Source organism: Streptomyces sp. TRD_SC_5, from assembly GCF_056836825.1.
The window spans coordinates 6138210-6195047 of the sequence record NZ_JBWZZS010000001.1; the positions used below are offsets into that span (position 1 = coordinate 6138210).

Consider the following 56838-nt stretch of genomic DNA (forward strand, 5'->3'; position numbering starts at 1 on the left):
ACGGCGGGGTGGAACTGGCGGGCGGTGGCGGCGTTCGTGGTGGGAGGCATCCTGGCGGTCGGCGGCTCGCACTCGGCGCCCGGGAAGGGGCCGTTCCCGGCGGACGGGCTGATTCCGTTCCTGAGGCCGCTCGCGGACTACGGGTGGGCGGTGGGGCTCGGGTGTGCGCTGGCGCTCTACACCGGGCTGATGTGGTCCGCGCGGTCCCGGAAGGCGACAGGGCCGGGGACCGCGCGGACAGGCTAGTTCACGCCGGCATGGGCGGTGACCACCCAGACCCCGGCCCGCAGCAGGACCCCCCTTTCCGTCTCGTACGGCAGCAGCACTTCTCGCATCGCCGCCCGGGTCGCGTCGGGGACTGTGCGGTCCGGGGTCCGGGAGAGGAAGAAGTCCACGGCGTCCGCCGCGTCCTTGCCCCAGTGGGTGTCCTCAGTCACCGCAGTCACGGTGATCCCACAAAATCCTGCGCCGGTCAGTACGTCCTCGATGCGCGCGGGCTCCGAGAAGGAAGCCATCGCCTCCGCCAGTCCGCCGCCGATCGCCTTCTCCTGGCCCAGCAGTGAGGCCAGTCGCCCGAGCGTCGTGGCCTCCTGTGTGTCGGGAGACGCGGATCGCGGACAGACGAGGGCGAGCCGGCCGCCGGGGCGCAGGGCGCCGGCGATGTTCGTGAACGCGGCCGTGTGGTCGGCGAAGAACATCACGCCGCCCCGGCTGATCACGACGTCGTACGAGGAAGCCGGGAAGGGATGCGCCTGGGCGTCCCCCGACTCGTAGCCGACGTGCGGAAGACCGTCCGACAGGGTACGGGCCCGGTCGAGCAGGGGCTCCGAGATGTCCACGCCCACGACGCGCCCGTGCGGGGCCCGGCGCGCGGCTTCCCGTGTCGTACAGCCGCTGCCGCAGCCGATGTCCAGGACGCGGTCCCGGTCACCGATCGCCGCCGCGCCGAACAGGGCGTCGTCGAAGCCGGCCAGCATGGCGTCGTACCGGTCGTGGTGATCCGCCCAGTGGCGGCCGACCGGGCCGTTCCAGGCGGCGGCGATCGCGTCGGCTGCGTCAGTCGTGCGGGTTGCGGGGTTCATACGTGCTCCCGGTGGGTGGTGAGGGCGGCTTCGATGTGTTCGGTGGCGGTGATGCCGCCGTACGCGATCAGATGCACCAGGCAGTGGTCGGTGTGCCGCGGGCCGCGCCAGGCCGCCACGTCCTCGTCCGTGATGCGGTACGGCGCGACAGCGGCCAGCAGCGCGAGCCTCGCGCCGGGGCGGTCGTCCCGGCCGGGCAGCCAGTCGCCGCTCAGCGGCGGATGCGCACCGCCCGATGCCGCGACCGCGTCCCGTACATACGCCTGGTCCTCGTCGGACAGCAGCCCGGCGCCCATACGCGCCGCCTCGCGGAGTGCGGCGTAGGCCGTGCCTGCCGGTGAACCGGCCGCCCAGGCGGGCTCCGGGCCCGACGTCTCGAGCAGGCCCAGACTGGTTCCGGGCTTCAGCTCGCGGCGCACCGTGCGGGACAGGGAGCGGCCGGCGAGCGAGCGCACGAGGCGGTACCGCTGGGCGTTGCCCGGGAGCATGTTCTCCGTCAGCAGCGACGAAACGATGCGGTTGATGAAGTGGAAGGCGAGCGCCGTGCCGATGAACTCGGGTGCGTGCGCTGCGGGGAAGGGCGGTTCGCCCGCGTCTCCCGTCCGCGTCGCCTTCGCCCACGCGAGGAGCGCCGCGTGTCCGGGGTCCGCGGGGGTCTCGCCGCGCGAGATGACCTCGGCGAGGCGGTGGTCGCCGGTGGCGTGCAGCAGCACGGTGTGCGCGTCGATGCAGAAGGGGCAGCGGTTGGCGAGCGACACCCCGGCCGCGACGACCTGCTTCGCCGTACGGGAAGCCTGCCCGGCCAGCAGTGACTCGCGCAGCAGTGCCCAGGCGCCGGTCAGCAGGGGCGGCGCGGCGGAGAGTACGACGAAGGTCGAGGCGCCATCGATGCCGAAGTCGGTGGCCAGCTGGGCGTACACCTCTGCGGTGACGCCGGTCGCGGCCTTGGGAGGTACGGGATCGGTGTAGCGGAAAGGTCCGGTCATGGGGACGATGCTCGCCCGCCGGCCGGGCCCCCGTCGTCGTACGGCCGGAGACATTCCCGGCTGCGCCGGGGGCCCCACTGCCGCGCCCCTCCTACTTCCCCGGGAGTAGCGCGAAAGCCGTCTGCGCGGAGGACGCGCGAGGCCGGGAGGTGCGTCTAGGGTGCGGGTCATGCGCGCGGAGCAGCAGGAGCAACGGGAGCGGGTCGCCTGGCGAACAGAGCTCATCGACACGGTATTTGCGGCCGTCGTCGGCGGCGCGGTCCTGCTCGCGGCCTTCGCCACTTCGGGTCCCGCGCCCGGCGCTGTCGACGTGCTCCTGATCACCGCGGGGTCGCTGGCACTCGGGGTCCACCGCCGGGCCCCGGTACCGGCCCTGGTCTTCACCGCGGCCTGCATGCTCGGTTACGTCGTCCACGCGAATCCGGGGACTTCGGCCGCCTTCCCGGTCATCGCCGGGGTGCACGCCGTGACCAGGGCCGGGCACCGGGCGGCGGCGGTCGGGGTGAGCGTCGTCTTCCTGGTGGGCTTCTTCTTCGCGGACTCAGGGGGCGATGTCGAGCGGACGCTGCTGCTGCACGGCTGGTTCGTCTGCGCCGGCGTGACCGGACTCATCGACAAGAACTGGCAGGCGTACCTGCGCCAGACCGAACAGCGCGCGGCCGAGGCCGAACGTACGAGGGAGGAGGCGGCGCTGCGCAGGGCGGGGGAGGAGCGGCTGCGGATCGCGCGCGAACTGCACGACTCGCTCACCCACTCCATCTCGATCGTCAAGCTCCAGGCGGGAGTCGCCGTCCATCTCGCGCGCAAGCGGGGCGAGGACGTGCCGGACGCGCTGCTCGCCATCCAGGAGGCGAGCGGTGAGGCGATGCGCGAGCTGCGGGCGACGCTGGAGGTGCTGCGTACGGATGTCGTACCGCCCGGCAGCGGCCTCGCGAGGCTCGGCGAACTCGTCGAGCGGGCCCGTGCGGCCGGACTCGCGGCGTCGGTGACCGTCACCGGGCCGGAGCGGGCGCTGCCCGACGACGTCGACCGGGCGGCGTACCGCATCGTCCAGGAGGCCCTGACCAACGTCGCCCGGCACGCGGGGCGCGCGACGGCGACCGTGCAACTCTCCTACGCCGCCGACCACTTGTCCGTGCACGTCGAGGACGAAGGACCCGCCGTCACGGGCGGGAGAGGCGGCCCGCCCCCGGCTCCGCCCCCGCCCCCGTCCCCGTCCCCGTCCCCGTCCCCGTCCCCGGGCAACGGTCTGACCGGCATGCGCGAGCGCGTCACCGCCCTCGGCGGCACCCTGCACGCGGCCCCGCGCCCCGGCGGCGGATTCTCCGTACGCGCCGAACTTCCCCTGGGGGTACGGTGAGCGACGTGATCCGGGTGCTGATCGTCGACGACCAGGCACTCATGCGGGCGGGTTTCCGCGCCCTGCTGTCCGCCGAGGAGGACATCGAGATCGTCGCCGAGGCCGCCGACGGCCGCCAGGGCCTCGAACTCGCCCGCCTGCACACCCCGGACGTCGCGCTCGTCGACGTACAGATGCCGGTGATGACGGGCATCGAGACGACCCGCCGCATCGCCGCCGACCCGGCGCTGGCCGGGGTGCACGTCGTCATCCTCACCAACTACGGCCTGGACGAGTACGTGTTCGACGCGCTGCGCGCCGGGGCGGCGGGGTTCCTGCTCAAGGACACCGAACCGGCCGAGCTGCTCCAGGCCGTCCGCATCGCGGCCCGCGGCGACGCTCTGCTCTCGCCGTCCGTGACCCGCCGCCTCATCACCGAGTTCGTCGCCCGCCCGCCGGACCGCCGCACAGCCCCCGGCTTCGAGACGCTCACCCGGCGCGAATGCGAGGTCGCGGCGCTGGTCGCGCACGGTCTGACGAACGAGGAGATCGCCGGGCACATGGTGATCAGCCCCCTCACCGCCAAGACCCACGTCAGCCGCGCGATGATCAAACTGGGCGCCCGCGACCGCGCCCAGCTCGTCGTCTTCGCCTACGAGTCGGGGTTGGTGAGCCCCAAGGGGGCGCAGACCTGAACCCTGAACACCACGAAGCGACGGAGCCGCACCGCATGTTCACCACCCGCCCGACTCTCCGAGGCACCTTCGGCATGGTGTCCTCCACGCACTGGCTCGCCTCCCAGTCCGCGATGGCGGTCCTGGAGGACGGCGGCAACGCGTACGACGCCGCCGTCGCCGCCGGCTTCGTCCTGCATGTCGTCGAGCCGCACCTCAACGGGCCCGCGGGAGAGGTGCCGGTCATCCTCGCGCCGGCCGGTGGGCAGGTGCGGGTGCTCTGCGGGCAGGGGCCCGCCCCCGCGGGAGCGAGCGCTGGGCACTACCGGGCGCTGGGGCTGGAACTCGTGCCGGGGACCGGGCCGCTGGCCGCCGCCGTGCCGGGGGCGTTCGACGCGTGGATGCTGCTGCTCCGGGATTACGGCACCAAGTCGCTGCGCCAAGTGCTGCGGTACGCCATCGGGTACGCGCAGGACGGGCACGCGCCGGTCGAGCGGGTCGGTGAGACCGTGGAGACGGTACGGGCCCTGTTCGAGGAAGAGTGGACGTCTTCCGCCGAGGTGTATCTGCCGGGCGGCAGGTCGCCGGCCCCGGGCGAGCTGCTGCGCAACCCCGCTCTCGCCGCGACCTGGCGCCGCGTGGTCGCCGAGGCGGAGGCGGCGGGCGGTGAGGGCCGGGTGGCGCAGATCGACGCGGCGCGTGCGGTGTGGCGCGAGGGGTTCGTGGCCGAGGCGCTGGTACGGCAGGCCGCACGCCCCACCATGGACACCACCGGCGCCCGGCACACGGGGACGCTGACCGCCGCCGACCTGGCCGGCTGGTCCGCGACGTACGAGGCGCCCGCGACGTACGACTGGAACGGCTGGACGCTGTGCAAGGCGGGCGGCTGGAGCCAGGGCCCCGCCTTCCTCCAGCAGCTCGCGCTGCTGCCGGCGGAGCTGCCCGCGTACGGCTCCGCCGAGTACACGCACCTGCTGATCGAGGGATGCAAGCTGGCGATGGCGGACCGGGAGGCCTGGTACGGCGACGCCGCCGATGTGCCGCTGGACGCCCTGCTTTCGGCCTCGTACAACGCCGGGCGACGGGCGCTCGTGGGGGACAAGGCCTCGCTGGAGCTGCGGCCCGGGAGCCCCGAGGGGCGTACGCCCGTGCTGAGCGCCCACGCGCTGGCCGTCGCCACGGGGAAGCCCGGATTCGACGACATGGGCATTCCGGCCGCCGACGGCGCCGGCGAACCGACCGTCGCCCGGGACGGGACGACCCGCGGCGACACCTGCCACCTGGACGTCGTCGACCGCTGGGGCAACATGGTCGCGGCCACCCCGAGCGGCGGCTGGCTCCAGTCCAACCCGGTGGTTCCCGAGCTGGGGTTCCCGCTCGGCACGCGACTCCAGATGACGTGGCTGGACGAGGGGCTGCCGAATACGCTGACGCCGGGGCGGCGGCCGCGAACCACCCTCACACCGTCGCTCGCGCTGCGGGACGGGGTGGCGGTGCTGGCCTTCGGTACGCCGGGCGGTGACCAGCAGGATCAGTGGCAGTTGCACTTCTTCCTCGCGGTCGCGCTCGCCGGCGCCTCGGTGCGCGGTGGGCTAGATCTTCAAGGAGCCATCGACGCCCCCAACTGGCACAACGACTCCTTCCCCGGCTCCTTTTATCCGCGCGGGATGCGGCCGGGGAGCGTCACCGTCGAGTCGCGCATGGAAGAGGGCGTCGTCGAGGAGCTGCGTCGCCGGGGGCACGACGTGACCGTCGGCGGGCCCTGGTCGGAAGGACGGCTGTGCGCGGTCGCGCGCGACCCGAAGACGGGTGTGCTGTCCGCCGCGGCGAACCCCAGAGGAATGCAGGGTTACGCGGTCGGGCGCTGACGGCACCCCGAGTTGCCCGCATTGTCAGCGGGTCGTGCTTTGCTGGATACATGATCGATGACAAGTTGTCCGACGTCGAAGAGGCCGTGCGCAAGGCGGCTGCCGCCGAGATCCTGCCGCGATACCGGCAGCTCGCCGCGCACGAGATCGTCGAGAAGACCGGGCCGCACGACCTGGTCACCATTGCGGACCGGCAGGCCGAGGAGCACCTCACGGCGTCCCTGACCCGGCTGCTGCCGGGGTCCGTGGTCGTGGGGGAGGAGGCGGTCCACGAGGACCCGGCGGTGTACGAAGCGCTGAGCGGCGACGCGCCGGTGTGGATCGTTGATCCGGTGGACGGGACCCGGCAGTTCGTGCGCGGCGAGGCGGGTTTCTGCACGCTGGTCTCCCTCGCGCACCGGGGCGAGGTGCTCGCCTCGTGGACGTACGCGCCCGTGCTCGACGAGATGGCCGTCGCGGTGCGCGGCGGCGGGGCCCGGCTGAACGGCGAGGTGCTGCGGGCGGGAGTCCCGGGTACGGGCGCGACGCTGAAGGTCGCCACGTCCCATCCGGACTTCACGACGGAGCAGGAGAAGGCGGCGCTGCTGCGGCTCAATGTGAAGGGCGTCGACGCGCGGCCCTGTGGGTCGGCCGGGCTCGAGTATCTGGCGGTGGCCAGGGGAGACCTGGACGCGGTGGCGTTCTCGTGGGAGCTGGCCTGGGATCACGCGGCGGGGTTGCTGCTGGTCGGCGAGGCGGGCGGTTCGCACGCGACCGTCGCGGGCGAGAGCTTCCGGCTGACGGGCGGCAATGCCCTGCCGTTCACGGCCGCGCGGGACGCGGCCACGGTCGCCAGGGTGGTCGGACTGCTCAGTGGCGGGCGGCGTGATGGCGGGCCGGCGTGAGGGCGGGCCGGGTGTGACGGCGGGCCGGGTGTGTACTTCCGGCCACCCACCCCTCCCGGCGTCCGCGCCCCCGTGGCCAGGAATATCCTGGGGCTCTTGGCCATCGGCTGACGAAGGAGTCCGAAGGTGCCGTCGATGCTCGATGCCGTCGTAGTAGGGGCGGGGCCCAACGGACTGACCGCCGCTGTCGAACTGGCCCGCCGGGGCTTCTCGGTGGAGGTGTTCGAGGCGCTGGACACGGTGGGTGGCGGCGCCAGGACCGAGGAGCTCACGCTCCCCGGCTTCCGGCACGACCCCTGTTCCGCCGTGCACCCGCTGGGCGCGGGCTCGCCGGCCTTCAAGGCCATGCCACTGGACCGGTACGGGCTGGAGTGGCTGCACGCGGAGCTGCCCATGGCCCACCCCTGGGACGACGGCACGGCCGCTGTGCTGTCGAGGTCGGTCGCGGAGACCGCCGCTTCGTTCGGTGCGCGGGACGCCGGGACGTACCGGCGGCTGGTCGCGCCCTACGTGGCGAAGTGGGACACGCTGGCCAAGGACTTCATGTCGCTGCCCTACAGCGCGCTGCCCCGCGACCCGCTCACCCTGGCCCGCTTCGGCGTCGACGGGCTGCCGCCCAGTACGTGGCTGATGCGACGGTTCCGGGACGACAAGGCGCGGGCGCTGTTCGCCGGGCTCGTCGCGCATGTCATAGCGCCGCTCGGCGGTCTCGCGACGAGCGCTGTCGGGCTGGTTTTCGCCCTTGCCGCGCACGCCGGTGGCTGGCCGATGCCACGGGGCGGGTCGCAGTCGGTCTCGGACGCGCTCGCGGCGTATCTGCGGGATCTCGGAGGCGTGGTGCACACCGGCTTCGAGGTCAAGCGGCTGGACGACCTGCCGCCCGCGCGTGCGTACGTCTTCGACACGTCACCGACGGCCCTGGCGCGGATCGCCGGTCTCGGGCGGGCGTACGAGAAGTACCGCTACGGCGCGAGCGTGTTCAAGATCGACTACGCCCTGGACGGGCCCGTGCCCTGGACGGCGGAAGAAGCCCGGCGGGCCGGCACCGTCCAAGTCGGGCCCACCAGCGGCGAGATCGGCACCGCGCTGAAGCAGGCAGCGGGCGGTACGGCTCCCGAGACGCCGTTCCTGATCGCCGCTCAGCCGAGCCTGGTCGACCCGTCCCGCGCCCCCGAGGGCAAGCACGTCTTCTGGGTGTACGGACATGTCCCGCACGCCTGGGAAGGCGACCTGACCGAGGCGATCGAGCGGCAGATCGAGCGCTTCGCGCCGGGCTTCCGCGACCGCGTGCTCGCCCGGGCGACCGCCGGGCCCCCCCAACTGGCCGCCCGCAACGCCAATTACATCGGCGGGGACATCGCCTGCGGCGCGGCGTCGGGACTTCAGCTGATGCTGCGGCCGAAGGCGTCTCTCTTCCCGTACGCGACCCCGCATCCGGCGGTCTTCATCTGTTCGTCCGCGACTCCGCCGGGACCCGGCGTGCACGGCATGTCGGGGCACAACGCGGCGAAGGCGGTCTGGCGGCGGTTGCGCGCGGCCTGAAGGAGCGGTTGAGCGGCAGGAGAGGATGGGCTTCATGACGGCCATCACTCTCGTACGCGGTGACATCACCGAGCAGCACGTGGACGCCATCGTCAACGCCGCCAACTCGTCCCTGCTCGGTGGCGGCGGCGTCGACGGCGCGATCCACCGCAAGGGCGGCCCCGCGATCCTGGCGGACTGCCGCCGCCTGCGGGCCTCCCAGTACGGAAAAGGACTGCCGACGGGTCGGGCCGTCGCGACGACGGCGGGACGGCTGGACGCCAAGGGGGTACCTCCCATGCCCTTAAGGCTATGGGGGAGGGTGATCCACACGGTCGGGCCCGTCTGGCAGCCCGACCAGGACCAGTCCGAGCTGCTCGCCTCCTGCTACCGCGAATCGCTGCGCGTGGCGCGGGAGCTGGGCGCGGTGAGCGTCGCCTTCCCCGCCATCTCGACCGGAATCTTCCGGTGGCCGATGGACGACGGCGCGCGCATCGCCGTCCGTACGGTCCGGGAGGCGGCCGGCGGGTCCGTCGCCGAGGTACGGTTCGTGCTCTTCGACGAGGCCGCGTACGAGGCGTTCGAAACGGCCCTGGCAGCCGCACGTTGATGTCGGATTCTCGCCAGCCGCAGGAGTGCGGCGTGCCCGATGCTTGAGCCATGCACACCGACACCGAGCGTTGCGTACGCGCAGTCCAGTCCAAGGACTCGCGCTTCGACGGCTGGTTCTTCATCGCGGTCGTGACCACCCGGATCTACTGCCGCCCCAGCTGCCCGGTCGTGCCGCCCAAGGTCGAGAACATGACCTTCTACCCGAGCGCGGCAGCCTGCCAGCAGGCCGGGTTCCGGGCCTGCAAGCGCTGCCGGCCCGACACCAGCCCGGGCTCCCCGGAGTGGAACGCCCGCGCCGACATCGTCGCCCGCGCGATGCGCCTGATCAGCGACGGTGTCGTCGACCGCGAAGGCGTGCCGGGACTCGCCGCCCGCCTCGGCTACAGCACCCGCCAGGTCGAACGGCAGCTGCTGGCCGAACTGGGCGCGGGGCCGCTCGCCCTCGCCCGCGCGCAGCGAGCCCAGACGGCCCGCGTGCTCATCGAGACGACCCCACTGCCCATGGCGGACGTGGCGTTCGCCGCCGGATTCTCGTCCGTACGTACCTTCAACGACACCGTCCGCGAGGTCTTCGCCCTGTCGCCCGGCGAACTGCGCAGCCGCGGCAGGAAGCAGCCGCAGACCCCCGGCGCGATCTCCCTTCGGCTGCCGTTCCGCGCCCCGCTGAACCCCACCAACCTCTTCGGCCACCTCGCAGCGACCGCCGTACCGGGCGTGGAGGAGTGGCGCGACGGCTCCTACCGCCGCACGCTCGCCCTCCCGTACGGCCACGGCATCGCCACGTTCACGCCGCACCCCGACCACATCGGCTGCCTCCTGTCCCTCACCGACCTGCGCGATCTGACCATCGCGATCAGCCGCTGCCGCCGGTTGCTCGACCTCGACGCCGACCCGGTCGCCATCGACGACCAGCTGCGCACCGACCCGCTGCTCGCCCCGCTCGTCGACAAGGCCCCGGGACGCAGAGTGCCGCGTACGACCGACGCGGCGGAATTCGCGGTACGCGCGGTGCTCGGCCAGCAGGTCTCGACGGCCGCGGCCCGTACGCACGCGGCCCGCCTGGTCACCGCGCACGGCACACCGGTCGACGACCCGGCGGGCGGGCTCACCCACCTCTTCCCGGACCCGGCCCGCCTGGCCGCGCTCGACCCGGAGTCGCTCGCCCTGCCGCGCAGCCGCCGCACCACTTTGACGACGCTGGTCTCCTCGCTCGCCGACGGCAGCCTGAAGCTCGGCGTCGACAGTGACTGGGAGCGGGCCCGCGCCCAGCTCGTGACGCTGCCCGGCTTCGGGCCCTGGACGGTCGAGGTCATCGCGATGCGCGCGCTCGGGGACCCGGACGCGTTCCTGCCGACGGACCTGGGGATCCGGCGTGCCGCGCAGGAGCTGGGGCTGCCGTCGACCCCGGCGGCGTTCACGGCGCGGGCGGCGGCCTGGCGGCCGTGGCGGGCGTACGCCGTCCAGTACCTGTGGGCGACCGGCGACCACCCCATCAACAACCTTCCGGTTTGAGGACGTGACCATGAAGAAGCACAGTGTGGTTGACAGCCCGTACGGTCCGCTGACGCTGGTCGCGACGGACGGCATGCTGTCGGGCCTGTACATGAAGGACCAGCGCCACCGGCCGCCGGAGGAGTCCTTCGGTGAACGGACGTCAGGGATGCTGAGGGAGGTCGTCCGTCAGCTCGACGCGTACTTCGCGGGCGGGCTGAAGGAGTTCGACCTGGAGCTGAGCCTCGACGGCACGCCGTTCCAGCGCAGCGTCTGGGCGCAGCTCCAGCGGATCCCGTACGGCGAGACCTGGACGTACGGCGAACTGGCCGAGCGCCTCGGCAATCCGGCGGCCTCCCGGGCGGTGGGCCTCGCCAACGGCAAGAACCCGGTCGGCATCATCGTGCCGTGCCACCGGGTCATCGGCGCGGCGGGGAGCCTCACCGGCTACGGCGGCGGGCTGGAGCGCAAGCGGAGGCTGCTGGCGTTCGAGGCGGGCGGGCCGGGGCCCGCCGACGACCGGCTCTTCTGACGCGCCTTGGAGCGCGTGCCGCGCGGGCTGCCGCCGACGGGCGCCGTGCCGGTGGTCCGGGCGAGGCGGCGGGCGTCGACCGGTGTACCCGCACCGGGCCAGACGGCCTACCAGGCGGGGCGCTGCCGCGGAGGTCGCCCGATGCTGACCCTGAGCGACCCGGCAGGTGCCGGGCGCGACGACTTCCAGGAGGTACGCCGGCATGCCGTCAGCACCCACCCGCCGCGATCACCCCGTCCGATTCCGACTGAGACCCGCCGCCGCCCTGATCGCGGCCGGGGCCTGCACGCTCGGCCTCCTCGCCGGGCCGGCGCGGGCCGACGGCCAGCGTCCGGACGAGCGCGGCGACCGCGAACTGCGCGCGGCCCTGGAGGGCCTGGTGCGAGCCCCGGAGGGTCCGCCCGGAGCCATCGCCCTGCTCCAGCGGGGCAAGGACGTGAAGGTCTACCGCGCCGGTGTGGCGGACGTGCGGTCCGGGCGGCCGCCGCAGCCCTCCGACCACATGCGTCTGGCCAGCATCGCCAAGGCGTTCAGCGGGGCCGTCGCGCTCCAGCTCGTCGACCGCGGCAAGCTGCGGCTCGACGACACGATCGGCAAACGGCTGCCCCGCCTGCCCAGGGCCTGGCACAAGGTGACACTCCGCCAGCTCCTCCAGCACACCAGTGGATTGCCCGACTTCAGCGAGGACGACGCGTTCCTGGAGCGGCTCCAGGCCGACCCGCGCCGGGAGGTCGACTCGCGACGGCTGCTGGACTTCGTCGCCGACGAGCCCCTGCGCTTCCGGCCGGGCTCGCGCTACCGGTACTCCAACTCCGACAACATCGCCGTGGCTCTGATGGCGGAGGCGGTGACGGGCCGTCCGTACGAGGAACTGCTGCACCGGCTGGTCTACCGGCCGCTCGGACTGAGCAACACCAGCCTGCCGCGCGGCTACCTGCTGCCCAGGCCCCATCTGCACGGTTACGTCTTCGAACAGGGGGAGCCGCAGGACGTCAGCACCGCCGTCAGCATGTCGGCCGTGTGGGCGTCCGGCGGGATGGTCTCCACCCCCAACGACCTCAACGCCTTCATGCGCGCCTACGCGGGCGGCGCTCTCGTGTCGGAGAAGACCCGCAAGCAGCAGACGAAGTGGGTCGAAGGCTCCTCCGTGAACCCCGGTCCCGGCCACAACAAGGCCGGCCTGGCGCTGTTCCGCTACAAGACCCGCTGCGGCGTGGTCTACGGCCACACGGGCACCATCCTCGGCTACACCCAGTTCGCGGCGGCCACGCCCGACGGCAAGCGCTCCGTGACGGTCTCCCTCACCACCCAGCTCGGTGAGGCCACCACACCGGACCTCGTGGCACAGATGCGCGACGTCCAGGAGGACTTCGTCTGCGAGCTGCTCCGCCGCTGAGGCGACACGCCTCCGACGGTGGCCCGGCGCGGCCGCCGTCGGAGACCGGAGCGGGGGAACGGGACGACGTGCTCGCCCGAGGCGGACACGGGCCCCGCCCCCCGCCCTGGGTCAACTCCCTTCGGCAGCCGCTCCCGTGACCTTGGCGAACGGGGTCGGGGGCCGTCCCGTCCAGCGGTGCAGCACCGCCCGCGCGGTCTGCTTCGTCACTCCGTCCTCCACCACCGTGCCGGCCTCCACCAGGTAGTACCGGCCGTCGTCGAGCGAGATCAGACCGTACTGCCCTCCGGACTCCCACCCGTACGTCCCCGACGCCTCGTGGTGCAGCCCCTTGCGGAGCAACGGCAGCAGCTCGCCGCGCTCCGGCCTCGGCTGACCGGTGACCGGCCCGGTCTCCGGCCGCTTCGAACCGTCGGCGATGAAGAGCGAGTAGTTGGGGAACTGCGGCTTCGCGCCCTTGTAGACGGCCATCAGCCAGTTGCCCGTGTGCTCGTCGTACTCCAGATTCTGTACGCCGTACCGGGTGTTGCCGGTGCGTACGAAGTACTTGCCGTCGACGTCGGACGGACCGCTGGTGTGCGGCGCGCTCTCCGGCAGCGGGCGCTCGTACTTGTGCCACTTCCGCACGTCGTACTGGAGCAGGACCTGGTGGTCGTTGTCCTGCCGCTTGACGTTCGAGTAGATGCCGTACGCGACCGTCAGGACCTGCTTGCCGCGCTTGGGGCGGCCGCCGCGGTCGAGCTCGGGCCCGAAGGCCACTCCGTCGATCCCGCTGCACCCGTACCGGTGGTCGGGGGTGTTCGCGGTGTCACCGTCGAACTTCCCGTCGCCGTTCATGTCGGCCGTGTAGTCGTCCACGACCTCCTGGAGGTGGACCGTCGACACGACGTCGCTGGTGCGCGCGTCCATGCCCATGCGGTCGATGCGGTCCACGTCGAGGATCGCGATGTAGAACGCCTTCGCCGACTTGTACTCCAGCGAGCCGTAGACCCGGCCGTCCTTCGCGTTGAAGTCCAGATCGCCGAGATGTCCGGTGAAGCCGGATACGGACCCCACCGGATTGCCGCGCAAATCAGTCTTGACGAGGAGGTTGGTGAAGGAGAAGTACATGAAGCCCTTGTGGCGGTCCACCGCCACACCCTGCACGTGCCCCGCTTTCCACGCGCCGCCCTTTATCTCGGTGGGCAGGTGTCTTCCAGAGGCCGCCGCCGTCGGTCCGGACGGTTCCTCGGCTCCGGCCGCGATGGAGCCCTGGGCCACAAGGGCCCCAGCGGCCAGGACAGTCAGGACTCCGCAGGCGAGTGTGCGTCGCATGGGCTCTCCAGATTTCGTCGGGGAACGAAGCGGAACGAAGCGGAACGAGACAGAACGAGACGGAACGAAGAAGCGGGGGATGCCAGGCACGTTAGGCCGCGCTGTGGTCCGCTCGGTGCACTCCGGTGCAACACCGGGTGAAGGCACTGAGGCAACAGACCGTAGGGGCCGGGCGGGTTGACGGACAGACTTGATTCAGCCGAGCACCAGCCGCGCCGTGCGGTGGGCCAGTTCGGTGATCCGTACGCCGTCGAAGCCGAACACGGCGCTGCGCACCGTGTCCTCCAGCGGCTCCGTCCACTGCCCGCCGATCCCCGCCGCCCCGCACAGCACTCCGGCCACCGAGCCCGCCGTCGCGCCGTTGGAGTCGGTGTCCAGGCCGCCGCGCACGGTGAACGCGATGGTCCGGGTGAAGTCGCCGTCGCCGTACAGCAGTCCGGCCGTGATGACGGCGGCGTTCGGGACGACGTGGATCCAGCCGAGCCCGCCCGTCCCCCGCTCCAGCTCGCTGAGCGTGTCCTCCCAGGCCGCGCCGGCCGCGTGCAGGGCGAGTGTGTGACGGACCGTACGGGCGAGGCGACTGCTCGCGGGCACGTGCTCCAGCGCCGACTCCAGCGCGGCGCGCGGCCCGGACGCGGTGAACGCGGCGGCGATCAGCGCGGCCGCCCACATCGCGCCGTACACGCCGTTGCCGGTGTGCGAGAGCACCGCGTCGCGGCGGGCCAGGGCGGACGCGCGGTGCGGATCGCCGGGGTTGGTCCAGCCGAAGATGTCGGCGCGGATGAGGGCGCCGATCCACTCCTGGTACGGGTTCTCGAAGGTGGCGGTCAGCGGCGGCCGCAGCCCGTTCGCGAGATTCCGGTACGTCGCCCGCTCGGCGGTGAAGGTCTGCAGATACGGCAGGCGCAGCAGCCACAGTTCGCCGACCTCCTCGGTGGTGAAAGCGAAGCCGTGGGTCTCCAGCAGGTGCAGACCGAGGATCGCGTAGTCGATGTCGTCGTCCCGGCAACTGCCGCTGATCCGCCCGCGCACGCAGTGCCGCCATTCGGGCCGCAGTTCGAAACCGTCCGTGGCGGGCGGGGGCTCGGGCAGGTAGTCCGTGAGGGGGAGTGCGCCGGTCAGACGCAGATAGCGGTCGATGCGCGCCCGCGTCCAGTAGTCGCCGCGCTCCACGGGCTTGCCGAGCATGTTGCCGGCGATTCTGCCCAGCCAGCCGCCGAGAATCCGGTCGGCCGTGTGCGTGCTGTGTGGCGTCATGCGTCGGGTCTACCCGCTTCCGATGGCCGGACATGGGAGATTTATGCAGTTTTCACTGGTATGCGAGAGGGGTGAAAGGGGTGGGGTGCGGAATGAGGCGTTGCACGCGGGCACGGGTGGCCGCCCTGGTGGCCGGAGCCGCCGCCGATTGAGTGATGCCGTTCGATCAGGTCGGTGCGCATGACGACCCACTATGGGCGCTAAAAGATGACAAATCAGGTTGGCACGCCGACCGGGGCGCCGGACCGAGCTGGACACCCATGGGCAGGGGGCCCTATCTGCGGATATGGTCGGGGCGGCGCGACTGCCTGTTCGAAAGCAAGGGATAGCAAGGTGACGGACGGAGCAGTAACTGAGACCGCCCGCGTGCTCGTCGCGGCGGACAAGTTCAAGGGCTCGCTCACGGCCGTACAGGTCGCGGAGCGGGTGACGGCCGGGCTGCGGCGGGTCGTCCCCGACGTTGTCGTCGAGGCTCTGCCCGTCGCCGACGGCGGCGACGGCACGGTGGCCGCGGCGGTCGCGGCCGGGTTCGAACGCCGGGAGGTACGGGTCACCGGACCGCTCGGCGAGCAGCTCACGGCGGCGTTCGCGCTGCGCGACGGCACCGCCGTGGTCGAAATGGCGGAGGCGTCGGGCCTCCAGCACCTCCCCGAGGGCGTATTCGCGCCGCTCACCGCGACGACGTACGGCTCCGGCGAACTGCTGCGCGCCGCGCTCGACGCGGGCGCCCGCACGATCGTCTTCGGCGTCGGCGGCAGCGCCACCACCGACGGCGGCGCGGGCATGCTGGCCGCGCTCGGCGCGCGCTTCCTGGACGCGGCGGGCGAGCCCGTCGGTCCCGGCGGCGGCGCACTGCGTGACCTGGCGAGCGCCGACCTGTCCGGCCTGGACCCGCGTCTGGCCGACGTGGACCTGGTCCTGGCCAGCGACGTGGACAACCCTCTGACGGGCCCGAAGGGCGCGGCGGCGGTGTACGGCCCCCAGAAGGGCGCCACCGAGGAGGACGTGGCCACGCTCGACGCGGCCCTGGCGCACTACGCGTCCGTACTCGGTCCGCAGTACGAGGATTCGCCCGGCGCGGGCGCGGCGGGCGGCATCGGCTACGGCGCGCTGATCGCGCTCGGCGCGAGCTTCCGCCCCGGCATCGAGGTCATGCTCGACGTCCTGGGCTTCGCCGAGGCGCTGTCCCGGGCGACGCTGGTCATCACCGGTGAGGGCTCGCTCGACGCGCAGACTCTGCACGGCAAGGCTCCGGCGGGTGTGGCGGCGGCGGCGCGCGCGAAGAACGTCGAGGTCATCGCGGTCTGCGGCCGCCTGGCCCTGCGGCCCGAGGTCCTCGGCGCGGCGGGCATCCGCCGCGCGTACGCCCTGGCCGACCTGGAGCCGGACCCGGCCCGCTCCATGGCGGAGGCGGGACCGCTGCTGGAACGGGTGGCGGAGAACATCGCCCGCGACTTCCTGACCTGACGGCGCCGGGGGCGGGTGCCGGGGGCAGGTCCCCGGACGCCCCACGGGTGTGTCCGCAAACGCCGGACGGACTTGTTCTCCCGGGGGCGGCTCACTTTCGAGCCGCCCCCGCAGAACCGCCGCCTTCGGCCTGCTGGTGGGCCGGACGCCGCTCGCCGCGTGCGTCACGCGCCGGACAGCCGGAACGCGTCCAGAGCCAGCGTCATCTCGATCAGGTCGCGCGGCCGCGACAACGAACGTGACGTCAACTGCTCAAGCCTCCGAAGCCGGTTGAACACCGTATTGCGGTGGCAGTAGAGCCGCCCCGCCGTCCGCCCCGCCGACCCCTCGCAGTTCAGCCACGCGTCCAGCGTCTCCAGCAGCACCACCCGGTCCGCCGGGTCCAGCCCCATCAGGTTGCCGAACACGTCCTTCACCAGCCGCTCCGCCAGCTCCGGCTGGCTCACCACCAGCGCCGTCGGCATCCGCTCGTCGAGCCGTACGATGCCGGTGGCGTCCGGCGCACACGTCCGCAGGGCCAGGTCCGCCAGCCGGCGGGCCCGGCCCAGCCCGGCGAGGCCGTCCACCACCGGGCTGATCCCGCCGGGCCCCGGACAGCGTGCCGCCAGCAGCTCCGACAGGTCGGCCAGATTCGTCTCCTCGCCCAGCGAGACCACCCCCACCTCGCAGTCCGTACGCATCCGCCAGATGAACCGCATCCCGGCGCCCTGGATACGCCGGTGAAAGGGCTCTCGCCCGTCCCGCCGCTCCAGCCGCAGCACCACCACCGCGTACCGGCCCTGCTCCGGCAGATCGAGACCGGCCGCGGCGCGGGCCGCGAGACCAGGGGATTCCTTGCCCTCCAGCAGGGCGTCGAGGAGCGCCTGAAGCCGCTCGTCCGTGCGGTGGCGCAGCTCCGCCTCGGTCGCGCGGTACGCCTCCGTGGCCGTCGCCGTCTCCGCGTCCACCGCCGCGAACACCGTCGTCGCCGCCCGCATCAGCACCGCGAGCTTCTCCGGATCACCGCCCTCCGGGCCCTCCGCACCCTCCAGCAGCGCGTCCCAGATCAGGTAGCCCGCCTGCCGGTAGGAATGCACCAGCAACTCCAGCGGAAAGCCCTGCTGCGCCCGGCGCCGGCCCGTCCACTCCGCGTACTCCAGATCGCGGCGCGGCTGCGTCTTCGGCGCGGAGATCGCCTCGATGCCGATCCGCATCGCCTTCTCGGTCTCCTGCCAGTGCTGGTCCTGCGACAGGACCCGGGTGTACAGCGGCGAGTGCGCGTGCAGCTCGCGCAAATGCTGATCCACCAGGTCCGGCAGCCGGTCGAGCAGCGCCGTACATGCCTCGGTCAGCACCGCCCAGTCGTGCCCCGTACGTGCTCTGCGGCCACTCATGGGCCGGAGCGTGTCACGAGCAGGGCCTGTCCGACAGCCCCCTGACACGCAGTGTTGTGCGCGTGCACAACCGGCCGTCCGTGCGGCTGGTCACCGGCAGCGGTTATGCCGCCACCCGTGGACGGGACGCCCCGCCGGTGCTGAGGTGAGCGCCACTGAACGGCCCGAGGAAGGGGTGCCATGGCTGGCGCCGCATTGGAAATACGGGATCTGTCGGCGGGATACGGACCCGTACGGGCGCTGCGACACGTGTCGCTGACGTTGCCCGAGGGGGCCGTGGTCGCCGTACTGGGCAGCAACGGAGCGGGCAAGTCCACGCTCCTGCGCGCCATCTCGCGCACGCTGTCGTTTCACGGCGGAGCGGTCACCGGGGGCACTGTCGCCTTCGGTGGCCGGCCGCTGACGGGCCTCTCGCCCGACCGGGTGGTGGCCGCAGGCCTCTGCCAAGTACCGGAAGGGCGCCAGGTGTTCGCGCGGATGACCGTCGCCGACAACCTGCGCGCCGGCGCACTCGGCTCCACCGGCAACCGCGCCGCCCAGACCGCCGCCCTGCGACGGGTCCACGAGCTGTTCCCGGTACTGGCCGAACGCGCCGCGCAGCGCGCCGGCCTCCTGTCCGGCGGCGAGCAGCAGATGCTCGCGGTCGCCAGGGCCCTGATGGCCGGACCGAAACTGCTGCTGCTCGACGAGCCCTCGCTCGGGCTGGCCCCGCTGATGGCCCAGCGGATCGCCGAGACGATCACCGAGATCAACGAGCAGGGCACCGCCGTACTGCTCGTCGAACAGAACGCGGCCATCGCGCTGCGCCTCGCCTCCCACGCGTACGTCCTCGATGTGGGAGAGGTCGTGCTGTCCGGTCCCGCCGAAGAGCTCGCCGCCTCCGACGAGGTACGCCGCCGCTACCTGGGCGTCGTCGACGAGGAGGCCGCCGCCGACGCCTCCGGGGCCGTGGCGGCGCACCGCACCCTCAGCGTCTGGGGGGAGGGGCGATGAGCAAGGAAGCGGAGACGCTGGAAGTGCGGGATCTGACGGTACGGTTCGCCGGTCTCACCGCACTGGACGCGATCAACTTCACCGTACGGCCCGCAACCGTGCACGCCGTCATCGGACCCAACGGCGCCGGCAAGTCCACCTGCTTCAACGTCCTGTCCGGCGTGTACCGGGCCACCTCGGGCAGCGTCCGCTTCGGCGGCCAGGAGCTGACGGGTCTCCCTCCCCACCGCATCGCGGGCCTCGGCATCGCCCGAACCTTCCAGAATCTCGCCCTGCCCCCCGGCGCCACCGTCGAGGACAGCCTGATGCTCGGCCGTCACCGCCTCACCCGCACCGGCTTCGTCGCGGCGGGGCTGGGGCTGCCCTCCGCCGTACGGGAGGAGGCGAGGCACCGCGAACGCGTCCGGGAAGTCGCCGCGTTCGTAGGACTCGAAGATCAACTCGCCCGGCCCGCAGGCACTCTGCCGTACGGACAGCAGAAGCTCGCCGAGCTGGCCCGTGCCCTGTGCATGGAGCCCAAGCTGCTGCTCCTCGACGAGCCGGTCGCCGGAATGACCGCCGACGAACGCCGGGACACCGCCGCCATCGTCGCGGGCGTACGGGACAGCCTCGGCATCTCCATCGTGCTGGTCGAGCACGACATGGGGGTGGTGATGCGGCTCGCCGACTCCGTGACCGTCCTCGACTTCGGGCGGCTGATCGCCGACGGAACACCCGCGTCCGTCCAGTCCGACCCCGCCGTCGTACGCGCCTACCTGGGAGAGGAGGCCACCTCATGACCACCTTCGCCGAACTGCTCCTCAACGGGATCTCCATCGGTTCCGTCTACGCCCTGATCGCCCTCGGCTTCGTGGTGATCTTCCGCGCCACCGAGGTCGTCAACTTCGCCCATGCCTCACTGCTTCTCGCGGGCGGCTACGTCACCGCCGTGCTGCACGACGACATCGGCTTCTGGCTCGCACTGCTCGCCGGTATCGGAGGTGCCGCCGCGGTCGGCGCGGGCATCGAGTTCCTGGTCATGCGCCGCTACCGGGGCTCCAACCACAGCGTGCTCGCCATCGTCACCATCGGCGTCGACATCCTCCTCACCACCGAGCTGACGCGGCGCATCGGCACCGACGTGCTCGCCCTCGGCGACCCCTGGGGCGACTCCATCCTCACCTTCGGCGGGGTGACCGTGGCGCACACCCGGGTCGCCGCGTTCGTCGCCGCCGGCCTGCTCATCACGGTCTTCCTGCTCGCCTTCCGCTTCACGTCCTGGGGCGTGGCGATGCGCGCCGCCGCCGAGAACTCCGAGACCGCCGCGCTGATGGGCGTACGCCTGGGCAGGGTCTCGCTCGGCGCCTGGGCGGTGGCGGGCGGACTCGCCGCCGTCGCCGCGCTGTTCCTGACGGTCTTTCCGACGCCGGGTCTGGAACGCTCCACCTCACTCGCCGCGATGAAGGCCTTCCCGGCGGCGATCCTCGGCGGCCTCGACTCCACCACCGGCGCCCTGGTCGGCGGTTTGCTCGTAGGCATCACCGAGTCGCTCGCCACCGGCTACCAGGGCGATCTGACCTTCCTCGGCCGCGGCATCGGTGACCTGGCTCCGTACCTCGTGATGGTCGCCGTCCTGCTGGTCCGCCCGGCCGGCCTCTTCGGTACGAAGGAGCTGGCCCGTGTCTGATCCGACCAAGCGGTTCCGCCGCCCGGCGCTGTGGACCGCCGGAGCGGTCCTGCTCCTCGCGCTGCCCTTCTACCTCGACCGCTTCTGGCTCCAGGCCGGGCTCTTCGCCATGGCCGCCGCCATCGGCGCCATCGGCCTCAACCTGCTCACCGGCGCCACCGGCCAGCTCTCCATGGGCCACGCCTTCTTCCTCGCCGTCGGCGCGTACGGCTACTGCGTCTTCGCAGGCGACTCCACCGGGACCCTCACCGGCCTCGGCCTCCCCAGCTGGCTGGCGGCCGTGCTCGCGGTGGCGCTCTCCGGAGTCGCGGGCGGCCTCTTCAGCCCCATCGCCGGACGCCTCCAGGGCGCGTACCTCGGTATCGCCACCCTCGCGCTGATCTTCATCGGCCAGCACGTCCTCTTCAACGCCCACGACCTGACCGGCGGCTTCAACGGCCGCGACGTCCCCCCGCTGAGCCTCTTCGGCATCACCTTCGACGACTCCGAGCTGCTGGTGGCCGCCGTGCCCTTCGGTTCCGCCGAGAAGCTCTGGTACGTCGCCCTGCTCGCGCTGGCCGGCTGCGCGCTCTTCGCACGCGGCGTGCTGCGCGGGCGGCCCGGAAGGGCCATGAACGCCATCCGCGACCACCGCATCGCCGCAGGCGTCATGGGGGTGCCCGTGGCCCGCTACCGGGCCGGGGTGTTCGTCCTGTCCTCCATGTACGCGGGCCTGGCGGGCGTACTGCTGGCCCTGGTCTTCCAGCGGACCGTGCCGGAGTACTTCGGCATGATCCTGTCCCTCGAATATCTCGCCATGATCGTCATCGGCGGTCTCGGCTCGGTCGCGGGAGCGGTGGTGGGAGCCGTGTTCGTCTCCCTGCTGCCCCAGCTCCTCACCCGGTACAGCGACGCTCTGCCCCTGGTCTCCGCCCCCGGTACGGGCGGGGTCGCACCGGGCGAGGCGTCCCGGTACCTCTACGGCGCCGCCGTTGTCGCGGTGGTGCTCTTTCTTCCGGGCGGCCTGGTGCGGCCGGCCTTCCGGCGCAAGTCAAAAACCCAAGGGGAGTAACCATGACCACACGCAAGCAGGTCACCAGAACCACCGCCGCCACGCTCGCGGCTCTGCTCGCGCTCACCGCGGCCGGGTGCAGCTCGAAGGCGAAGGACAGCGGCGAGGCCAACGACAAGCCGGACGCCGGCGGGGTCAAGACCGGGCAGGGTGTCACGGACAAGACCATCAAGCTCGGTGTACTGACCGACATGACCGGCGTCTACGCCTCACTCGGCAAGAGCGTCACCCAGGCCCAGCAGCTGTACGCGAAGCAGACCAACGCCGACGGCGGCATCTGCGGCCGCGAGATCGAGCTCGTGGTGCGCGACCACGGCTACGACCCGCAGAAGGCCGTCTCCGGCTACACCGAGCTGTCGCCGCAGGTCCTCGGCTTCGCCCAGTTCATCGGCTCGCCCTTCGTCGCCGCCGTCAAGCAGCGCATCGACGGCCAGGACAAGGGCCTGGTCATCCCGCAGGCGTGGTCCGCCTCGCTGCTGGGCAGCCCGTACATCCGCGTCGTCGGCAATACGTACGACGTCGAGACCATCAACGCCATCGACTTCCTGACGAACGACAAGGGCGTCAAGAAGGGCGACAAGATCGGTCACGTCTACTTCGAGGGCGACTACGGCGAGAACGCTCTGGCCGGGGCGAAGTACGCCGCCGAGAAGGCCGGGCTCACCGTCGTCGAGCAGAAGATCAAGCCGACCGACAACGACATGACGGCCCAGGTCGCGGCGCTCAAGAAGGCCGGGGTCAAGGGGGTCGTCATCAGCGCGGGGCCGCGCCAGGCGGCCTCGTTCGTCGGAGTCGCGGCGGCGGTAAAGCTCCAGGTGCCGATCATCGGCAACAACTCGGCCTTCTCGCCGCAGCTGCTCGCCACCCAGGCGGGGCCGGCACTGATGAAGAACTACTACGTCGCCAACCCCACCGAGCCGATCGGCACGGACACGCAGGACGCCAAGAAGCTCGTCGCCGACTACAAGGCGGCGTACCCCTCGGACGCGCTCGACAACGGCGTGGTGGCCGGCTGGACGGCGGCGTCGGTCTTCGGTGAGGCGCTGAAGAAGGCGTGCACGTCGAAGGACCTGACCCGGGAGGGCGTCGGCAAGGCCCTGCTGACGATCAACGCGTACGACTCGGGCTTCGGCACCACGCACGACTTCACCGACCCGAAGGCGCCGTCCTCGCGCCAGACGGTCATCCTCCAGCCGGACAAGAACGTGACCGGCGGGTCGAAGGTGGTGCGGAAAGCGGAGATCTCGGAGGCCGCGAAGAGCTACACGCTCGGCGGCTGACAGTCCCGCGAAAGGGAAACGACTGCGGGCCCCGGGGATGTCCCCGGGGCCCGCAGTCGTACGTATGCCGGACGCTTACGGCAGCTGCGCCGCACGCGCCTCGCGCCGGTTGTCGCGGAACGTGTTCACGCGCCGCGCCGTGGCGAAGAGCGGGATGACCGCGCCCATGACGACCTGGAGAGCGCAGCCGGTCGCCAGCAGGACCTGGCCGCCCGGGGCGTCGAACGCCCAGGCCGCCAGCAGCCCCATCGCGCCCACGATCCAGGCGAGCATCGCCACCGCGAGGACACCCCGCGGCTTCGGGTACTCCACCCGGCTCACCATCAGCCACGCGACGCCGATGATGGCGAGCAGCGTGGGGATGAAGGGCAGCTCGAGCAGCACGATCGAGACGACCGTCAGCGCGCCGAAGGGGCTCGGCATGCCCTGGAACATGCCGTCCTTCAGCGTCACGCAGGAGAATCTGGCGAGCCTCAGGACCACCGCCAGCAGCACCACGATCGCCGCCAGCGCGGAGACCCGCTGGTGGGCGTCGTCCGCGACCATTCCGTACACCAGTACGAAATAGGCGGGGGCGAGCCCGAAGCTGATCAGGTCGGAGAGGTTGTCGAGCTCCGCCCCCATCGGCGAGCTGCGGAGCTTGCGCGCCACGAGCCCGTCGCAGAGGTCGAAGATCGCCGCGAGCAGCATCAGGATCACGGCGGTCGCGGCACTGTGCCGCGCCATGCCGGTCTCCGCGCTGCCCTGGAGGTGCGGGATGAGGATTCCGGTGGTGGTGAAGTACACCGCCATGAATCCGCACGTCGCGTTGCCGAGAGTGAGGGTGTCCGCTATTGACAGCCGCAGAGAGAGCGGCATGTCCTCGGCGTCGGCCTCTTCCTCGGTCTCCGGTACCCAGCCGGCCTGTGTCTCAGGATCAGTCACGGTCAATTCGAGTCACCCCCGCGGTGGTGACCTGGCCGACCTCGACATCGGCCTCGACACCCTCGGGGAGGTAGATGTCGACGCGCGAGCCGAAGCGGATCAGGCCGATGCGCTCGCCCTGCTCGACCTTCGTGCCCTGCGGGATGTACGGGACGATGCGGCGCGCGACGGCACCGGCGATCTGCACCATCTCGATGTCACCGAGCTCGGTGTCGAAGTGCCAGACAACGCGCTCGTTGTTCTCGCTCTCCTTGTTGAACGCCGGAACGAACCCGCCGGGGATGTGCTCGACCGACGTCACCGTGCCCGCGAGGGGAGCGCGGTTGACGTGGACGTTCAGCGGGCTCATGAAGATCGCGACGCGGGTACGTCCGTCCTTCCACGGCATGATGCTCTGCACCACTCCGTCGGCCGGGGAGATGACCCGGCCCTGAGTGATCTCGCGCTCGGGGTCGCGGAAGAACCACAGCATGCCCGCCGCGAGCGCGGTGGTGGGCACGGCGACGGCAGCCCAGCGGCCGGACTTGCGAGCCCGGACGAGGCTGAGTGCCGCGGTGGCGACGGTCGGCAGAAGCCACGGCGATGCTCCGCGAGCAAGGCGTCCGTTGAGGAGACCGTCGCGTGGTGCAGAGGTTTGGCTGTGGGGCATGGATGACCTTCGTAGCGGATGATGCCGCGCTGGCAACAGGGGGACGGCGGCTTATCGGCGATGGTAGCGGTTGCGGGGCGCAACTGGGCAAGCCAGAAGCCGAGTCGGCGGCCTGAAGCCGATAACAGGGTGTGATCTTTTTCGCGGTCATTTCCCCACGAAAAGGGCAATCAGCCCTGGAACCGGTACTCTTCGAGGAGTCGCCGACCAATGATCATTTTCTGGATCTCGGCGGTACCTTCACCGATGAGCAGCATCGGCGCCTCACGGTAGAGACGCTCGATCTCGTACTCCTTCGAGAACCCGTAACCGCCATGGATACGGAAGGCGTCCTCGACGACTTCCTTGCAGTATTCGGAGGCGAGGTACTTCGCCATCCCTGCCTCTAGGTCGTTTCGTTCCCCGGAGTCCTTTTTGCGCGCTGCGTTAACCATCATCGCATGTGCGGCCTCGACCTTGGTAGCCATCTCGGCCAGCTTGAACTGAATGGCCTGATGCTGAGCGATCGGCTTTCCGAAAGTGTGACGTTGCTGGGCATACGAGACGCCCAGCTCGAACGCACGCTGCGCGACACCGCAACCACGCGCCGCCACGTTGACGCGGCCGACCTCGACGCCGTCCATCATTTGGTAAAACCCACGGCCGGTTGTCCCGCCGAGTACACGATTGGCCGGAATGCGCAGTCCGTCCATGATCAGTTCGGTGGTGTCGACACCCTTGTAGCCCATCTTGTCGATCTTCCCGGGGATGGTCAGGCCCGGACGCACCTCGCCGAAGCCGGGCTCCTTCTCCACCAGGAAGGTCGTCATCTGCTTGTGCGGGGGCGAGCCCTCGGGGAGACCCTCGTCACTGCGGCACAGGACCGCGACGAGCGTGGACGAGCCGCCGTTCGTCAGCCACATCTTCTGGCCGTTGAGGACGTACTCGTCGCCGTCCTTCACGCCCTTCGACGTGATGGCCGACACGTCGGAACCGAGCGCCGGCTCCGACATCGAGAACGCGCCCCGCACCTCGCCCAGCGCCATGCGCGGCAGGAACGTGTCCTTCTGCTCCTGCGTGCCGTGCTGCTTGAGCATGTACGCCACGATGAAGTGGGTGTTGATGATCCCGGAGACGCTCATCCAGCCACGAGCTATCTCTTCGACACACAGCGCGTACGTGAGAAGGGACTCACCCAGGCCGCCGTACTCCTCGGGGATCATCAGCCCGAAGAGTCCGAGCTCCTTGAGGCCCTCGACGATCTCCGTCGGGTACTCGTCGCGGTGCTCCAGCTCGGTCGCTACAGGCAGGATCTCCTTGTCGACGAAGTTCCTGACGGTGGCCAGGATTTCCTGCTGGATGTCGGTCAGACCGGCGGTCTGTGCGAGACGGGCCATGATTACTTCCCCTGCACCTTGGGCTCCGGGCGGCCGGGCTGCTCGCCGCCGCGTTCCTTGATGTACGTCTCGGTCGGGACCATCACCTTGCGCCGGAACACGCAGACGACGGTGCCGTCCTGCTTGTAGCCCTTCGTCTCGACGTAGACGATGCCGCGGTCGCTCTTGGACTTCGACGGCGTCTTGTCGAGGACGGTCGTCTCGCCGTAGATCGTGTCGCCGTGGAAGGTCGGCGCGATGTGCTTGAGCGACTCGACCTCCAGGTTGGCGATGGCCTTCCCGGACACGTCCGGCACCGACATGCCCAGCAGCAGCGAGTAGATGTAGTTGCCGACGACGACGTTCTTGCCGAAGTCGGTCGTCTTCTCGGCGTAGTTGCTGTCCATGTGCAGCGGGTGGTGGTTCATGGTCAGCAGGCAGAAGAGGTGGTCGTCGTACTCGGTGACCGTCTTTCCGGGCCAGTGCTTGTAGACCGCGCCGATCTCGAACTCTTCGTAAGTGCGTCCGAACTGCATGCTCAGGCCTCCGGGGCTTCGAACTTGGAGGTGCGCCGCATGCCGGCCGCGCGGCCCTTGCCGGAGATGACCAGCGCCATCTTGCGGCTGGCCTCGTCGATCATCTCGTCACCGAGCATCGCGGAGCCCTTCTTGCCACCGGCCTCGGACGTGCACCACTCGTACGCGTCGAGAATCATCTCCGCGTGGTCGTAGTCCTCCTGCGAGGGCGAGAAGACCTCGTTGGCCGCGTCGACCTGGCCGGGGTGCAGCACCCACTTGCCGTCGAAGCCCAGCGCCGCCGCACGGCCCGCGACCTCGCGGTACGCGTCCACGTCGCGGATCTGGAGGAAGGGGCCGTCGATCGCCTGGAGGTCGTGCGTACGGGCCGCCATCAGGATGCGCATGAGGATGTAGTGATAGGCGTCGGCGCCGTAGCCGGGGGGCTGCATGCCGACGACCAGGGTCTTCATGTTGATGGAGGCCATGAAGTCGGCCGGACCGAAGATGATCGTCTCGAGGCGGGGGGAGGCGGCGGCGATCTCGTCGACGTTCACCAGGCCCTTGGCGTTCTCGATCTGCGCCTCGATGCCGATCTTGCCGACCTCGAAGCCCATCGTCTTCTCGATCTGGGTGAGGAGAAGGTCGAGGGCGATGACCTGCTGTGCGTCCTGGACCTTCGGCAGCATGATGCAGTCGAGGTTCGGGCCCGCGCCCTCGACGACCGTGATGACATCGCGGTACGTCCAGTGAGTCGTCCAGTCGTTGACCCGCACGACCCGGGTCTTGCCCGTCCAGTCACCGTTGTTCAGCGCGTCGACGATGGTGTGCCGGGCGCCCTCCTTGGCGAGCGGCGCGCACGCGTCCTCCAGGTCCAGGAAGACCTGGTCGGCCGGCAGGCCCTGGGCCTTCTCCAGGAAGCGCGGGTTCGAGCCGGGCACTGCGAGGCAGGAGCGGCGCGGGCGCAGCCGGTTCACGGCGGGCGTGGGCGTGGTCATGCGGAGACCTCCAGAGGGTCGAGCTTGTTCGCTTTCCGGATCTCGTCGACGATACGGCCGATGATCTCCGTGATACCGAAGTCCTTAGGGGTAAAAACTGCGGCCACTCCGACAGCACGCAGCGCCTCGGCGTCCGCCGGCGGAATGATCCCGCCCGCGATCACCGGAATGTCGGCCGCGCCGGCGTCTCGCAGGCGTACGAGAACGTCCGGCACCAGCTCGGCGTGCGAGCCGGACAGGATCGACAGACCGACGCAGTGCACGTCCTCGGCGAGGGCAGCGCTCACGATCTGCTCGGGCGTGAGCCGGATGCCCTGATAGACCACCTCGAAGCCCGCGTCGCGGGCTCGTACGGCGATCTGCTCGGCGCCGTTGGAGTGCCCGTCCAGGCCGGGCTTGCCGACCAGCAGGCGCAACCGTCCCGAGCCGAGTTCGTCGGCCGTACGGGACACCTTCTCCCGTACGTACGCGAGCGGCGTGCCCGCCTCGGCGGTGACCGCGACCGGGGCGCTGCTCACGCCCGTCGGCGCGCGGAACTCACCGAAGACGTCCCGCAGCGCCCAGGACCACTCGCCGGTGGTGACGCCCGCGCGGGCGCACTCGACGGTGGCCGCCATCAGGTTCTCGGTGCCCGCCGCGGCCTTCTTGAGGGCCGCCAGGGCCTCGGACGCGCGGGCCTCGTCGCGGTTGTCGCGCCACTCGTGGAGCTTCGCGACGACGCGGGCCTCGTTGGCCGGGTCGACCGTCATGATCGCGCCGTCCAGGTCCGCGGTGAGCGGGCTGGGCGCGGTCGACTCGTAGCAGTTGACGCCGACGATCTTCTCGTCGCCGGACTCGATGCGCGCGCGGCGCTCCGCGTGCGAGGAGACCAGCTGCGACTTGAGGTAGCCGGACTCGACGGCGGCCATGGCGCCGCCCATCTCCTCGATGCGGTCCATCTCGGCGAAGGACGCGGCGACGAGCTCCTCCACCTTGGCCTCGATGACGTGCGACCCGGCGAAGATGTCCTCGTACTCCAGCAGGTCGCTCTCCAGGGCGAGGACCTGCTGGATGCGCAGCGACCACTGCTGGTCCCAGGGGCGGGGCAGACCCAGCGCCTCGTTCCAGGCGGGCAGCTGCACGGCGCGGGCGCGGGCGTCCTTGGAGAGGGTGACGGCCAGCATTTCGAGGACGATGCGCTGGACGTTGTTCTCCGGCTGCGCCTCGGTGAGGCCCAGTGAGTTGACCTGCACGCCGTAGCGGAAGCGGCGCTGCTTTTCGCTTTCGATGCCGTACCGCTCGCGCGTGACCTTGTCCCAGATGCGGCCGAAGGCGCGCATCTTGCACATCTCCTCGACGAAGCGGACGCCCGCGTTGACGAAGAAGGAGATACGGGCGACGACGTCCCCGAACTTCTCCGGCGGAACCTGCCCGCTGTCCCGTACGGCGTCGAGGACGGCTATCGCCGTGCTCATCGCGTACGCGATCTCCTGGACCGGCGTGGCGCCGGCTTCCTGGAGGTGGTAGCTGCAGATGTTGATCGGGTTCCACTTGGGGATGTGGTTCACCGTGTAGGTGATCATGTCCGTCGTCAGGCGCAGGCTCGGCACCGGCGGGAAGACGTGCGTCCCGCGCGACAGGTACTCCTTGACGATGTCGTTCTGCGTCGTCCCCTGGAGCTTGGTGATGTCGGCGCCCTGCTCCTCCGCGACCACCTGGTACATCGCCAGCAGCCACATGGCCGTGGCGTTGATGGTCATGGAGGTGTTCATCTGCTCCAGCGGGATGTCCTGGAACAGCCGCCGCATGTCACCGAGATGGGAGACCGGGACCCCGACCCGGCCGACCTCGCCGCGGGCGAGGATGTGGTCGGGGTCGTAACCGGTCTGCGTCGGAAGGTCGAACGCGACCGACAGGCCGGTCTGGCCCTTGGCGAGGTTGTTGCGGTACAGCTCGTTGGACGCCTCGGCGGTCGAGTGACCGGCGTACGTCCGCATGAGCCAGGGCCGGTCCTTCCGACGCTCACCCATCAGATGTTCCGGAAGCGGTTGATGGCGTCGATGTGCTGCTCGCGCAGCTCGTGGTTACGGACGCCGAGACCCTCCCGGGGCGCCAGCGCCAGCACGCCGACCTTGCCCTGGTGCAGGTTGCGGTGGACGTCGTACGCCGCCTGGCCGGTGTCCTCCAGCGAGTACACCTTCGAGAGCGTCGGGTGGATCTTGCCCTTGGCGATCAGGCGGTTGGCCTCCCACGCCTCGCGGTAGTTGGCGAAGTGCGAGCCGATGATCCGCTTCAGCGACATCCACAGGTAGCGGTTGTCGTACTCGTGCATGTAGCCCGACGTCGAGGCGCAGGTGGTGATCGTGCCGCCCTTGCGGGTGACGTACACGCTCGCGCCGAAGGTCTCACGGCCCGGGTGCTCGAAGACGATGTCGATGTCCTCGCCGCCGGTGAGCTCGCGGATGCGCTTGCCGAAGCGCTTCCACTCCTTGGGGTCCTGGGTGTGCTCGTCCTTCCAGAACTTGTAGCCCTCGGCGTTGCGGTCGATGATCGCCTCGGCGCCCATCGCGCGGCAGATGTCCGCCTTCTGGTCGCTGGAGACGACACAGATCGGGTTTGCGCCGCCGGCCAGCGCGAACTGGGTGGCGTACGAGCCGAGTCCGCCGCTCGCGCCCCAGATCAGGACGTTGTCGCCCTGCTTCATGCCGGCGCCGTTGCGCGAGACGAGCTGGCGGTACGCCGTCGAGTTGACCAGGCCGGGGGCCGCCGCCTCTTCCCAGCTGAGGTGGTCGGGCTTGGGCATCAACTGGTTGGACTTGACGAGCGCGATCTCGGCGAGGCCGCCGAAGTTGGTCTCGAAGCCCCAGATGCGCTGCTCGGGGTCGAGCATCGTGTCGTTGTGGCCGTCGGACGACTCCAGCTCGACGGACAGGCAGTGCGCGACGACCTCGTCGCCGGGCTTCCAGGCGTTCACGCCGGGTCCGGTGCGCAGGACGACGCCCGCGAGGTCGGAGCCGATGACGTGGTACGGGAGGTCGTGGCGCTTGCTGAGGTCGCTGAGCCTGCCGTACCGCTCCAGGAAGCCGAAGGTCGAGACCGGCTCGAAGATCGACGTCCAGACGGAGTTGTAGTTCACCGAGCTGGCCATGACCGCCACCAGGGCCTCGCCCGGCCCGAGCTCGGGCACCGGCACGTCCTCGACGTGGAGGGACTTGCGCGGGTCCTTGTCCCGGCTGGCGACGCCGGCGAACATCTCGGCCTCGTCCTTGTGCACGGTAACCGCGCGGTACGACTCGGGGATGGGCAGCGCGGCGATGTCTGCGGCTGTGCTGGCCTGCGACTGGATCGCGTCCAGGATTTCCTTCACGGGGTGCCTCCGGCGAAGCGTGTGTTCGAGGGAACGCTTTGAGGGGAACGTCGGGGTGCTGCTGTGGAGGTGTGCCGTCGGTTCGGCGGTGTTGCGGGTGTTCGGCAGCGCGGGTAGCGCGGGAGGTTGCCTGTGACGCAGGCGTCCGGGCGCGCAGACACGTGGGTTTGCGGGGACAGCCGGCGTACGAAAGATCACTGCACGCCGGCCGCCCGGACAACATCAACGTATGACACCCGGTGCCACGTGACAAGACACTGAGTGCCAACAATTTCTCTCACTTGTCACCTCGCCGTCACACATGAGCGATGATCGATCGATTGCCATTCATCAGAGCACGTGAAGACGCCGCCCGCCTCCCGGAAATCCGGGGGCGGACGGCGTCTGTGACCGGCCGAAAACGCTGCCTGGTCAGCCCTGCTTGAGTGCTCGTTCGATCGTGCGCATGACCTCGTCCAGGGGCGCGTCCGTGCGCGCCACCGTCACCAGCACGTCGCCGCTCACCGAGGCGGAGGCCGGGCTCGAAGTGGAGGTCGCCGTCGGCTTCGAGCGGCCCGCTCCTATGCCCGTGCCGAAGGTGTCGCGGACGATCGAGAACGCGTGGTCCAGCTGCGCCTCCACATCGCCCTGGCCGCCCGCCCGCAGCCAGCGCCGCAGTACGTGATTGTGCGCCGTTACGACGGCCGACGCGGCCACCTCCGCCAGCAGCGGATCGTCGTTGTCGTCGTGGTGGTCGTGCTCGTCGAAGTGGCCCAGCAGATAGCGCGTGAACAGCCGCTCGTAGCGGGCCACCGAGGCGATCTCCGCCTCGCGCAGCGTCGGGACCTCACGGGTCAGCTTGTAGCGGGCCACGGAGACGGCCGGGGAGGCCGCGTACATCCGCATGACTTCCTTGATGCCCCGGCAGACCGTGTCCAGCGGGTGCTCGTGCGGGGACGCCGCGTTGAGCACCGCCTCCGCGCGCACGAGGGTGTCGTCGTGGTCCGGGAAGATCGCCTCTTCCTTTGAACGGAAGTGCCGGAAGAAGGTCCGCCGGGCGACGCCGCCCGCGGCGGCGATCTCGTCGACCGTCGTCGCCTCGTACCCCTTCGTCGCGAACAGCTCCATCGCCGCGGCCGACAGTTCACGGCGCATCTTGAGCCGCTGGGCGGCCGCGCGGCCGCCTGCGGCACTTTCGGGGGCGTCGGAGGCGGAGCTGGTACGGGACGGCCGTCGGGGGGAGTCAGCGGGCTGGGACATGCCCCGAACGTACTGCATCCGCGCAGGAGAGCGCGCCTGTGGGTGCGGGCTGCCGTCCGGCTCCAGCAGCCCGCCCCATCCGGTCACACCCTCCTGCTCAGCGCCGGGCATACTCCCGGAAGCCGCGCCCTGTCTTGCGGCCCAGGCAGCCCGCCGCGACCAGGTGTTCGAGCAGCGGGGCGGGTGCCAGGCCCGGATCGCGGAACTCGCCGTGCAGAACCTTCTGGATGGCGAGGGAGACATCCAGGCCGACCACGTCGAGGAGCTCGAAGGGGCCCATCGGGTAGCCGCCGCCCAGCTTCATCGCGGCGTCGATGTCGTTCAGCGTCGCGTAGTGCTGTTCGACCATCTTGACCGCGTTGTTCAGGTACGGGAAGAGCAGCGCGTTCACGATGAAGCCGGCGCGGTCGCCGCAGTCCACGGGGTGCTTGCGGATCTTCACGCACACCTCGCGGACGGTCGAGTGGACCTCGTCCGACGTGAGGACGGTACGGACCACCTCGACCAGCTTCATCGCCGGCGCCGGGTTGAAGAAGTGCATCCCGATGACGTCCTGCGGGCGCGAGGTCGCGCGGGCGCAGGCGACGACGGGCAGCGACGACGTGGTCGTGGCGAGCACCGCGCCGGGCTTGCAGATCTTGTCGAGCGTCGCGAAGAGCTGCTGCTTGACCTCCAGGTCCTCCGCGACCGCCTCGACGGCCAGGTCGACGTCGGAGAACGCGTCGAGCGAGCCCGCCGGAGCGACCCGGCCCAGCGTCTCGTCGCGCGCCTCGGCCGTCATCCGGCCCTTGTCGACAGAGCGGGCAAGGGACTTGGCGATACGGGCCTTCGCCTTCTCCGCCTTCTCCTGGCTCCGCGCCGCGAGCACCACGTCGTAACCGGCCTTCGCGAACACCTCCGCGATGCCCGACGCCATGGTCCCGGACCCGGCGACACCGACCGACCGCACCGGGCGGCCGGGGGTGGGGTTCGCCGACTCCAGCGGGGTGAGCGCGTCGCGCACGACGGTGTGGCTGCCGGCCGCCTCGTACGTGTAGAAGCCGCGGCCCGACTTGTGGCCGCTCAGCCCCGCCTCGCTGAGCTGCTTCAGGATGGGTGCCGGGGCGTGCAGCCGGTCGTGGGACTCGGCGTACATCGCGTCCAGGACCGTGCGGGCCGTGTCGATGCCGATCAGGTCGAGCAGGGCGAGCGGCCCCATCGGCAGACCGCAGCCCAGCTTCATGGCGGCGTCGATGTCCTCGCGGGAGGCGTACTTCGCCTCGTACATCGCGGCGGCCTGGTTCAGGTAGCCGAAGAGCAGGCCGTCGGCGACGAAACCGGGCCGGTCGCCGACCGCGACCGGCTCCTTGCCCAGGTCGCGGGCGAGCGCGGTGACGGCCTCGACGGCCTGCGGCGCGGTGAGCACCGAGGAGACGATCTCGACCAGCTTCATCGCGGGCGCCGGGTTGAAGAAGTGCATGCCGAGCACGCGCTCGGGGTGCGCGGAATCGGCGGCGAGCCGGGTCACGGACAGCGCGTTCGTGCCGGTCGCCAGGACCGTGGTGGGGCGCACGATGGCGTCGAGAGCGCGGAAGACCTGCTGCTTGGCCTCGTACGACTCGTGCACGACCTCGATCACGAGATCGGCGTCCGCGGCGGCCTGGAGGTCGGAGAAGGTACGGAATCGGGCGAGGGCGTCGCGCCGCTCCTCGTCGGTGAGCCGGCCGCGCTCCACCGCGCGGGCGGTGGAGGCCTCGAGCGAGGAGACGGCCAGCCGGCCTGCCTCTTCGCTGATGTCGATGCCGATGACTTCACGGCCGGCGCGGGCCAGGATCTCGGCGATGCCGGTGCCCATGGTGCCGAGTCCGACCACGGCGACGGTACTGAGAGGGGTGTCCATCACGGGACTCCAGAGAATGAGTGACGACTGAGGGGCACACGCACCGCGCCGTGGGTACGCCAACGGGCGCACAGCACAAGGAAGTTGCGTGCGGAGGGTGCGCGGAACGCGCGGAGCAGGTCGAGCTGCGGGGCCGACGGACTCTGTCCCGGAGTCACATCGCGGAAGAAAACACCGAACCGACAAGACACTCCGGCGGCTGCGTCACCAGGCCGCCATGAGGTGATCAATCAGCGGGGGGTGGCCCGCTCGCTTGAGAGTAACCGGCGAGTAACGAGCGCGCCAGACCTGGCGGGATGTGATCTAGGACGCCTGTGCGCTGCATACGCTTGCGGCATGGACGAGGAGCTGCGGTCGCTCGCCGACCGGGTACGGGGTGAGGCGCGGGCCGGGGCGGGCGGTTCCGCGGCGTACGAGCGGCTGCTCGCCACCGAGGATCCGGACGAACTCGCCAAGGTGCTCACCGAGACCCAGCGGCCCCTGTGGGCCCGCGAGACAGCTGCCTTCCGCCTGGGCTGCGCGGGCGACCGGCGGGCCTTCGAGACGCTGGTGCTGCTTCTCAACCACCGTGATCCGGAGCGGTGCGTCAGCGCCGCGTACGCGCTGGCGCGTCTGCGTGACCCGCGTACCGCCCGCGCGGCCGCCGCACTCGCCACGAACTCGCTGCGCACGGCGTACGCGCTGCACCCGGTGCGGCTGCTCACCGAGCTCCGGGCGCCCGAGACCGTACCCGCGCTGATCACCACGTTGCGCGGGCTGCTCGCCCCGGCCAACCCCCACTGGCGGGTGGCGCTCGCCTGCGTCGAGGGGCTGGGGCGGCTGCGGGACGCGCGGGCGCGGCCGGTGCTCGAAGCGGCGCTTGATCACCCGCGACTGAGCGCCGCCGCGTCCGCCGCGCTCAGCCGCCTCGCGTAACGCGTCTCGGGGACGGCGACGCCCCGCACGTCGAACGGCTCCTCGGCGCCGTCGGGCGCGAAGCCGGCCTTCCCGTAGAAGCGGCGGGCGCGGGTGTTCTCGGTGAGGACCCACAGGAGCATGCGCGGGTGACCGTCGGCGGCGGCGCGGGCGAGCAACTCGGCGGTCAGGGCGCGGCCGACGCCGGTGGAGTGGTGCTCGGGCAGGACGTAGAGGGCGTACAGCTCGGCGTCGGCGGTCGGCTGCCCGTTGTCGCGGTACGGGCCGTAACAGCCCCAGCCGATGACCTGCCCGTCCCGCTCGGCGACGACGTTGCGGCCCGCGCTGTCGCCTCTGGCCAGGTACTCGCGCCGCCGGGCGGCGTCGCCCTGGACGCTCATCGCGTCGAGGTACGCCGGGGGCATCATCCCGGCGTACGCCGTCTGCCACCCCCGCACCCGCACCCGCGCGACGGCCTCGCAGTCGCCGATGGTCATGTCCCGTATCCGTACGCCGCCGCCCATGGGCCGGACTCTAGCCAGGGGTGGGCGACGCGGCGGCGTGGTGTCAGAGCAGGGTGAGCTGCGTGGGTCCGGGAGGCTCCGGTTCGGCGGCCACCGGGACGCGTCGGCGTGGGCCCGGACCCGACGGGCCTATGCCGAACTCCGTGGCCAGCTCGTGCACCTGACGGGTTATCCGCCGCTGGTACCACTTGGGTGCGTACGCCCCTTCGGCGTACAGCCGCTCGTACCGGCGGACCAGGTGCGGATGGTGTGTGCCGAGCCACGCCATGAACCATTCGCGCGCGCCCGGCCGCAGGTGCAGTACGAGCGGGGTCACCGAGGTCGCGCCCGAGGCGGCGATCGCCCGGACGGTGGCGCGCAGCTGGTCGGGGGAGTCCCCGAGGAAGGGGATGACGGGCGCCATCAGGACGCCGCAGCCGATGCCGTGGTCCGTGAGCGTGCGTACGACGTCCAGGCGGCGCTCGGGGGACGGCGTGCCCGCTTCGACCGTGCGCCACAGCTCCTGGTCGGTGAAGCCGACGGAGACCGAGATGCCCACGTCGGTGACCTCGGCCGCCTGCACCAGCAGGTCCAGGTCGCGCAGGATGAGCGTGCCCTTGGTCAGGATGGAGAAGGGATTCGCGCGGTCGCGCAGCGCCGCGATGATGCCGGGCATGAGGCGATAGCGGCCCTCGGCCCGCTGGTAGCAGTCGACGTTCGTGCCCATCGCGATGTGCGCGCCCTGCCAGCGGCTGGACGCGAGCTGGCCGCGCAGCAGCTCCGGCGCGTTGATCTTGACGATGATCTGGGAGTCGAAGCCCAGGCCGGTGTCGAGGTCCAGATAGGAGTGGGTCTTGCGGGCGAAGCAGTAGACGCACGCGTGCGTGCAGCCCCGGTACGGATTGACCGTCCATTCGAACGGCATGCGTGAGGCACCCGGCACCCGGTTCACGATCGAGCGGGCGCGCACCTCGTGGAAGGTGATCCCCCGGAACTCGGGGGTGTCGAAGGTACGGGTGGTCACCGCGTCCGTTCCGAAGAGCGCGGCCTCCCCGGTAGCGGCGGGGTTTTCGGCCAGATTGTTCCAGCGCATGTGCGCCTCCTCGGTAGCACTGACCACAGAATAGAACACATGTTCCCTTAATTGTCGCAGCCCCGTCTGTGGGGCAACCCCGATTTGGGCGGTCGTACCCGAGGTGGTTGGGTAAGCCGCACCCTTGAAAACCCAAGTGCGGAGGAACAGGCATGGCGCAGGTCGAGGCCACCACGGAGCGGATCATCGCGGCGGATGCGGAGACGGTGTTCGACACGCTGGCCGACTACAGCGGCGCGCGCGAGAAGCTCCTGCCCGAGCACTTCTCCGAGTACGAGGTGCGTGAGGGCGGCGACGGCGAGGGCACCCTCGTCCACTGGAAGCTCCAGGCCACCAGCAAGCGCGTCCGCGACTGCCTGCTCGAGGTGACCGAGCCGACCGACGGGCAGCTCGTCGAGAAGGACCGAAACTCGTCCATGGTCACCACCTGGACCGTCACCCCGGCCGGCGAGGGCAAGTCCAAGGCCGTCGTCAGTACGGTGTGGAACGGCGCCGGCGGCATCGGCGGGTTCTTCGAGAAGACCTTCGCGCCCAAGGGCCTCGGCCGGATCTACGACGCCCTGCTCGCCAATCTCGCCGCCCAGGTGGAGAAGTAGCCCCTGCGCGGTCCGTCACCGGTTCGAGTGGTCTTCCCGGCGCGCCGGTAGTGCGCCGCAGGTGCTCTCACCGGGGGTGAAGCCGCCCGCGTACGCCTCCCGCCTCGATCGCCCCGCTTGCTCCCAGTTGTCGCGTAATGCGAGAAAAGGGCGGCGCAGTGCGACGAGGGGAGCGGTACGTGGGCGGGATCACTCTGGTGAAGACGGGCACGGCAGGCGACGCCGTTGAGCCGCCACCACCGCAGGCCCAACTCCCCGCCGCCGGAACGCCCGAGGACCGGCCGCTCAGTCCGCGCCGCGTCCGGCTGGTGTTCTGCGGGCTGATGCTCGCGCTGCTCCTCGCGGCGCTCGAGCAGATGATCGTCGCGACCGCCCTCCCGAAGATCGTCGGCGAACTCCAGGGCCTGGACCGGATGTCGTGGGCGATCACCGCCTATCTGCTGACGGCGACGATCGGCCTTCCCGTCTACGGGAAACTGGGCGACCTCTTCGGCCGCAAGGGCATCTTCCAGTTCGCGATCGTCGTCTTCGTCATCGGCTCGGCGCTGGCCGGCTGGTCCCGCACCATGGACCAGCTCATCGCCTTCCGCGCCATCCAGGGCATCGGCGCGGGCGGCCTCATGATCGGCGTCCAGGCGATCATCGCCGACATGGTGCCGCCCAGGGACCGAGGCCGCTTCATGGGCCTCATCGGCGCCGCCTTCGGTCTCGCCTCCGTCGCGGGCCCGCTGCTCGGCGGCTTCTTCACCGACCACGCCTCCTGGCGCTGGTGCTTCTACATCAACGTCCCGTTCGGCCTGCTCACGATGGCCGTCATCGCCGTCGTACTGAAGCTCCCGAAGCCGGACGTACGGCAGCGACTCGACGTGCTCGGCGCGCTGTTGCTCGCCGCCGCCTCCACCTGCCTGGTCCTGCTGACCAGTTGGGGCGGTACGGAGTACGCCTGGGACTCGCGGGTCATTCTCGGCCTCGCCGCCGGGGCTGCCGGAACGACTCTGCTCTTCATCGTCGTTGAGCACCACGCGTCCGAACCGCTCATGCCGATGCGGCTGTTCCGCGACTCGGTCTTCAACGTCACCGGCCTCGTCGGCGCGGTCGTCGGCATCGCGCTCTTCGGCGCCGCCAGCTACCTGCCGACGTTCCTGCAGATGGTCGGCGGCGCCAGCGCGACCGAGTCCGGGCTGCTGATGCTGCCGATGATGGGCGGGGTGGTCGTCGCCTCGATCGTCTCGGGGCAGCTCATCAGCCGCACCGGCCGCTACCGCGTCTACCCGGTTGTCGGCAGCGCGTGCTCGGTGCTCGGCATGTGGCTGCTGTCCCGTCTGGAGGCCGACACCTCACGACTGCACTACAGCATCTGGATGGCCGTACTCGGCATCGGTATCGGCCTTGTCCTGCCGGTGCTCGTCCTCGCCGTCCAGAACTCCGTGCCCCCGGCCGACCTCGGCACCGCCACCAGTGCCAACAACTACTTCCGGCAGATCGGCGGCGCCGTCGGCGCCGCCGTCTTCGGCACCCTCTTCGCCAACCGGCTCGCGGACGCGCTCGCCGAGCGGCTGCCCGCGGGCGCGGGCCTCCCCGACCCGGAGTCCATCACTCCGCAGTTGGTGCACGCCATGGAGCCCGCGCTGCGCGACGCGTACATCGACGCGTACGCCGAGGCCATGCCGCGGATCTTCCTCTACCTCGTGCCGGTGCTCGTACTCGGCCTGCTCATCGCATGCTTCCTCAAGGAGAAACCGCTGGTGTCCCACAACGCCCCCGCAGCCGAGCCCTCCGCGATCCCCTCGGCCCGCACCGCCGCCGCCCCGTACGTGTCGGGCGTCCCCGTCTGCGGCACCGTGCAGCACCACGACGGCAGCGTCGTGCCGCGCGCCGCCCTCACCCTCATCGACGTGTCGGGACGGCAGGTCGGGCGCGGCGCGAGCGGCGACGACGGGCGGTACGCGCTGAGCGTGGCCGGATCCGGGTCGTACGTGATGATCGCGGCGGCCGGCGGGCACCAGCCGCAGGCCGTCACCGTCACCGTCGGCGAGCGCCCCGTCGAGCTCGATGTGGTGCTCGGCGGCGCGGGCCGCCTCGCCGGGACCGTACTCACCGCGGACGGGACGCCCGTCCGGGACGCCGCTGTGACGCTCACCGACGTACGGGGGGAGGTCGTCGCCTCGACCCGCAGCGGGCGCGAGGGCGGGTACGTGATCACGGAGCTTGTGGCGGGGGAGTACACCCTCGCCGGGAGCGCCCCGGCGTTCCGGCCCGCCGCCCTCCCGGTGAGCGTGCAGGCCTCGCGGGAGACCCGGCAGGACATCGAGCTGGCGGGCGGCGCGGTGCTGCGCGGCACCGTGCGGGCGACCGGTGGGCGGCCCGTCGAGGACGCCCGGGTGACGCTGCTCGATGCCGGGGGCAATGTGGTGGACACGCTCACCACCGGGCCCGACGGTACGTTCCGCTTCGTCGACCTGTCGTCCGGCGAGTACACGGTGATCGCCGCGGGCTACCCGCCGGTGGCCACCGTGCTCCAGGTCGCGGGCGGCGGGCGTACCGAACGCGACCTCCAACTCGGCCACGAGGACTGACCCTTCGGTACCGACCCTTCGCTGCGCCCCCGAAGCGGCCGCTCGTGGGCCGTTCGGAGTGACGCGGCAGGCTCGCGGGCCGGTACGGGCGCGCTGAGCCGGGTGGAGCCGGTGCCGGGGTCCTACGCTGTGCCCGGCCCCCGGTGCGGGGCGCCGGTGGACACGAGGGAGCAACGATGCCGGAGCAGGACCGGGAGCCGGCCGATGCCCAGCGCGAGCACTGGCAGCGGACGTACGCCGGCCGTCCGGGGATGTACGGCGAAGCTCCCTCGGCCGCCGCTGTCCACGCCGCCGCGGTGTTCCGCGTGGCGGGCGCGAAGGACGTACTGGAGCTGGGGGCGGGGCACGGGCGCGACGCCCTGTACTTCGCCCGCTGCGGCTTCACCGTCCGGGCCACCGACTTCAGCTCCGAAGGGCTGGAGCAACTGGCCGCCCGGGCGGCGGAGCGGGGCCTCGGCTCCTCGGTGAGCGTCATGGCCCACGACGTGCGGCGCCCGCTGCCGCTGCCGGGCGGATCGGTGGACGCGGTCTTCGCCCACATGCTGATGTGCATGGCGCTGTCGACACCGCAGATCCGTGCGCTTGTGGCCGAGGTACGGCGGGTACTGCGGCCCGGCGGCACCTTCGTCTACACCGTCCGGCACACCGGCGACGCCCATTACGGGGCGGGCACCGGCCACGGCGACGACATCTTCGAGCAGGGCGGGTTCGCGGTGCACTTCTTCGACCGCGGGCTGGTCGACGCGCTGGCCGAGGGGTGGGAACCGCGTGAGGTCCACGCCTTCGAGGAGGGGGAGCTGCCGCGCCGCCTGTGGCGGATCACTCAGACGCTCCCGGGTTTGACCCGCCGCGACGGAGGAATGTGACAGGACTCCCTCGGACCGGACCTCTGGAGGTGCCGGCAGGCCTGGCCGGGGTGTGCGCCGCCGCGTAACGTGAAGCCTCGTGAAGATCCTCATCAGCGCCGACATGGAGGGCGCCACCGGTGTCACGTGGCCGGCCGACGTACTTCCGGGGACTCCGCAGTGGGAGCGCTGCCGTTCCCTGTTCACTTCGGACGTGAACGCGGCCGTCCTCGGCTTCTTCGACGGGGGCGCCGACGAGGTGCTCATCAACGAGGCGCACTGGTCCATGCGCAACCTCTTCCTCGAGCAGCTCGACGAGCGCGCCGAAATGCTGACGGGGCGGCACAAATCGCTCAGCATGGTCGAAGGCGTGCAGCACGGGGACGTGGACGGCATCGCGTTCGTCGGCTACCACACCGGCGCCGGCACCGAGGGCGTCCTCGCGCACACCTACCTCGCGAACTCCATCACGGGGGTGTGGGTGAACGGCGAACGGGCCAGTGAGGGTCTGCTCAACTCCCACGTCGTCGCGGAGTACGGCGTACCGGTGGTGCTCGTCACCGGCGACGACCTGACCTGCGAGGACGCGAAGGGGTACGCGCCCGGGGCCCGTAAGGTCGCGGTCAAGGACCACGTGTCGCGGTACGCGGCGGTGTGCCGCACTCCGGCCCGTACCGCCGCGGACATCAGGGCCGCGGCCAAGGAGGCGACGGGCCTCGCCGTACGCCACGATCCGGTGCGCGGCGGCCCGTTCACCGTGGAGCTGGAGTTCGACGCGGAGCACCTTTCGGGGGCCGCCACCGTGGTGCCGGGGGTGGAGGCGACCGGGGAACGGCGTGTCGCGTACACCAGCGGGACGATGTATGAGGGCATTCGTACTTTCAAGGCCGTCACGACGATCGTCTCGGCCGCGGTGGAGGAGCAGTATGGCTGACAACCAGCCGATCGACGGGAGAACGGCCGCCGGGACAGCGACGGCCGTCCGGGCAGCAGTCGGCGGGGCAGCAACGGTCGACGCGCTCGCGCTGGACGAGGTCGTGACCTTCACGTCCGATCTCATCCGCATCGACACCACCAACCGCGGTGGCGGAGACTGCCGCGAGCGCCCGGCCGCCGAGTACGTCGCCGAGCGGCTGGCCGACGCTGGCCTGAAGCCCCTGCTGCTCGAACGCACCCCCGGACGGACCAACGTCGTGGCCAGGATCGCCGGCACGGACCCGTCCGCCGACGCGCTCCTCGTCCACGGTCACCTCGACGTCGTACCCGCCGAGCCCGCCGACTGGAGCGTGCATCCCTTCTCCGGCGAGGTCCGCGACGGAGTGGTCTGGGGCCGGGGCGCGATCGACATGAAGAACATGGACGCGATGGTCCTCGCCGTCGTACGGGCCTGGGCGCGCTCCGGCACCCGGCCGCGCCGCGACATCGTGCTCGCCTTCACCGCGGACGAGGAGGCCAGCGCGGTCGACGGCTCGGGCTTCCTGGCCGCCGACCACCCGGAGCTCTTCGAGGGCTGTACGGAAGGAATCAGCGAATCCGGCGCCTACACCTTCCACGCGGGCCCCGGCATGGAGATCTACCCCATCGCCGCGGGCGAGCGGGGCACCGGCTGGCTCAAGCTCACCGGTGTCGGCACGGCGGGTCACGGCTCCAAGGTCAACCGGGACAACGCGGTGAGCAGGCTTGCCGCCGCCATCGCCCGGATCGGTGAGTACGAATGGCCGGTGCGGCTCACGCCGACCGTCCGGGCCAGCCTCACCGAGCTCGCCGCCCTGCACCACCTCGACGTACCGGACTTCGACGCGTCCGACTTCGACGTGGACGCGCTCCTCAACAAGCTGGGGCCCGCCGCCGCACTGGTCGAGGCGACAGTACGGGGCAGCGCCAACCCGACCATGCTGGACGCCGGTTACAAGGTCAACGTCATCCCGGGGCGGGCGACCGCCTACGTCGACGGGCGGTTCCTGCCGGGCGGAGAGGAAGAATTCGCGCGGACGCTCGACCTGCTCACCGGGGAGCAGGTGGACTGGGAGTTCCACCACCGGGAGACCGCCCTCCAGGCGCCGACCGACTCGCCGACGTACGCGAAGCTGCGTGCGGCGGTGGAGCACTTCGCGCCCGGCGGGCACGTCGTGCCGTACTGCATGTCGGGCGGTACGGACGCCAAGCAGTTCTCGCGGCTCGGCATCACGGGCTACGGCTTCTCGCCGCTGAAGCTGCCGGTCGATTTCGACTACCAGGCGCTCTTCCACGGCGTGGACGAACGTGTACCTGTCGAAGCCCTCCACTTCGGCGTGCGCGTGCTCGATCATTACCTGAGGACCGCCTAGCAGGGGGAGTTGGAAGGCATGGTGCCCACAGGGACGTACGGAAGCTGGCCGTCGCCGATCGGCGCCGGACTCGCCGCCTCGCACGACGGGCACCCGGAGTACGTCGGTGTGATCGGCGACGAAGTGTGGTGGACGGTGCCGCGCCCCACCGAGGGCGGTCGGCGCGCGCTGGTGCGCAGGCGCGCGGACGGCGGGGAGGAATCGGTTCTGCCCGCCCCCTGGAACGTACGCAGCAGGGTCATCGAGTACGGCGGGCAGCCCTGGGCCGGGGCGGAACGCGCGGCGGGCGGGCCGCTGATCGTCTTCGTCCACTTCCCCGACCAGCGCCTCTACGCGTACGAACCCGACGCGCCCGGGGCCGGACCCCGCCCGCTCACGCCCGTGTCGGCGGTCGGCGGGGGACTGCGCTGGGTCGATCCGCAGCTGTGCCTGGAGCGGGGCGCGGCGGGCGAAGTGTGGTGCGTACTGGAGGAGTTCACGGGCGAGGCGCCCACCGACGTACGGCGCGTCGTCGTGGCCGTACCGCTCGACGGATCGGCCGCCGGTGACCGCGCGGCCGTACGGGAACTCTCCGACGGTGCGAACCGGTTCGTCACCGGGCCCCGTGTCTCCCCGGACGGGCTGCGGGCGGCCTGGATCGCCTGGGACCATCCTCGGATGCCCTGGGACGGCACGGAAGTGATCCTCGCGGACATCGCCGGGGACGGCACCTTCCAGGAGGCGCGGCGTCTGGTCGGCGGGCCCGAGGAGTCGGTCGCCCAGGTCGACTGGACCGCAGGCGGGCAGCTGCTCTTCTCCAGCGACCGCAGCGGCTGGTGGAACCTGTACCGCGCGGACGAGCGCGGGGGGACGGTGGCGCTCTGCTCCCGTGAGGAGGAGTTCGGCGGGCCGCTGTGGAAGATCGGCCTGCGCTGGTTCCATCCGCTGGACAACGGCCTGGTCGCCGTCATCCACGGCAGCGGCACCACCGCGCTGGGCATCCTCGACCCGGAGAGCTGCGAAGTCGTCGACTCGGCGGGCCCCTGGACCGAGTGGGCCGCCACCCTCGCCGTGCACGGCAGCCGGGTCGTCGGCGTCGCCGCCAGCCCGCGCAGCGCCTACGAGGTCATGGAACTGGACACCTGCACCGGGCACACCCGGGTCATCGGATCCGCGCACGACGACCCGGTGGACCCCTCCTTCTACCCCGAGCCGCAGATCCGCGTCTTCACCGGACCCGACGGCCGCGAGACGCACGCCCACATCTATCCGCCGCACAACCCGGGCCGCATCGCACCCGCCGACGAACTGCCGCCGTACGTCGTGTGGGCGCACGGCGGGCCCACCGGGCGCGCCCCGCTCGTACTCGACCTGGAGATCGCCTACTTCACCTCGCGCGGCATCGGCGTCGCCGAGGTCAACTACGGCGGGTCGGCCGGGTACGGGCGCGAGTACCGCAACCGGCTGCGCGAGCAGTGGGGCGTCGTGGACGTCGAGGACTGCGCCGCCGTCGCCGTCGCCCTGGCCGGGGAGGGCACCGCCGACCCGCGAAGGCTCGCGATCCGCGGTGGCAGCGCGGGCGGCTGGACCGCGGCGGCCTCGCTGGTCGCCACCGACGTGTACGCCTGCGGGACCGTCCTCTACCCGATCCTCGACCTGGCGGCCTGGGGAACGGGCGAGACCCACGACTTCGAGTCGCGGTACCTGGAGAGCCTCGTCGGGCCGCTCGCCGCCTACCCCGACCGCTACCACGACCGTTCGCCCGCGCACCACGCCGAGCGGATCACCGCGCCCTTCCTGCTGCTCCAGGGGCTCGACGACGTGATCTGCCCGCCCGCGCAGTGCGAGCGGTTCCTGGAGCGCATGGCCGGGCGCGGCATCCCGCACGCGTACATCGCCTTCGAGGGGGAGGGGCACGGTTTCCGCAGGGCCGAGACCCTGACCCGCGCGCTGGAGGCCGAACTCTCCCTGTACGCCCAGAGCTTCGGCATCGACCGACGCGACGTACCGCGTCTGGAGCTCGCAAAATGACCCTCGCGCCGCTGACCCGGCCGGCGCGGCTGAGGCGGGGGTCGCGGGTCGCCGTGGTGGCCCCCGGCGGACCGGTCCCCAAGGAGCGGCTCGAGACGGGACTGGGCATCCTGCGGGGCTGGGACCTCGACCCGGTGGTGAGCCCCCATGTGCTCGACGTGCACCAGGAGTTCGGTTACCTCGCCGGCCCGGACGAGGCGCGGGCGCGGGACCTGGAGGAGGCCTGGTGCGACCCGTCGGTGGACGCGGTGATCTGCGCGCGGGGCGGCTACGGAGTCCAGCGCATGGTGGATCTGCTCGACTGGGCGGCGATGCGCGCGGCAGGGCCCAAGGTCTTCGTCGGGTACAGCGACATCACGGCGCTGCACGAAGCCTTCGCCGTACGGCTGTGTCTGGCCACCCTGCACGGCCCGATGGTCGCCACCACGTCCTTCCTCGACGACGCGCGCACGCAGGACTCGTTGCGGACCACCCTCTTCGAGCCCGAGTCGGCCATGACGCTGGGGCTGGAGACAGCGGGCGTCGTGGTCCCCGGCCGGGCGCGCGGCGTCACGCTCGGCGGCTGCGTCAGTCTGCTCGCCGCCGACCTGGGCACAGCGCACGCGCGGCCCGGCGCCCGTGGTGGGCTGCTGCTCATCGAGGACATCGGCGAGGCGGCGTACCGACTCGACCGGATCCTCACGCAGCTGCTTCGCTCCGGCTGGCTGGACGGCGTGGCGGGCGTGGCCCTCGGCTCGTGGGAGGACTGCGGCCCGTACGAGGAAGAGGTGCGGACGCTGCTGCACGACCGGCTGGGCACGCTGGGGGTGCCGGTGGTCGAGGAGCTGGGGTTCGGGCACTGCCCGACCGCCCTGACCATGCCGCTGGGCGTGCCCGCCGTACTCGACACGGACACCCGCACCCTCACCCTCGACGTGCCCGCGCTGCGCTGAGGTGACGGGAACTCAGTCGCTCGGGTGGTCCCCCGTCGCTCCGTCGATCAGCTCACGCAGGATGTCCATGTGTCCCGCGTGCCGCACGGTGTCCTCCAGCATGTGGATGAGCACCCAGCGCATCGACACGGTGTTCCCCGACCACGAGGTGCCGAGCGTGTCGAGGTCGAGCTCGGCCACGGCCCGGTCGGCGGCGGCCCGCGCGCGGCCGTAAAACTCCAGGATGCCCGCGGTCGACTCGCCGTCGGCCACCACCATGTCCTCGTTCTCGAAGGGATCGAACCAGAGCGGCTCGGTCTCACGCCCGAACGTGCTGCAGAACCATTCGTACTCCACGGCCGCCAGATGCTTCACCAGACCGAGCAGGCTCGTCCCCGAAGGGGTCATGGGCCGGCGCAGCTGCTCGTCGTCCAGGCCGTCGAGCTTCCACAGCACGGCATCGCGGTGCCGGTCCAGGCTGACCTGGAGACTCTCCTTCTCGCCGCCCGTGAACGGCACGCGCTTCGTCGTCATGCCCGGAACGTAACAGCCGGGTCTGACAACGCACTTCCGCTCCGCCGTCCGGCCCAGCCGTCGTCATCTTTACTGACTCTCCATCAATCACCCGTGCCGCCACGGTTGACAGCGATATGACGCGTGTCACAGCATGACCGACGCCGATACTTACTGGTCGGTAAGGTGCCGTGCCCTCAGTGTGGAGGTCCCCATGTCCCGTCGCCGTCGCCGCCACCCCGTCTCCGCGTCCCGCAGATCGATCGTGTTCGCCGCCGGCGCCGCACTCGCCGCGCCCCTTGCCTTCGCCGCTCCCGGGCAGGCGGCCGCGACCGCCGAATTCACCGTCAAGCCCCTGAAGTTCACGGTGCGGGCCGGCGACAGGCAATGCACCGTCGACGCCGACCTCTACCGCCCCGCCGGGGTCGACAAGGCCCGTCCCGCGCCCGCCGTCCTCACCACCAACGGCTTCGGCGGCAGCAAGGCCGACGGTTCCACCGACGTCATCGCCAAGGCCTTCGCCGCCCGCGGCTACGTCGCCCTCGCCTACTCCGGCCTCGGCTTCGGCAAGTCCGGCTGCCCCATCTCGCTCAACGACCCGGAGATCGACGGCAGGGCCGCATCGGGCCTGATCGACTTCCTGGGCGGCACGCGGGCCGCCGACGACGGCACCCGCGCCGACTACGTCACCAAGGACGGCGCGGGAGATCCGCGCCTCGGGATGATCGGCGGCTCGTACGGCGGCACGATCCAGCTGGCCACCGCGGCGAACGACCGCCGCCTGGACGCCCTTGTGCCCCTGATCACCTGGAACGACCTCGCGTATTCCCTCGACCCGAACAACGCGAACGGCGGCGCCACCTCCACCCCCGGCGCGTACAAGTACCAGTGGACGTCCGGCTTCTTCCTCATGGGCGAGGCGCAGGGCCTGCTCAACCCCAGCCTCGACCTGTCCCGGATCGGTGGCGGCGGCTGTCTGCACTTCGTCACCAAGGCCTGCGAGACAACCAGGCTGCTGGCTTCGGGCCGCTACCCCGCGGACCGCACCGCCGAGATGATGGCGTACGCGCGAAGCGTCTCGCCGGCCTCGTACCTCCACAAGGTCAAGGCACCGACTCTGATCATCCAGGGCCAGGCCGACACCCTCTTCAACCTCAACGAGGCCGAGGCGACGTACAAGACCCTCAAGGCGCAGGGCACCGAGACCCGCATGATCTGGCAGTCCTGGGGCCACAGCGGCGGAATCACCGACCCCGCCGCCGGCGAACTCAACCTCGGGCAGGGCAATCTGGATACGAGTTACGTCGGCCAGCGCATCCTCGCTTGGTTCGACCGCTATCTGCACGGCAAGAAGGGCACCGACACCGGCCCCGGCTTCGCGTACTACCGCGACTGGCAGAGCGGTTACGGTACGGCCGCCGCGCCGCCCGCGCCCTCGCAGAAGGTCTACCTCTCAGGCGACGGCAAGCTCGTCGACAACCGTTCCGAGGTCGTGCGCGGCGCCCGTGAGTACCGCAACCGCCTGTTCCCCACCAGCCACTCCGAGAACTCGCTGTCCGGGCTGACCGGCCTGCCCGACCGCGAGCCCAGCGACGCCCCCGGCACCTACCTGGGCTGGTCCACCGAGCCGCTCAAGGCCGCCGTGGACGTGGTGGGCGCCCCGAAGGCGACGCTCAAGGTCGTCTCGCCCAAGACCGAGCGCGTACAGAACTCCGGCGACGCCGCCGACAAGCTCGTCCTCTTCGCCAAGCTGTACGACGTCGCTCCCGACGGCAAGAAGACGCTCGTCCAGCGTCTGGTCGCGCCGGTACGGGTGCCCGACGCGAGCCGTTCCTTCACGGTCTCGCTCCCCGGCATCGTGCACAGGTACGAGGCGGGGCACCGTCTGGAGTTCGTCGTCGCGGCGAGCGACGACGCGTACTACGGCAACCGCGGCATCAAACCGGTGACCGTCACCAGCGCCCCCGAGGACACGGGCGTCCTGGAGCTCCCGGTGGTCAGGGGCTCACTGGGCTGAGGCCCCCGGCGGGGCCACCTGGGCCGCGCTGTCACCCGTACGGCCCGCTCCACCGCCCCCTGGGCCCAGGAACGGCACATCCTGGACCCCGGGGGCGCACCGACGCCCCGGGAAGGGCGGCCGGACCATGAGCCCCAAGGACGCGCCGCGCGGCGGCAGGTTCAGCGGTACGTTCACGCCGGGCCGCATCGCGGTCATCGCGCTGCTGATCGTGACGCTCGTCTTCATCTTCCAGAACACCCGCTACGTCAAGGTCAGGCTGCTCGTGCCCGAGGTCACCATGCCGCTCTACCTGGCCCTGCTCGCGACGGCGGCCATCGGCGCACTGTGCGGCGGCTACCTCATGGGGCGGCGGAAGTAGCCCGGCCGGATGTCCGAGAGCTCCGTCCGCCTCGCCGAGGGTCCGCGCGTGGCCCTGCGGCACTTCAGCCACGCCGACGCCGACGAGTTCACCGCGCGGGCGCGCGAGAGCAGGGCGCTGCACCACCCTTGGCTCTTCCCGCCGGAACGGCCCGCGGCGTACACCTCCTACGCGGGTCCGCTCATCGACGACCCGACGCGGGCCGGCTACCTGGTGTGCGAGCGCTGCGACGGCAGCATCGCGGGCTTCATCAACATCAACAACATCGTCGGGGGCGGCTTCCTGTCCGGTGCGCTGGGTTACGGCGCGTTCGCGCACGCGGCGGGGCGCGGTCTGATGAGCGAGGGCCTCGGCCTGGTCATGGACCAGGCCTTCGGTCCCCTGGGGCTGCACAGGCTGGAGGCCAACATCCAGCCCGCGAACGAGGCGTCCATCGCGCTCGTCCGCAGGGCCGGGTTCCGGCTGGAGGGGTACTCGCCGGACTTCATCCACATCAACGGAGCGTGGCGCGACCACGAGCGGTGGGCGATCACCACGGAAATGCGCCCGGCGAACCCGGCGGCCTCCCGCCCACGTCCGTAACGGACGGGACCCCCTGGTCACAGAGGTGTCCGGCGTGTTCCGATGGTCGCCGGGCGCCGGTGGACGGCGGCCCGTATGAGGGAGTGAGACTGCCTTGGCCACGACTGTGCGACGTGCCGTACTGACCCTGCCCGCCGCCCCTTTGGGGCCGGAGAACCCGCTTCCGGGACTCCGCCCCCTCGACGAGCAGCACGTCATCGACGAGCGCTCGCGCGCGGGGCTCCCGCGCGACATGGCCCGGCAGGTCGGACACGAGCCGCTGCGCACCCTCCTGCCGGTACGCGTCCTGGACGGATACGGACGCGAGCGGACGGAGACGGACCTCGACGCGATCGTCATCGAGAACGACCGGCTGCGGGCGACCGTGCTGCCGGGGCTCGGCGGCCGCGTGCATTCGCTGTTCCACAAGCCGACCGGACGTGAACTCCTCTACCGCAACCCCGTCTTCCAGCCCGCCGACTTCGCGCTCAACGGCGCCTGGTTCTCCGGCGGCCTGGAGTGGAACATCGGCGCCACCGGACACACGACGCTCTCCTGCGCCCCGCTGCACGCCGCGGTCGTCCCCGCCCCCGACGGCGGCGACATGGTCAGGCTCTGGGAGTGGGAACGGCTGCGCGACCTCCCCTTCCAGGTCGACCTGTGGCTGCCGGCCGACTCCGACTTCCTGTACGTCGGCGTACGGATACGCAACCCGCACGAGCGGACCGTGCCCACCTACTGGTGGTCCAACATCGCCGTCCCGGAGGACGAGGGGACCCGCGTCCTCGCCCCGGCGGACGAGGCCTGGCACTTCGGGTACGAACGCAGCCTGCGGCGCGTGCCGGTGCCGGAGTCGCAGGGCGACGGCGTCGACCGTACGTACCCGCTGCGCGGCGACCACCCGGCCGACTACTTCTACGAGGTGCCCGAAGAGGCCCGCAAGTGGATCGCCTCGCTCGACGCCGACGGCCGGGGACTCGTCCAGACCTCCACCGACCGACTGCGCGGGCGCAAGCTGTTCCTGTGGGGCGCGGGACGTGGCGGGCGGCGCTGGCAGCAGTGGCTGACCGAGCCGGGCACCCCGGGGTACGCCGAGATCCAGGCCGGCCTCGCCCGTACCCAGCTGGAGCACGTACCGCTGGAGGCGGGAGCCGAGTTCAGCTGGCTGGAGGCGTACGGTCCGCTGGCCGCCGACGCCGGGGCGGTGCACGGCGCGGACTGGGCCGCTGCCCGCGCCGAGGCCGAGGCCCGGCTGGAGGACGCGCTGCCGCGCGCGCGGGTGGACGCGGCGTACGAAGCGTGGCGGCCGTACGCCGATCACGAGCCGGGGGAGTCGCTCGCGACCGGCTCCGGGTGGGGCGCGCTGGAGGTACTGCGCGCCGGGCGCGGGCTCCCGGGCACGCCCTTCGGTGAGGCGACGCTGGGGGAACAGCAGCAGCCCTGGATGGAGTTGCTGCGCAGCGGCACGTTTCCGGCGGCGCGCGAGGCGGTCCCGCCCGGCCCCTCCCTGGTCGCGCCGCACTGGCGGGACATGCTGGAGACGGCGCCCGCCGAGCCGCTCACCGAGTACCACCTGGGCGTCGCCCAGTGGCACGCGGGCGATGTGGCACAGGCCGTGCGCAGCTGGGAGCGTGGTCTGCAACTCACTTGTTCGCGCTGGCCGTTGCTGCGCTGCCTCGCTGTCGCCGACCTGGACGCGGGCAACGTCGGACGCGCCGCGGATCATTACGCCGAGGCGTTCGAAGACCTCTGCCGGGAGCGGGGCGACGGCGAGGCGTGGACGGCGGCGACGGCCGCGCTGGGGCGCGAGGCGATCGCCGCGCTGCTCGCGGCGGGGCGGCCGGAGGGAGCCCGCACCGTCTGGGAGGGGCTGCCTCCCGCCGTCCGGGGGAGTGGCCGCTTCCGGCTCGCCGAGGCGCAGCTCCTTGTCGCCGAGGGCGACAAGGCAGGCGCCCGCGCCCTCTTCGAGGCCGGGTTCGAGGTGGCGGACCTGCGCGAGGGCGCGGAGATTCTGGGCGAGGTGTGGGCGGCGGTCAGCGACGAGCCGTTGCCCGACGCGTACGACTACCGGATGCGGCCGGGGGAGTAGTTCAGCCCGCCGCGCGCCGGTCGACGTACTCGAAGACCGAGCCGTCCGGGTGCGCGGCGATCAGATTGCGGCCGACCGGGGTCGGGACGGGGCCCGCGATGATGCGGGCGCCGGCCCCGGACAGGGCGGCGCCGGCCTCGTCGACGTCCTTGACGGCGATGGTGGCCGAGACCTTGCGCAGTACTTCGAGTTCGGCCTCGGGACCGCTCATCAGGAGGAAGCAGCCGACCGCGGCGACGGAGACCCCGCCGCGCTCGAAGCGCAGCGCGCGGGTTCCGGTGAGGCGTTCGTAGAAGGCCACGGTGGCCTCCAGGTCGTCGACGCAGATGCGCAGCGTGGTTCCCAGGATCTCCATGGGGACAAGGGTAGTTGGTCGCCTGCCCGCAGAACGGGGGTACGCCGCCCACGGTGCCCCTGCCGGGGGCTTTCCCCTACCCGCCCCTTCCCGCCTGGGGCGCTGCCCCAGACCCCGCTCCTCAAACGCCGGAGGGGCTGAAAGGTCCGGCGTTTGAGGACCGGGGATCTGGAGGCGGAGCCCCCGCGCGGTGAAGCCGCGCAATGGCGCAGCGGGAAGGGGCGGGGTGGGGGAAACAGGCGCTCACGCAACGCGGCACAGCACTTCCCCGTGCGGCACCATGAACCATGCGTCCTCCCGGACGCCCCACCCCCGCCACGCCCCGGCGATCGCCGCCAGGTCGTCCCGCGTCGCGTGGCCGCCGGCCACCGCCAGTTCGGCGTACACCGATCCCGTCGTACGGTCCGCCCACAGGCCGCTCCACCACGCCCGTTCCTCAGGCGTCGCGAAACACCACGTCGCCGCCGACGCCCGCACGTCCGTGAAGCCGGCCCGGCGGGCCCAGGACAGGTGTCTGCGGCCCGCGTCCGGTTCGCCGCCGTTCGAGCGGGCGACCCGGCCGTACAGCTGCTGCCACTCCGCCATGAGCGGTACCTCCGGGAACCACGTCATGGCCGCGTAGTCACTGTCGCGCGCCGCCACGACACCACCGGGGCGGCACACGCGGCGCATCTCCCGCAGGGCCCGCACCGGGTCGCCGACGTGCTGGAGCACCTGATGTGCGTGGACGACGTCGAAGGAGTCGTCGGGGAAGTCGAGCGCGTGGACATCGGCCACGGCGAACTCCACGTTCTCCAGGCCGCGTTCCGCAGCCACCTCGCGCGCCCGCCCGAGCACGTCCGGCGCCGAGTCGACCGCCGTCACCCGGCCGGGCGCGACGAGCGCGGCCAGGTCCGCCGTGATGGTGCCGGGGCCGCAGCCCACGTCCAGGACGTCCAGTCCCGGCCGCAGTTCGCCCAGGAGGTACGCCGCCGAGTTCGCGGCGGTACGCCAACTGTGCGAGCGCAGCACCGACTCGTGGTGTCCATGGGTGTAGACGGCGGTCTCCTCCGGCATGGCCGTACTCCTTCTCCTGAGACATCGGAACGTCGAAGCGGTACGCCGTACATTACGCCGCCATGCCGAAATGTGAGACGTGAATCTCGCGAAGTGAGACGCGAGTGCCGGCGTGCCGTACGGGTACTCGCACGCCTATGGATACGAACCTGTCGGAACAGATCGCACAGGTCGTCCGCGACACCATCAAGGACGAGCTGCGCGCACAGACCAGGAAGCAGCGCCGCACGGCGCGCCTGTACTCCGCGGCCGGAGCGGCCGCGCTCTACGGAGGTGCGGCGGTCGCCGCGTTCCTCGTACTCGTGCTGAACATCGCCCTGCCCGCGTGGGCGGCCGCGCTGGTCGCCGGAGCCCTGCTGATCGGGCTGGCCGTGGTGCTCAAGCAGCAGGCCGCCCGTCCCCGCGGCGGTACCCACGACGCCGAGCTCGGCGCGCCCGCCGTGCCGCCCGTCGCCCCGCCGAGCGGCACGCCCTTCGGCGTCCCACCCGTGCCGCCGGCGCCCCCGGCCGCCCCGTCCCCCGGTGATCCGGAGGCGCCGCACCACCGCGCCTGACAGCTGATCAGGCTCGGGCAGGGCGCCGATCACCGAAGCGCGCGCCACCCCGTGTTTGGCCCCCAGGGACAGGGGCACCGGGAAGGTCCACCGCAACCGCCCCGCCTACGAGGTGAACGCAGTGACCCGTAAACGTCCCCGCATCGTCATCGTCGGAGCGGGCTTCGCCGGCCATCAGGCCGCGAAGACCCTCTCCCGGCGGCTCAGGGACAACGCCGAGATCGTGCTCCTCAACCCCACCGACTACTTCCTCTATCTCCCCCTCCTGCCACAGGTCGCCGCCGGCATCCTGGAGCCGCGCCGCGTGACGGTCTCGCTGCCGGGGACGCTCCCCCGCGTACGACTGGTCCTCGGTGAGGCGAACCACGTGGACCTGGCGGCGCGCCGCGTGCACTACACCGGGCCCGAGGACGACAAGGGCGAGCTGGAGTACGACCGGCTCGTGCTGGCCGTCGGAAGCGTCAACAAGCTGCTGCCGATTCCCGGGGTCGCCGAACACGCCCACGGCTTCCGGGGCCTGCCCGAGGCCCTCTACCTGCGCGACCACGTGACCCGCCAGATCGAACTCGCCGCCGCCACGGGCGACCCGGACGAGTGTGCCGCGCGCTGCACGTTCGTCGTCGTCGGCGCCGGCTACACCGGGACCGAGGTCGCCGCCCAGGGCAAGATGTTCACCGACGCCCTCGTGCGCAAGCAGCGCGCGTGGCGGCACGCCGGGCACAAGCCGCGCTGGCTGCTCCTCGACATCGCGCCGCGCGTCCTGCCCGAACTGGACCGCCGCCTGTCGCAGACCGCCGACAAGGTGCTGCGCGGGCGCGGAGTCGACGTACGGACGGGGACCTCCGTCAAGGAGGCCACCCACGAAGGGGTCCTGCTGGACGACGGGGAGTTCGTCGACACGAGGACCCTGGTGTGGTGTGTCGGCGTACGACCCGATCCGCTGGTCTCGGAGGTCGGGCTGCCGGTCGAACGCGGGCGCCTGCTCGTCGAGCCGACCCTCAACGTGCCCGGCCACCCGGAGGTCTTCGCCTGCGGCGACGCGGCGGCCGTGCCCGACCTCACCAGGCCGGGGGAGTTCACACCGATGACCGCGCAGCACGCCGCCCGGCAGGGAAAGGTGGCGGGCCGCAATGTCGCCGCCTCCCTCGGGCACGGGGAGCGGCAGCAGTACAAGCACAACGACCTCGGGTTCGTCGTGGACCTCGGCGGCGTCAAGGCCGCCGCCAACCCGCTCGGCGTGCCCCTGTCCGGCCCGGTCGCGGGCGCGGTCACGCGCGGCTACCACCTCGCCGCCATGCCGGGGAACCGGGTGCGGGTCGCCGCCGACTGGATGCTCGACGCCGTACTGCCGCGCCAGGCCGTGCAGCTGGGCCTGGTCCGGTCCTGGTCCGTCCCGCTCGACACGTCGTCGCCGGAACTGGCCAGGGTCCCCGGCGCGTCCGGCCGGCCGGAGCAGAGTGAACCCGACGGATGACCGCAAGGAGTGACCACAGGGAGTGACATGGACAGCGAACAGCTCATCCAGCTCGGCCAGCAGCTGAGGGTGGACGCGGTACGGGCCGCCGACGCCGCCCAGTCGGGCCATCCGACCTCGTCGATGTCGGCGGCGGATCTCGCGGCCGTACTCCTCGGCGGGCATCTGCGCTATGACTTCGGCCGGCCCGACCATCCCGGCAACGACCGGTTCATCCTCTCGAAGGGCCACGCGTCCCCGCTGCTGTACGCCATGTACCGCGCGGCCGGCGCCATCGACGACGAGGAACTCCTGACCTACCGGCGGCGCGGCAGCCGCCTGGAAGGGCACCCGACCCCCCGGCTCCCCTGGGTGGACGTGGCGACGGGTTCGCTCGGGCAGGGGCTGCCGGTCGGCGTCGGAGTGGCGCTGGCGGGCAAGCGGCTCGACCGGATCCCGTACCGCGTATGGGTGCTGTGCGGCGACAGCGAGATGGCCGAGGGATCGGTGTGGGAGGCCGTCGAGCACGCGGCCCACGAGCACCTCGACAACCTCACCCTCGTCGTCGACGTCAACCGGCTCGGACAGCGAGGCCCCACCCGCCACGAATGGGACCTGGCGGCGTACAGCCGCAGGCTCCACGCCTTCGGCTGGCACACCATTGAGGTCGACGGACACGACGTCGAGGCCGTCGACGCCGCCTTCAACGAGGCACAGTCCACCGAGGGGCGGCCCACCGCCGTCATCGCGCGCACCCGAAAGGGGCGCGGTGTCGCGGCCGTGGAGGACAAGGAAGGCATGCACGGCAAGCCGCTGAAGGACGCGGGGAGCGCGATCGAGGAGCTCGGCGGCCCCCGGTTCGTGCACGTGGAGGTGCGCAAGCCGTCCGCCGCGAAGAGCCCCGGCCTGCTCGGCACCCGTAACGGTGAGCTGAAGCTGCCGAGCTATGAGAAGGGCGACGAGGTCGCCACGCGCAACGCCTACGGCGAGGCGCTCGCCGCGCTCGGATCCGCGCGCGGCGACGTCGTGGCCCTCGACGGCGAGGTGAGCGACTCGACGCGGTCGCAGTTCTTCGCCAAGGAGCACCCCGACCGGTTCTTCGAGTGCTACATCGCCGAGCAGCAACTGGTCGCGGCGGCCGTCGGGATGCAGACGCGCGGTTACGTCCCGTATGCCTCGTCCTTCGCGGCGTTCCTGACCCGCGCGCACGACTTCGTGCGGATGGCGGCGGTCAGCAGGGCCGGCATCAACCTGGTCGGTTCGCACGCCGGCGTCGCCATCGGCGAGGACGGGCCGTCCCAGATGGGGCTCGAAGACCTCGCGATGTTCCGCGCCGTACACGGCAGCACCGTCCTGTACCCCTGTGACGCCAACCAGACGGCGAAGCTCGTCGCCGCGATGGCGGAGGGCGACGCCCAGAGCCGCGGCGTGCGCTATCTGCGGACCAGCAGGGGCGCCATGCCCGTCATCTACGGGCCCGACGAGGAGTTCCCGGTCGGCGGCAGCAAGCTGCTGCGCTCCGGCGAGGACGACAAGCTGACCCTGCTTGCCGCGGGTGTGACGGTCCACGAGGCACTGCGCGCCGCGGACCTGCTGGCGCTGGAGGGCGTGCCGGTCCGGGTCGTCGACCTGTACTCGCTCAAGCCCGTCGACGAGCGCGCCGTGCAGGAGGCGGCACAGCGCACCGGCTGCCTGGTGACGGTCGAGGACCACCATCCGCAGGGCGGCCTGGGCGACGCGGTCGCCGAGGTGTTCGCCGACGGCCGGCCGGCCCCCCGGCTGGTCCGCCTGGCCGTCGGAAACATGCCCGGTTCCGCCACGGAGCAGGAACAGCTCAACGCCTCGGGGATCGACGCCGACTCGATCGCGGCCGCCGTGAAGCTGCTGGTGGACAAGGTGATCGTGATGTGAGAGCGCGGCGGGGTGTGGGTGGCGGGGTGCCCTGAACATCCCGCCACCCTCCCCGCGCCGTGCGGGCCCGCTGGTGGCGGGCCCTTGCCCGCGCCTGTCGGTGTACGACGCCGGAGCGAGCCCAGGAGAGAGACGATGAGCGACACCACAACCGTCAAGGCCGGGCGCCGCACGGTGACCGTCCACCGCCCCGGGAAGGTCCTCTTCCCCGACTGCGGCCTCACCAAGGCCGATGTCGCCGGCTACTACCGGCGGATCGCGGCGTTCATGGTCCCCCAGCTGCGCGACCGGCCCCTGATGCTGGAACGCATGCCCGACGGCACCGACGGCCCGCGCTTCATGCAGAAGGACACCCCCGAGCACTACCCCGAGTGGGTACGCCGGGTACGCGTCCCGAAGGAGGGGGGCACCGTCACGCACACCGTGTGCGACGACAGCGCCACCCTCGTCTTCCTGGCCGACCAGGCGTGCCTCGCACTCCACCGCTGGCTGTCGCGGGCCGACCGCATCGAGTGGCCCGAC

General features: G+C 71.4%; 51 protein-coding genes (2 of these 51 running past the window's edge). 32 read left to right on the top strand and 19 right to left on the bottom strand.

Annotation, left to right across the window (positions count from 1 at the left end; translation table 11 throughout):
• On the top strand, positions 1-246 hold the 3' end of the coding sequence (locus AC1P0E_RS28130; protein ID WP_482744900.1) for an NCS1 family nucleobase:cation symporter-1. The gene continues 1320 nt to the left of window position 1, outside the view; only the last 246 of its 1566 coding nucleotides appear in the window; its start codon lies beyond the left edge, outside the window; it ends in the stop codon at positions 244-246.
• Here AC1P0E_RS28130 and AC1P0E_RS28135 read toward each other — a convergent pair.
• Positions 243-1082: a class I SAM-dependent methyltransferase gene (locus AC1P0E_RS28135; protein WP_482744901.1), complete on the bottom strand. Its 840-nt coding sequence runs from the start codon at positions 1080-1082 to the stop codon at positions 243-245. The two genes, AC1P0E_RS28130 and AC1P0E_RS28135, sit on opposite strands and share 4 nt — an antisense overlap.
• Positions 1079-2068, bottom strand: a complete 990-nt coding sequence (locus AC1P0E_RS28140) for a carboxymuconolactone decarboxylase family protein (protein WP_482744902.1) — start codon at positions 2066-2068, stop codon at positions 1079-1081. The genes AC1P0E_RS28135 and AC1P0E_RS28140 overlap by 4 nt, the downstream gene beginning before the upstream one ends.
• A gap of 169 nt (positions 2069-2237) precedes the next feature.
• On the opposite strand from AC1P0E_RS28140, the gene AC1P0E_RS28145 reads away from it, so the two are divergent.
• From AC1P0E_RS28145 to AC1P0E_RS28185, 9 genes are all read left to right on the top strand, one after another.
• Entirely contained in the window at positions 2238-3428 is a 1191-nt protein-coding gene (locus AC1P0E_RS28145) for a sensor histidine kinase (RefSeq protein ID WP_482744903.1), read from the top strand.
• Positions 3429-3433: 5 nt separating this feature from the next.
• Positions 3434-4102, top strand: a complete 669-nt coding sequence (locus AC1P0E_RS28150) for a response regulator (protein ID WP_482745933.1) — start codon at positions 3434-3436, stop codon at positions 4100-4102.
• A 35-nt stretch (positions 4103-4137) separates the two neighbouring features.
• Positions 4138-5949, top strand: a complete 1812-nt coding sequence (locus tag AC1P0E_RS28155) for a gamma-glutamyltransferase family protein (RefSeq protein WP_482744904.1) — start codon at positions 4138-4140, stop codon at positions 5947-5949.
• A gap of 50 nt (positions 5950-5999) precedes the next feature.
• On the top strand, positions 6000-6833 hold the full coding sequence (locus tag AC1P0E_RS28160; protein ID WP_482744905.1) for an inositol monophosphatase family protein: 834 nt from the start codon (positions 6000-6002) through the stop codon (positions 6831-6833).
• Between the two features lie 126 nt (positions 6834-6959).
• Positions 6960-8375 (top strand): phytoene desaturase family protein, encoded by a 1416-nt coding sequence (locus tag AC1P0E_RS28165; RefSeq protein WP_482744906.1) that lies wholly within the window; start codon positions 6960-6962, stop codon positions 8373-8375.
• Positions 8376-8409: 34 nt separating this feature from the next.
• Positions 8410-8964 carry an O-acetyl-ADP-ribose deacetylase gene (locus AC1P0E_RS28170; protein ID WP_482744907.1) on the top strand — a complete coding sequence of 185 codons (555 nt, stop codon included), beginning with the start codon at positions 8410-8412 and terminating at the stop codon, positions 8962-8964.
• Positions 8965-9014: 50 nt separating this feature from the next.
• Positions 9015-10478 carry an AlkA N-terminal domain-containing protein gene (locus AC1P0E_RS28175; protein WP_482744908.1) on the top strand — a complete coding sequence of 488 codons (1464 nt, stop codon included), beginning with the start codon at positions 9015-9017 and terminating at the stop codon, positions 10476-10478.
• Between the two features lie 10 nt (positions 10479-10488).
• Positions 10489-10989 carry a methylated-DNA--[protein]-cysteine S-methyltransferase gene (locus tag AC1P0E_RS28180; RefSeq protein ID WP_482744909.1) on the top strand — a complete coding sequence of 167 codons (501 nt, stop codon included), beginning with the start codon at positions 10489-10491 and terminating at the stop codon, positions 10987-10989.
• A gap of 202 nt (positions 10990-11191) precedes the next feature.
• Positions 11192-12385 carry a serine hydrolase domain-containing protein gene (locus tag AC1P0E_RS28185; protein ID WP_482744910.1) on the top strand — a complete coding sequence of 398 codons (1194 nt, stop codon included), beginning with the start codon at positions 11192-11194 and terminating at the stop codon, positions 12383-12385.
• Between the two features lie 111 nt (positions 12386-12496).
• Here the strand turns inward: AC1P0E_RS28185 and AC1P0E_RS28190 are convergent, their stop codons facing one another.
• Together AC1P0E_RS28190 and AC1P0E_RS28195 are read right to left on the bottom strand one after the other, a co-directional pair.
• Complete coding sequence (locus tag AC1P0E_RS28190) at positions 12497-13699, bottom strand: hypothetical protein (protein WP_482744911.1); 1203 nt, start codon at positions 13697-13699, stop codon at positions 12497-12499.
• Between the two features lie 195 nt (positions 13700-13894).
• Positions 13895-14956 (bottom strand): ADP-ribosylglycohydrolase family protein, encoded by a 1062-nt coding sequence (locus AC1P0E_RS28195; protein ID WP_482744912.1) that lies wholly within the window; start codon positions 14954-14956, stop codon positions 13895-13897.
• Between the two features lie 333 nt (positions 14957-15289).
• Here AC1P0E_RS28195 and AC1P0E_RS28200 point away from each other — a divergent pair, with 333 nt between their 5' ends.
• Positions 15290-16423, top strand: coding sequence for a glycerate kinase (locus AC1P0E_RS28200; protein WP_482744913.1), 1134 nt, complete (start codon positions 15290-15292; stop codon positions 16421-16423).
• A gap of 164 nt (positions 16424-16587) precedes the next feature.
• Here the strand turns inward: AC1P0E_RS28200 and AC1P0E_RS28205 are convergent, their stop codons facing one another.
• A complete protein-coding gene (locus AC1P0E_RS28205; protein WP_482744914.1) occupies positions 16588-17796 on the bottom strand; it encodes a PucR family transcriptional regulator in 1209 nt (402 codons plus the stop codon).
• A gap of 180 nt (positions 17797-17976) precedes the next feature.
• On the opposite strand from AC1P0E_RS28205, the gene AC1P0E_RS28210 reads away from it, so the two are divergent.
• Genes AC1P0E_RS28210 through AC1P0E_RS28230 form a run of 5 tightly spaced genes read left to right on the top strand, consistent with a single transcriptional unit; the run spans position 17977 to position 22786 of the window.
• Complete coding sequence (locus AC1P0E_RS28210) at positions 17977-18789, top strand: ABC transporter ATP-binding protein (RefSeq protein ID WP_482744915.1); 813 nt, start codon at positions 17977-17979, stop codon at positions 18787-18789.
• The gene (locus AC1P0E_RS28215; protein ID WP_482744916.1) at positions 18786-19568 is read left to right on the top strand and encodes an ABC transporter ATP-binding protein; all 783 of its coding nucleotides are present in this window, start codon (positions 18786-18788) and stop codon (positions 19566-19568) included. The genes AC1P0E_RS28210 and AC1P0E_RS28215 overlap by 4 nt, the downstream gene beginning before the upstream one ends.
• Entirely contained in the window at positions 19565-20455 is an 891-nt protein-coding gene (locus AC1P0E_RS28220) for a branched-chain amino acid ABC transporter permease (protein WP_482744917.1), read from the top strand. The genes AC1P0E_RS28215 and AC1P0E_RS28220 overlap by 4 nt, the downstream gene beginning before the upstream one ends.
• Entirely contained in the window at positions 20448-21506 is a 1059-nt protein-coding gene (locus AC1P0E_RS28225) for a branched-chain amino acid ABC transporter permease (RefSeq protein WP_482744918.1), read from the top strand. Before AC1P0E_RS28220 ends, AC1P0E_RS28225 begins: the two co-directional genes overlap by 8 nt.
• A gap of 2 nt (positions 21507-21508) precedes the next feature.
• Positions 21509-22786, top strand: a complete 1278-nt coding sequence (locus tag AC1P0E_RS28230; protein WP_482744919.1) for an ABC transporter substrate-binding protein — start codon at positions 21509-21511, stop codon at positions 22784-22786.
• Between the two features lie 75 nt (positions 22787-22861).
• Here the strand turns inward: AC1P0E_RS28230 and pssA are convergent, their stop codons facing one another.
• The 9 genes from pssA to AC1P0E_RS28275 form a co-directional block, all read right to left on the bottom strand.
• Positions 22862-23716: a CDP-diacylglycerol--serine O-phosphatidyltransferase gene (pssA, locus tag AC1P0E_RS28235; RefSeq protein WP_482744920.1), complete on the bottom strand. Its 855-nt coding sequence runs from the start codon at positions 23714-23716 to the stop codon at positions 22862-22864.
• Entirely contained in the window at positions 23703-24359 is a 657-nt protein-coding gene (locus AC1P0E_RS28240) for a phosphatidylserine decarboxylase (protein ID WP_482744921.1), read from the bottom strand. Before AC1P0E_RS28240 ends, pssA begins: the two co-directional genes overlap by 14 nt.
• A 170-nt stretch (positions 24360-24529) precedes the next feature.
• On the bottom strand, positions 24530-25735 hold the full coding sequence (locus tag AC1P0E_RS28245; protein WP_482744922.1) for an acyl-CoA dehydrogenase family protein: 1206 nt from the start codon (positions 25733-25735) through the stop codon (positions 24530-24532).
• A 2-nt stretch (positions 25736-25737) separates the two neighbouring features.
• Positions 25738-26250, bottom strand: a complete 513-nt coding sequence (locus AC1P0E_RS28250) for a MaoC family dehydratase (RefSeq protein ID WP_482744923.1) — start codon at positions 26248-26250, stop codon at positions 25738-25740.
• A 2-nt stretch (positions 26251-26252) separates the two neighbouring features.
• Positions 26253-27227: an HpcH/HpaI aldolase/citrate lyase family protein gene (locus tag AC1P0E_RS28255; protein ID WP_482744924.1), complete on the bottom strand. Its 975-nt coding sequence runs from the start codon at positions 27225-27227 to the stop codon at positions 26253-26255.
• Entirely contained in the window at positions 27224-29236 is a 2013-nt protein-coding gene (locus AC1P0E_RS28260) for a protein meaA (protein ID WP_482744925.1), read from the bottom strand. Before AC1P0E_RS28260 ends, AC1P0E_RS28255 begins: the two co-directional genes overlap by 4 nt.
• Complete coding sequence (gene ccrA, locus AC1P0E_RS28265; RefSeq protein WP_482744926.1) at positions 29236-30573, bottom strand: crotonyl-CoA carboxylase/reductase; 1338 nt, start codon at positions 30571-30573, stop codon at positions 29236-29238. The genes AC1P0E_RS28260 and ccrA overlap by 1 nt, the downstream gene beginning before the upstream one ends.
• A 411-nt stretch (positions 30574-30984) precedes the next feature.
• Positions 30985-31812, bottom strand: a complete 828-nt coding sequence (locus AC1P0E_RS28270; protein WP_482744927.1) for a TetR family transcriptional regulator — start codon at positions 31810-31812, stop codon at positions 30985-30987.
• A 97-nt stretch (positions 31813-31909) separates the two neighbouring features.
• Positions 31910-33691 (bottom strand): 3-hydroxyacyl-CoA dehydrogenase family protein, encoded by a 1782-nt coding sequence (locus AC1P0E_RS28275; protein ID WP_482744928.1) that lies wholly within the window; start codon positions 33689-33691, stop codon positions 31910-31912.
• 336 nt (positions 33692-34027) lie between these two features.
• On the opposite strand from AC1P0E_RS28275, the gene AC1P0E_RS28280 reads away from it, so the two are divergent.
• A complete protein-coding gene (locus tag AC1P0E_RS28280; RefSeq protein WP_482744929.1) occupies positions 34028-34606 on the top strand; it encodes an adenylosuccinate lyase in 579 nt (192 codons plus the stop codon).
• On the opposite strand, the gene AC1P0E_RS28285 is transcribed toward AC1P0E_RS28280, so the two are convergent.
• Both AC1P0E_RS28285 and AC1P0E_RS28290 read right to left on the bottom strand, forming a co-directional pair.
• Positions 34555-35109: a GNAT family N-acetyltransferase gene (locus AC1P0E_RS28285; protein ID WP_482744930.1), complete on the bottom strand. Its 555-nt coding sequence runs from the start codon at positions 35107-35109 to the stop codon at positions 34555-34557. The genes AC1P0E_RS28280 and AC1P0E_RS28285 overlap by 52 nt on opposite strands.
• A 43-nt stretch (positions 35110-35152) precedes the next feature.
• Positions 35153-36181, bottom strand: a complete 1029-nt coding sequence (locus AC1P0E_RS28290) for an Rv2578c family radical SAM protein (RefSeq protein WP_482744931.1) — start codon at positions 36179-36181, stop codon at positions 35153-35155.
• A 152-nt stretch (positions 36182-36333) separates the two neighbouring features.
• Between AC1P0E_RS28290 and AC1P0E_RS28295 the strand changes: the two genes are divergently transcribed.
• From AC1P0E_RS28295 to AC1P0E_RS28325, 7 genes are all read left to right on the top strand, one after another.
• Positions 36334-36777 carry an SRPBCC family protein gene (locus AC1P0E_RS28295; RefSeq protein WP_214973423.1) on the top strand — a complete coding sequence of 148 codons (444 nt, stop codon included), beginning with the start codon at positions 36334-36336 and terminating at the stop codon, positions 36775-36777.
• 179 nt (positions 36778-36956) lie between these two features.
• Positions 36957-39353: an MFS transporter gene (locus AC1P0E_RS28300; protein ID WP_482744932.1), complete on the top strand. Its 2397-nt coding sequence runs from the start codon at positions 36957-36959 to the stop codon at positions 39351-39353.
• 176 nt (positions 39354-39529) lie between these two features.
• Positions 39530-40219, top strand: a complete 690-nt coding sequence (locus AC1P0E_RS28305; RefSeq protein WP_482744933.1) for a class I SAM-dependent methyltransferase — start codon at positions 39530-39532, stop codon at positions 40217-40219.
• A gap of 79 nt (positions 40220-40298) precedes the next feature.
• Positions 40299-41132 carry a M55 family metallopeptidase gene (locus AC1P0E_RS28310; RefSeq protein WP_482744934.1) on the top strand — a complete coding sequence of 278 codons (834 nt, stop codon included), beginning with the start codon at positions 40299-40301 and terminating at the stop codon, positions 41130-41132.
• A complete protein-coding gene (locus AC1P0E_RS28315; protein ID WP_482744935.1) occupies positions 41125-42525 on the top strand; it encodes a M20/M25/M40 family metallo-hydrolase in 1401 nt (466 codons plus the stop codon). Before AC1P0E_RS28310 ends, AC1P0E_RS28315 begins: the two co-directional genes overlap by 8 nt.
• Positions 42526-42543: 18 nt before the next feature.
• Positions 42544-44535: a S9 family peptidase gene (locus AC1P0E_RS28320; protein ID WP_482744936.1), complete on the top strand. Its 1992-nt coding sequence runs from the start codon at positions 42544-42546 to the stop codon at positions 44533-44535.
• Positions 44532-45467, top strand: coding sequence for a S66 peptidase family protein (locus AC1P0E_RS28325; protein WP_482744937.1), 936 nt, complete (start codon positions 44532-44534; stop codon positions 45465-45467). Before AC1P0E_RS28320 ends, AC1P0E_RS28325 begins: the two co-directional genes overlap by 4 nt.
• A gap of 12 nt (positions 45468-45479) precedes the next feature.
• On the opposite strand, the gene AC1P0E_RS28330 is transcribed toward AC1P0E_RS28325, so the two are convergent.
• Positions 45480-45980 carry a DinB family protein gene (locus tag AC1P0E_RS28330; RefSeq protein WP_482744938.1) on the bottom strand — a complete coding sequence of 167 codons (501 nt, stop codon included), beginning with the start codon at positions 45978-45980 and terminating at the stop codon, positions 45480-45482.
• A 193-nt stretch (positions 45981-46173) separates the two neighbouring features.
• On the opposite strand from AC1P0E_RS28330, the gene AC1P0E_RS28335 reads away from it, so the two are divergent.
• From AC1P0E_RS28335 to AC1P0E_RS28350, 4 genes are all read left to right on the top strand, one after another.
• A complete protein-coding gene (locus tag AC1P0E_RS28335; protein WP_482744939.1) occupies positions 46174-47976 on the top strand; it encodes a CocE/NonD family hydrolase in 1803 nt (600 codons plus the stop codon).
• 127 nt (positions 47977-48103) lie between these two features.
• Entirely contained in the window at positions 48104-48337 is a 234-nt protein-coding gene (locus tag AC1P0E_RS28340; RefSeq protein ID WP_482744940.1) for a lipopolysaccharide assembly protein LapA domain-containing protein, read from the top strand.
• Positions 48338-48346: 9 nt separating this feature from the next.
• Entirely contained in the window at positions 48347-48919 is a 573-nt protein-coding gene (locus AC1P0E_RS28345; protein WP_482744941.1) for a GNAT family N-acetyltransferase, read from the top strand.
• A 94-nt stretch (positions 48920-49013) separates the two neighbouring features.
• The gene (locus tag AC1P0E_RS28350) at positions 49014-50987 is read left to right on the top strand and encodes a DUF5107 domain-containing protein (protein ID WP_482744942.1); all 1974 of its coding nucleotides are present in this window, start codon (positions 49014-49016) and stop codon (positions 50985-50987) included.
• A gap of 1 nt (position 50988) precedes the next feature.
• Here the strand turns inward: AC1P0E_RS28350 and AC1P0E_RS28355 are convergent, their stop codons facing one another.
• Both AC1P0E_RS28355 and AC1P0E_RS28360 read right to left on the bottom strand, forming a co-directional pair.
• Complete coding sequence (locus AC1P0E_RS28355; protein ID WP_482744943.1) at positions 50989-51342, bottom strand: VOC family protein; 354 nt, start codon at positions 51340-51342, stop codon at positions 50989-50991.
• A gap of 243 nt (positions 51343-51585) precedes the next feature.
• Positions 51586-52398 carry a class I SAM-dependent methyltransferase gene (locus AC1P0E_RS28360; RefSeq protein WP_482744944.1) on the bottom strand — a complete coding sequence of 271 codons (813 nt, stop codon included), beginning with the start codon at positions 52396-52398 and terminating at the stop codon, positions 51586-51588.
• A 137-nt stretch (positions 52399-52535) separates the two neighbouring features.
• Between AC1P0E_RS28360 and AC1P0E_RS28365 the strand changes: the two genes are divergently transcribed.
• From AC1P0E_RS28365 to ligD, 4 genes are all read left to right on the top strand, one after another.
• Positions 52536-52952 carry a phage holin family protein gene (locus AC1P0E_RS28365; protein WP_482744945.1) on the top strand — a complete coding sequence of 139 codons (417 nt, stop codon included), beginning with the start codon at positions 52536-52538 and terminating at the stop codon, positions 52950-52952.
• 121 nt (positions 52953-53073) lie between these two features.
• Positions 53074-54426, top strand: a complete 1353-nt coding sequence (locus tag AC1P0E_RS28370; RefSeq protein ID WP_482744946.1) for an NAD(P)/FAD-dependent oxidoreductase — start codon at positions 53074-53076, stop codon at positions 54424-54426.
• Positions 54427-54453: 27 nt separating this feature from the next.
• The gene (locus tag AC1P0E_RS28375; protein ID WP_482744947.1) at positions 54454-56316 is read left to right on the top strand and encodes a transketolase; all 1863 of its coding nucleotides are present in this window, start codon (positions 54454-54456) and stop codon (positions 56314-56316) included.
• A 135-nt stretch (positions 56317-56451) separates the two neighbouring features.
• A protein-coding gene (ligD, locus tag AC1P0E_RS28380; RefSeq protein WP_482744948.1) for a non-homologous end-joining DNA ligase crosses the window boundary here: on the top strand, positions 56452-56838 show its start. Its footprint extends 528 nt past the window's final position; the window shows 387 of its 915 coding nt (coding positions 1-387); it begins with the start codon at positions 56452-56454; its stop codon lies off the right edge, out of view.

Bases quoted from the DNA above. Each gene is read 5' to 3' on its own strand.
- AC1P0E_RS28135 (WP_482744901.1), bottom strand. From the start codon at position 1,082: ATGAACCCCGCAACCCGCACGACTGACGCAGCCGACGCGATCGCCGCC.
- AC1P0E_RS28140 (WP_482744902.1), bottom strand. From the start codon at position 2,068: ATGACCGGACCTTTCCGCTACACCGATCCCGTACCTCCCAAGGCCGCG.
- AC1P0E_RS28145 (WP_482744903.1), top strand. From the start codon at position 2,238: ATGCGCGCGGAGCAGCAGGAGCAACGGGAGCGGGTCGCCTGGCGAACA.
- AC1P0E_RS28155 (WP_482744904.1), top strand. From the start codon at position 4,138: ATGTTCACCACCCGCCCGACTCTCCGAGGCACCTTCGGCATGGTGTCC.
- AC1P0E_RS28160 (WP_482744905.1), top strand. From the start codon at position 6,000: ATGATCGATGACAAGTTGTCCGACGTCGAAGAGGCCGTGCGCAAGGCG.
- AC1P0E_RS28170 (WP_482744907.1), top strand. From the start codon at position 8,410: ATGACGGCCATCACTCTCGTACGCGGTGACATCACCGAGCAGCACGTG.
- AC1P0E_RS28175 (WP_482744908.1), top strand. From the start codon at position 9,015: ATGCACACCGACACCGAGCGTTGCGTACGCGCAGTCCAGTCCAAGGAC.
- AC1P0E_RS28180 (WP_482744909.1), top strand. From the start codon at position 10,489: ATGAAGAAGCACAGTGTGGTTGACAGCCCGTACGGTCCGCTGACGCTG.
- AC1P0E_RS28185 (WP_482744910.1), top strand. From the start codon at position 11,192: ATGCCGTCAGCACCCACCCGCCGCGATCACCCCGTCCGATTCCGACTG.
- AC1P0E_RS28190 (WP_482744911.1), bottom strand. From the start codon at position 13,699: ATGCGACGCACACTCGCCTGCGGAGTCCTGACTGTCCTGGCCGCTGGG.
- AC1P0E_RS28195 (WP_482744912.1), bottom strand. From the start codon at position 14,956: ATGACGCCACACAGCACGCACACGGCCGACCGGATTCTCGGCGGCTGG.
- AC1P0E_RS28205 (WP_482744914.1), bottom strand. From the start codon at position 17,796: ATGAGTGGCCGCAGAGCACGTACGGGGCACGACTGGGCGGTGCTGACC.
- AC1P0E_RS28210 (WP_482744915.1), top strand. From the start codon at position 17,977: ATGGCTGGCGCCGCATTGGAAATACGGGATCTGTCGGCGGGATACGGA.
- AC1P0E_RS28215 (WP_482744916.1), top strand. From the start codon at position 18,786: ATGAGCAAGGAAGCGGAGACGCTGGAAGTGCGGGATCTGACGGTACGG.
- AC1P0E_RS28220 (WP_482744917.1), top strand. From the start codon at position 19,565: ATGACCACCTTCGCCGAACTGCTCCTCAACGGGATCTCCATCGGTTCC.
- AC1P0E_RS28230 (WP_482744919.1), top strand. From the start codon at position 21,509: ATGACCACACGCAAGCAGGTCACCAGAACCACCGCCGCCACGCTCGCG.
- AC1P0E_RS28240 (WP_482744921.1), bottom strand. From the start codon at position 24,359: ATGCCCCACAGCCAAACCTCTGCACCACGCGACGGTCTCCTCAACGGA.
- AC1P0E_RS28245 (WP_482744922.1), bottom strand. From the start codon at position 25,735: ATGGCCCGTCTCGCACAGACCGCCGGTCTGACCGACATCCAGCAGGAA.
- AC1P0E_RS28250 (WP_482744923.1), bottom strand. From the start codon at position 26,250: ATGCAGTTCGGACGCACTTACGAAGAGTTCGAGATCGGCGCGGTCTAC.
- AC1P0E_RS28255 (WP_482744924.1), bottom strand. From the start codon at position 27,227: ATGACCACGCCCACGCCCGCCGTGAACCGGCTGCGCCCGCGCCGCTCC.
- AC1P0E_RS28260 (WP_482744925.1), bottom strand. From the start codon at position 29,236: ATGGGTGAGCGTCGGAAGGACCGGCCCTGGCTCATGCGGACGTACGCC.
- AC1P0E_RS28270 (WP_482744927.1), bottom strand. From the start codon at position 31,812: ATGTCCCAGCCCGCTGACTCCCCCCGACGGCCGTCCCGTACCAGCTCC.
- AC1P0E_RS28275 (WP_482744928.1), bottom strand. From the start codon at position 33,691: ATGGACACCCCTCTCAGTACCGTCGCCGTGGTCGGACTCGGCACCATG.
- AC1P0E_RS28280 (WP_482744929.1), top strand. From the start codon at position 34,028: ATGGACGAGGAGCTGCGGTCGCTCGCCGACCGGGTACGGGGTGAGGCG.
- AC1P0E_RS28285 (WP_482744930.1), bottom strand. From the start codon at position 35,109: ATGGGCGGCGGCGTACGGATACGGGACATGACCATCGGCGACTGCGAG.
- AC1P0E_RS28290 (WP_482744931.1), bottom strand. From the start codon at position 36,181: ATGCGCTGGAACAATCTGGCCGAAAACCCCGCCGCTACCGGGGAGGCC.
- AC1P0E_RS28295 (WP_214973423.1), top strand. From the start codon at position 36,334: ATGGCGCAGGTCGAGGCCACCACGGAGCGGATCATCGCGGCGGATGCG.
- AC1P0E_RS28305 (WP_482744933.1), top strand. From the start codon at position 39,530: ATGCCGGAGCAGGACCGGGAGCCGGCCGATGCCCAGCGCGAGCACTGG.
- AC1P0E_RS28315 (WP_482744935.1), top strand. From the start codon at position 41,125: ATGGCTGACAACCAGCCGATCGACGGGAGAACGGCCGCCGGGACAGCG.
- AC1P0E_RS28320 (WP_482744936.1), top strand. From the start codon at position 42,544: ATGGTGCCCACAGGGACGTACGGAAGCTGGCCGTCGCCGATCGGCGCC.
- AC1P0E_RS28325 (WP_482744937.1), top strand. From the start codon at position 44,532: ATGACCCTCGCGCCGCTGACCCGGCCGGCGCGGCTGAGGCGGGGGTCG.
- AC1P0E_RS28330 (WP_482744938.1), bottom strand. From the start codon at position 45,980: ATGACGACGAAGCGCGTGCCGTTCACGGGCGGCGAGAAGGAGAGTCTC.
- AC1P0E_RS28335 (WP_482744939.1), top strand. From the start codon at position 46,174: ATGTCCCGTCGCCGTCGCCGCCACCCCGTCTCCGCGTCCCGCAGATCG.
- AC1P0E_RS28340 (WP_482744940.1), top strand. From the start codon at position 48,104: ATGAGCCCCAAGGACGCGCCGCGCGGCGGCAGGTTCAGCGGTACGTTC.
- AC1P0E_RS28345 (WP_482744941.1), top strand. From the start codon at position 48,347: ATGTCCGAGAGCTCCGTCCGCCTCGCCGAGGGTCCGCGCGTGGCCCTG.
- AC1P0E_RS28355 (WP_482744943.1), bottom strand. From the start codon at position 51,342: ATGGAGATCCTGGGAACCACGCTGCGCATCTGCGTCGACGACCTGGAG.
- AC1P0E_RS28360 (WP_482744944.1), bottom strand. From the start codon at position 52,398: ATGCCGGAGGAGACCGCCGTCTACACCCATGGACACCACGAGTCGGTG.
- AC1P0E_RS28365 (WP_482744945.1), top strand. From the start codon at position 52,536: ATGGATACGAACCTGTCGGAACAGATCGCACAGGTCGTCCGCGACACC.
- AC1P0E_RS28375 (WP_482744947.1), top strand. From the start codon at position 54,454: ATGGACAGCGAACAGCTCATCCAGCTCGGCCAGCAGCTGAGGGTGGAC.